We start from the raw sequence: 57,671 nt of genomic DNA, 5'->3' as shown, positions 1-57,671 counted from the left end.
TCACCTCTTGCCAGTGCAGGTTTTAAAATATTTGCAGCATCCATAGCTCCCTCGCCACCTCCGGCACCCACCAACGTGTGAATTTCATCAATGAAAAGGATAATCTCACCTTCTGCGTTGATTACTTCCTTCACAACCGATTTAAGACGTTCTTCAAATTCACCTTTGTATTTGGCTCCGGCAACAAGTGCCCCCATATCCAATGAGTAAACTGTTTTCGATTTCAGGTTTTCCGGAACATCTCCGTCAATAATTCTATGGGCGATACCTTCGGCAATAGCGGTTTTACCAACTCCGGGTTCACCGATGAGAATAGGATTGTTTTTCGTTCTTCTGGTAAGAATCTGAAGAACTCTCCTTATTTCCTCATCTCGTCCTATTACAGGATCAAGTTTTCCTGATTTCGCAAGTTCGTTCAGGTTTTTAGCATATTTGGCTAAAGCCTGATAAGTACCTTCCTGGCTGTTTGATGTCACTTTTTCTCCTTTTCTCAGTTTCGTAATTGCCTCTTTAAGTTTGGCTTTTGTTATCGCATTATCTTTTAGCAAGCTTCCTGTCGAATCGGTAGCGTCCAACATGGAGTAGAGCATAATTTCAACAGAAACATATTCATCTCCGAACTGTTTCATTTCATTTAAAGCATAATTCAGCACGCGTTGTGCGGGATTGCTGAGATAGGCCTGTCCACCGGAAACTTTCGGGTATCCATCGACAATTCGATTCAGTGCGGCAAGAACTATTTTATCATTTACCTGTAATTCTTTGAATAAAAAAGGAATCACATCCTGATCAACCTCTATCATTCCCTTCAATATATGGCCTGTTTCAATAGCTTGCTGACCGTTACCCAATGCAATTTGTTGTGCTTGTTGGATAGCTTCCTGCGCTTTTATTGTAAACTTATTAAAATCCATTTTTACTTCAATTTTAGGTTTAACCGATTGTTTTGTTTTGGTAACTCAATTTTATTGCCAAGCATCAAAAAGAGACAAATTGACTTGTTTTATTGCTTTTTCATTCATTTAAACTGTCAAAATGACTTGTTTTTTTATTGATCTACTTACACTAAATATACAGAAAATTTAAGTTGATTTAACGTTTTATTTCAAGATACAAAAAAGTGGTTTCTATTTAAAAATGTTTCTTTTTAGATAAAATCACGTAGTTTTGTCTTCGTTTTGCGATAAAAAATATTGAAAATGGAATTTTTTATCATTTTGCAGCTCTTAGTTAGCGGAGCATCTAAACAAAAACTATGATTCATTTCCGTAATTTTAAAAGTACTTTCAATAAAGGGGTTACTATTCCTAGTTTGATTTTTATTATTGGTGTCTGTGTGCTTTCAGCCATCTATCCGAATCTTACTCAGAACTTACTGGACACTATAAAGTCATTTATATTCGTTAATCTGAATTGGGTATATGTATGGGCAGTGACTATTTTTGTTCTGTTTCTTATTTATTTGATGTTCAGTAAATTCGGATCTATTCGTTTGGGAGCGAATGATAGTAAACCCCAGTATTCTTTTTTTTCGTGGATTTCCATGCTTTTCGCAGCAGGTATGGGTATAGGTCTCATGTATTTTAGTGTTGCGGAACCTATGCAGCATTTTTCAGCAGATGTTTTTGCTGATAATCCGGTAACAGAACGGGCGAAGGATGCACAATTATATACGTTTTTTCATTGGGGAATACATGCCTGGGCAATTTATGGAATTGTTGGATTGGCACTGTCTTATTTTGCTTACCGGTATCGTTTACCTCTTTCGCTCAGAAGTTGCTTTTATCCGTTGCTAAAAAACAGGATTAATGGAAAATGGGGAAATGTAATAGATGTTTTCGCGCTTTGTAGTACTTTTTTCGGAATTACGACAACGTTGGGGTTTGGTGTGGTACAAATCAATTCAGGTCTGGAAACGTTAAATATTGTGCCGGAGACCAGTTTTTTGTACCAGTTATTAATCGTTGTCGTTTTGATTTCGTTGTCTATTATTTCAGCTATGACGGGAGTAAACAAAGGAGTCAAGTTGTTAAGCAGCATCAATATTATTGGTGTGATAGTACTTCTGCTTTTTGTTTTGTTTTTGGGGCCTACAGTACATTTGATCGGTGGTTTTACAGAAGGACTTGGAAATTACATAACTGAGTTCTTCCATCTTACTTTTAGTACCCATACGTATGATGAGGACACTTTACCCTGGTTTTATAACTGGACGATTTTGTATTGGGCATGGTGGATTTCATGGGCACCGTATGTTGGTTTGTTTATAGCTAAAATCTCGAAAGGAAGAACAATAAAAGAATTTATTGCAGCTGTTCTTATTCTACCAACGTTATTCAATTTTATCTGGATGTCTGTATTTGGTAATAGCGCTATATGGTTTGATAATCAAGTGGCGGAGGGAGCCTTGAGTCAATTGGCTGCTGATCCAGATGCGCTGATGTTCCGGTTCCTGGAATACATGCCTTTGTCTTCTATAACAAGCGGATTGGTTATCGCCATTATCGTCATCTTTTTTGTTACGTCAGCTGATTCCGGAATATTCGTAATGAATAGTATTGCAACCAAAAATGCTGCAAAATCCCCTAAATGGCAAATTGTGTGGTGGGGAGTTTTACTGGCTGTGTTGGCATTACTGCTCCTCAATGCAGGAGGTCTGAAGGCTCTCCAGACAATGACATTGATAACCGCTCTTCCTTTTGCTGCAATTATGTTATTGTTTATTGTGAGTCTGATGAAAGCGCTAACCATTGACCGAAATTATTACGAACGTGAGTTTTCAGTTTCTTCTGTGCCCTGGTCAGGTGAATACTGGAAAGAGCGTTTAAAGCAGATTGTATCTTTCAAAAATCATTCGTCTGTTGACCACTTTATTCTGAATACGGTGAAAAATGGGTTTGAAGAGTTGAAAAAGGAGTTTGCCGACAATGGTATTGATGCAAAAATAAACACAAGTAATAATCCTACAGGTATTGAAATTGAGATTCGACACGATGTTGTCAATAATTTTGTTTACGGTGTAAAAAACCAGGTAAAAAAAGTTTCTGATTATCTTATTGATGAAGAGAATCTTCCTGATCCTGAAGGACAAAAAACATACTACCCTAAAACGTATTTCGGAGATGCAAGAGAGGGGTATGATGTGCAGTATTTTACAAAGAATGAGTTGATATCCGACGTTTTAAAGCACTACGAACGGTTTATGGAAATCATTTCCGAAGAACAAAACGAAATGTTTATCAGCAGTAATGCGAATAAAAATATGAAGTAATAAAAAAGCGGTCTTCTTTTGAAAAACCGCTTTTTAAAAAGACTAACAGAATAATTTATTTTCCCAGTTTTCTACCTTTTCTTTCGAGATTAATCCGAGTTTTATAAGGTAATGAATAGTGTTTTCAATTTCTTCTGTATATGATTTCATATCGTAATTCCAGTCTGTTTCGATCAGCCAGTTGGCAACCTGCCCTGAGCGCAGATCGTATCGGTTTGATATGAGTTCAATAACATTTTCCGAGTTCTTCATGGCAAATGCGCGTTTTCCTACAATTGTACACATCTCGTTAAGAAACTCTCTTTCTGAAAGACAAAGATCTTCTCTCACTGCAATGACGAAACAAGGCCATGGCGTGACTACTTCATCAATATAGCGACACCTTCCTTTTTCCGTATACGGGTGTGTTGTATATTTTTCCCAAAGGAATGCCTGGCTTTCATTTTTTTCAAGAGACTGCATACCACCTTCAACATCTCCTATGACGTTAAATTGTAAGGTGTTTGTATCCCATTCTTCCTGATCTGCTTTTACGTAAGTCATCAAATGAGATCCTGATCCGTAACGGCTGATTGCAAATGTTTGATCTTTTAAATCATCAAATGTCCTGATATTTGATTGAAAGGGTACATGAATCCCCCAATGCAGAGGAGAAGTAACATATACCTGTAGTATCTTTGCTTTCAATCCATCTTCCAGAATTGCCTTTGTTATACCTTCTGTCAAAAGAACAGCTATATCTAACTCTCCTGATTCCAACTTCTTCACCATTTGTCCGGTTCCCATGGGTTGATCTTCCCAGATCAGACTTTTTCCGGACGCTTCAAATAACTGTTCTTCAATAGCCAGTCTCCATGGCAAATTAAAGTGTTCCGGTACTCCACCTACTTTTAATGTATCCATTTTATCTGTTTTCATTACAAAAGTAATGGTTTGTGGACGGTTGAGGAGAAAAAGAGAGGTGATTTATATCATCTCCCGTTATTAACAACCTGCTTTTGATTTCTTTTTGGTTCAGATCTGTGCAAAGTATATGGAATACCTTTTTCGGGGTATTGACTTTGGTCATTTGAATCCCCTAATTTGTAAGTACTAAATAACAACACCATGATCACAGAAAAAATCACCGATCGGGTAGGATGGACGAGAGTTCCTGAAATTGCCCGTCAGCGTTTAATTACAAAAGGAAGAACAGTAGAGGAGGAGGAGCTAATACGACTGACGAAAACAGTCGGAGATTTGCTGTTAACTCCTGAAGCTTTTGAAGCCTCTTGTTTTGATTCTTTTCCGACATTGACTTTACTTTCTTATTTGGAGAAAGGGCATGAAATGTATCGGTATAAGTCACTTCCTGAAATTGAACTTTCCATTATGCAGTTGGTGACTGTATTGGAGGACAAACATTCGCTTTCCAGTGTATTATCTATTTTTATTAGGGATTATTCCCATCACTTGTGTGAGCACTTAAAGGAAGAAGATGAATTTATATTTCCATATATAAAAGAATTACAAAAGTTAGAGGAAAGGGGAGGTGTAATCCGTCCGGCTACTTTCCTGAACGGGTGGTCAAACCTTGCTGCGTTTATGCAAAGTCACAGTGATACGGAGAAAGACTTACGTATTTTGGAAACCGTTTTAACTCCTTTTAAACAGGATGGTAATGCAGGAATGTTGGTGCGTCGTCTGATAAATCAAATAGCGATTCTTGAAGCAGATTTACATATTCATGCTCTTATTGAAGATGAAGTAATTATTCCACGTGCATTACAGGCCGAAAAGAATTTACTGGCTTAGAAAGCGAATTCGGAAAAAGGCACAGAATACATGCCGATGCTTATTTTTGCTTTCACAAATGCTTTATTAAGGTGGTCGATGACCACCTTTGCTTTTTCCCTTGACAGATAAGTTCCCGCAAGAAGGTTCAGTTCTTCCTGAAGTGTTTTTAAAAGAACTGCCGATCGGTAGGTACTTAGAGCTTCATTTCCTGTAATTTTTCCGGTTGTTTTCAAAGTATTTAATTCCGGGTGAGAAGGAGTGAAATCAGTACGAACCGGATCCGTATACGAATTGATCTCCATGGTTATTCCGGACTTTGTATCAATAAACACTTCTGTTCTTCGTAAACTTTTGTAAACAGAGTCTTCTTTGCTTCGCAGTTTATCTTCTTCTGTTTCTCCAGGATAGGATGTTTCCTCCAGTACCGGATGTTGTTTTTGAACCTGTCCGTTTTTCCATTCACCAACCCCTTGTCCTCTTGCGATAATATCAATTTTAGGCTTCGTGTATATTGCGTTTAGTAAATCAATGATGGCGACGCTATCGTCAGGTGTGAAGAGAGAAGAACTCATCAGGTATGAGTTGGAATGAAATAAATCTTCAGCTGTCAGACGAAAAGTTTGGTCAAATCCGGGTTCCATATCCGAAAGACTTAAATGGAGCATTACTTCGTCTGCCTGATCACTCAATGCCGTAAAAGGAATAGCAAGCAAACGAACTTCAAACTTCTCACTTAATGTATGTGCCGGGAAACGAAAATCCTGTGTGTACAAATTGAAGGTACTACCGTCTTCAAACGTATATAATCCGTCACTTTCTGTCCACTTTACCCAGTTGTAGCCAATCAGTTGCTTGTATTTGTCTAAGAGTCTTTCGTAATCAGCGAGCAGAATAAGCGCTTCTTCTTTTTCTTTTTTCAATTTTTTGATTGTACTTTCACATTCGGACAGGTAATTATACTTGCCTAAAAGCGTTTCCTGGTCTTTTTTGCGTTCTTTTTTCCCTTTTTTGCTATTACTTACACCCGACATACGAAGGTCGCTTAGGTCAATTTCCAGTTTCTTTATCTCGTTTAACGTTCTGATACGTTCTTCTTCCCAATAGTTGATCCAGAAATCAAAGCCTTTTTTTCCGTAAATCATTTCTTTGAGGTCTCTGATCCACTTGTTTTCTAATTCAGCAATACAACTATAAAAAGTTTTTCCCTCAGAAAAAGAAGAGTCGGGCGAAAGAAAACGAGTATCTCCCGATCCGAAAAGCACATACGATTTGCTGTTCTTCTCAATAACAACCGTTGTTTGTTTTTTGTCATTGTAGCCCCAAACATCCGGGTGTATATTCGTAATACGTCCATTTCCTGTCGTCTGAAGATGAAGAGAGGCGAAACGTTCCGGTAAAATAGCGGGCTGTTTCTTTTCTCCGGACTCGCCGATGTACATTTGGTAGGGGAATAGTCCTACGGCCCTTGGCAATCCCCGATTCCACCTTCCTTGTTCGTCTTTCTCCCGTTCATTTAATAATCCAGAAGTCATGGAACCGTCTCCGGCGGCAATTAATTCATTTTGAAAGCGAGTCGTCTTAGCTCCCAGTTGCGTAAACAAGTCGTAAGTACGTCGCTTTACCCATTCATTGATACTTTTATTGATTGCTACAAGTGTTCTTTCCTGATCTTCAATAGAAATTCCGTGGAAGGTTCCTATCATGGTTGCTTTTTCAGAAAACGAAAGGGATGGATTGATTACCCGGTGGAGTTTGGTATCAAAGGTATGCTGTCCTGAATTTGTTTTTCGTAAAAGCGATGAGGGAATATGTTCTAAAAGTAATTTTTCGAAGTCTTCAAATTTACCTTTGAAACGTGCCATTTCATCTTCGTCCTGTTGTTTATAAGCTAACAGGGTTTTATTCAACTCCCAAATCGCCATTTTATTAGCCAGTTCAGCTACTATTCCGGGAGATTTTTTAGCAATTTCTGAAGACCGAATAAACAAAAGTTCCGGTTCATTCATAATCAAAATATCGATTGAATCATAATTAAGGAGTGTATCCCGAAAATAAACCCGTGGCCCTGAATATTCAAAATAACGCCCTATGTTATCTCGTAGTATAGGACTTTTCATTACGACATGATACATGTATGCTTTCTCTTCTCCTGTAAAGGTTGAAGCTTTTTGAGCAGAAACGAAAAAAGTAGAAAGTAGCGTAATTACAAGTAAAAAATGTTTCATTCGAATCAATTATGAAAGTCAAAAATACACATTGAACAGGATATCCCCTGCACCTATAGTACAAATGTTATTAAAAGGTTACTGTGAGAATTGATCTGTTGTATAAATTAATTACATTTGAAAGACCCATTCTTGTATAGAGAGTTGATTCTTTGGAGGTTTCTGCTCAAAAATCCCATAAACAGCAGACCCACTACCAGACATAGCAGCATAGAGCGCACCGTCTTTATAGAGTTGGTTTTTGAGTTGTGGAATAGCTTTATTCTCTTGAAAAACAGTTGTCTCAAAATCGTTTTTTAAAGAATTACTCCAATCCGATAAAGGTTCCTGAACTTGTTCCTCTGTTGTTTTATCGATGGCTTGCGGGCGAATTCCTGAATAAGCAGTTGAAGTACTGATGTGTATTTTCGGATCGTATAGTTTGAGCCATTTTTCCGAAAGAGAAGGAATCTCAATGTCTTTCATTATTTCACCTCGTCCCGTACAGTGTTTGGGAGAAGAACTGATGAAAAAGGGACAGTCGCTCCCTAATCGTGCAGCGTAATTCTCCAGCGTTTTACGATTTAATTGTAATTGAAATAATTCGTTGAGTGCAAGCAAGGTATAGGCCGCATCTGAAGAACCGCCTCCCAAACCGGCACCCATAGGAATAATTTTATGCAAGTGTATGTGAACGGGTGGTAAGTCAAAATCACTTTTCAGTAAATAATAAGCCTTTACGCAAAGGTTCATATCGGGTGGGCAGTCTACTGGATTTCCTCCGCTTGTGAATAGAAAAGAAGTCGTTGGAACGATTTCAAGGACATCAAAAAGAGGAATTTGCATCATCACCGTATCGACCTCATGGTAACCATCCGGTCGTTTCCCGGTTATCCGAAGACCTAAATTGATTTTTGCTGGAGGAAAGACAACCATAAAGGATTAGTTACCCAGGCTACCGAATACCTTTTGCAATAAGTCCGTAACACGGGCAACAGGATCTTTACGAATTTGGTTTTCTTCCTTTTCGACCATAGTAAAAAGACCGTCTATTGCTTTTGTCAGTACGTAATCATTCAGATCAGGGTTTACTTTTTCTTTTCCGGTAAGAATAGTGGTCTGGTTATAACGTGTTACAACAGGTTCCCAGTATTTGGTCAACTCTACTTTCTGAATAGCAGCATCTACTTTAGGCGAGAAAGCCTGTTTTAACTGACTGGTTGTTTTATCTTTCAGGAAGCGGGTAGCAGCTCCTTCGCCGCCGTTCAGAATGCTAAATCCATCCGAAATTGTCATTCCTTTGATAGCATTAATAAATATCGGGGCTGCTTCTTTGCTTGCTTCCTCAGCTGCTCGGTTAAGTGTCGTAACGATCTTATCTACCTGTCCGGATAATCCCCATTCTTCTGCTTTTTGCTTTACAATCAGTGCGTCTTCCGGCCATGGAATTGAAATTTCAGCATTCTTAAGGAAGCCATCCGTTTTGGAAGTCAATCCGGTAGCATTCGTAATTCCGACTGTAAGTGCCTCTTTTAGTCCTCCGATAACCTCACTATTGGTTAGTGAAGGCTTGGATTCTGAAGATGAATCAGTTGTTAATACCGAATTTGCTGCTTCCTGAACAACTTCACAGGAAGAAAGTGCAAAAACAGTTGATAAAAGCAGTATATATTGAATATTTTTTTTCATTTTCATTAGGGTTTTGTCAAACTTACAAATATTTTTACTGTCACATACAAAAATAATGCCTGAATAGAATGATACTGGAACTAATCAATATAGGGGATGAGCTGCTGATAGGACAAACTGTAAATACGAATGCTTCATGGATCGGACAGTTTCTTAGTCAGAGAGGAGTAAGAGTTTCAAAAGCGGTAACTATTCAGGATGAAAAGGAGGACATACTGCGGCAGTTGGAAGATTGCCTGAGCAGGGCAGATGTGGTTCTGATTACAGGAGGATTAGGTCCGACAAAGGATGATATTACAAAGGAGACGTTGTGCGAGTTTTTTGGTGGAAAATTGGAGATGCATGATGAATCCTTACAGCGTATAACAGAATATTTTGAAAGTAGGGGACGCCCCATGCTGGAATCTAATGTGAATCAGGCAATGTTGCCCAATGTATGTGAGGTACTTGCGAATTACAACGGTACTGCTCCGGGAATGTGGTTTGAAAAAGATGATAAAGTGGTTGTATCGCTTCCGGGAGTTCCCTACGAGATGAAACCGCTGATTTCAGAAGACGTTTTCCCTCGCCTGAATGAGCGTTATCAGTTTGCTGATATTTATCAGTCAAGTATTATGACTACAGGGATAGGAGAGTCTTTTCTGGCAGAAAAAATAAAGAACTGGGAAGATAAGCTGCGTTCAGATGAATTGTCGCTAGCGTATTTACCCTCTCCCGGTATTGTACGACTTCGGGTTACTTCTTATAAAGGAGAAACAGATAAAGAGAAGGTAGAACAATACATGAATAAGCTGAAAGAGCTTGTTGGTGACTACTATTATGGAGAAGAGAATGAATCACTGACTTTGGTGGTAGGCAAGCTTCTGGCAGAGCAAAAAATGACTATTGGAACCGTGGAAAGTTGTACTTCCGGAGGAATTGCAGCAGAGATTACTAAAATCCCGGGAGCATCCTCTTATTTTGAAGGAAGTTATGTGACATATTCAAATCGTCTGAAGAATGAAAAAGTAGGAATACCATACGAAATATTAGAAACGCACGGTGCTGTGAGTCAGGAATGTGTCGAATTGATGGCTCTCAACGGGCGTGAAAGTCTTGGGACTGATTTTTGTCTGGCGAGTTCAGGAATTGCAGGACCGGATGGAGGAACACCCGAAAAGCCAGTGGGAACGATTTGGATTGCCGTAGCCTTTAAAGATGGTGTTTTTTCAAAGAAATTTATGTTTGGAAACGATCGGGAACGCAATACTAAGATGTCGGTATTATCAGCTCTTAATATGCTTCGGCTTTTGTTGTTGGGAAGGTTGGGTAATTAAATTTCCAGATTCGCTAACCGGAACACATACTTTGTCTCATTTTCGCTGGTAAATAATTGCTTGGTGCCATCCAGTTGTTCGGTTAACGTATCTATCAATGATAGCCCGAATCCTTTATATTCTTCTCGCGTAATCCAGTTTCCATTATCCTTGTAGGTAATCAGAAAATCAGTTCCTTCCTTACTCAGATTGATTGTAATGTTACCGGTTTCCATTTCTTTAAATGCATACTTTAATGAATTAGAAAGTAACTCATTAAACAGTAACCCCAAAGGAACAATGGACCGTAAACCAATTTGTTCCACGGAAGAAGTAATTGTCAGGTCAATCTTCTTATGGGCACCATAAATTCCAATCAAATCGTTTGCCAGATCTTCCAGATAAGTTGAGAATCGCACATTCTTCAGAGATTCCTGACTATAGAGTTTTTTATGAATATGAGACATCGCCATAATGCGGCTGATAGATTCCTGAAAATGAGTATCAACTCTTGGGTCGTTAACTTCGATTGCTTGTGTTCGCAATAAACTTATTATAATCTGGAGGTTATTCTTTACCCGGTGATGAACCTCCCTAACCAGAATTGTTTTTTCCTCATCCTGCTCTTTGATAAGCGCATTTTGTGCCAGTAACTCTTCATTTACTTTCATCATTTCTTTTTGCGAAAACTGATAAAAATTAAGAAAGATGAGAAAGAGGTAAATCGTAATCCCAAAACCGGATGCGACTTCCATAACAAGAGTTACTTCCTGATAAAGAGTTCGTTCCTGTACAACCCGAATGTTGATGTTTAATGAGTAAAGAATAAAATAAGTAATACTAATCAGGGAAATAGCCAGAAGAATAAATCCAACTTTTTTTCCAATTCCAAAAAAGGCGAGAGATACAGCAGCAAGCATCCAGAGCATATCAGCAAAGTGAATTGTCTCGTGGAACATGATTAAAGCGTAAGAGGTTACAAGAACGCCACAAATACTATAAATGTATATAACGAGTTGATAGTTATTACTTATTCGTAAAGTAATCAGGCAGAAAGCTGACAGAAAGAAACCAAATGCCATAGTTATAAAACTCTCAAATGAGTCAAAATAATAGGCATAGGTAAGTACCATAAAGATAATAAGGAAAGAAACTGAGATCCGGTAAGCAAGCTTTAACCGGATAGTTTCCAGATATTCCTTCATAGAATAGTAGAGAGGGGATTGTATATCGGGTTGAGGCATTAAAAAAAGAGTATATCTAGTAGAGTTCTATGGATCGAAGAGAAAGCAATGTCGCTGGATAAGTATCCAGATGTGTAAGTAAATAATATAACTTTTGAGCAGTAATCTCTGGTGCATCTAATTGCTGGGATTCGTACAGATGGTGAAAATTTGCCCGGTCCGGAAATTCATTCTCCTTTGCTTTTCTGATAGTGGATTGCATATTGGTGTCAACAACACCGGGCGCTACTGATTTGATGATAAATGGTTGGTTATAATGTTCGAATTCGTCAGCCAGTGTCTCTGAAAATAAGTTTACAGCAGCTTTAGAAGCACAATAGGCTGACCACCCTTTAACAGGTCGCTGTCCGGCTCCTGAAGATATATTAAGAATAATTCCCGAGGGAACAGATTGGATAAATCGTTGGGTTAACCCGGTTAAAGCAACAAAATTTACCTGAATAACCTGTTGCATATTTGATAGGTCGGCCTCCCAAAAGGGACAAATTTCTCCAATTACTCCGGCATTATTGATCAGGATATGATTTTCTCCACTTCTATCAGGGAACCGGAACCGGTTAATAGCATCCTTGTCCGATAGGTCAAGTGGCAAGAATTCATAGTTCTCATGAGTTATACAATTACTTCGTCCTATTCCGAATACCTTATACCCCTGATCTAAAAAAAATCGGGCACAAGCTAAGCCTATGCCCGATGAAACTCCTGTAATGAAAAGAATATCTCTATTCATTTCTTTAAATTTCGTTGATTTCAATAAATTTCGTTACGTTTTGTCCGGTTCCGAAAATAACCAGTGTATCACTCTCTTCCACGATTGTATCACTTGCCGGTACTCCCAGAACATGCTGTTCTATACAGCTTACTCCTTTATTGTTTACTTCAAAAGCCCGTTTTATCGTTACCAATGTTAACTGGTAGCGGTTTCGGAACTGGATATCCTTAATCGGTCGATTAATGACTCCTTTGGGAGCCACAATTTCGGCAATTTCGTAATCATCCGGTAACTGGAGGAAAGAAAGAATAGAAGGGTTTAACAACTTTTCCCGCACGGCACTTGCTACCTCGTCCTCAGGAGTAAGGATTTCGTTAATCCCTATTTTTTCAAGGATCAGCTTTTGGTGCGCACCACTGGCGCGTACAATAATACGCTTAACACCCAAGTCCATCAGGTGAACAGCGGTAAGAACTGTTGCTTCAAAATTTTCACCAATAGCAATAACTACGGCATCCATCTCAGCAATATTCTGAGAAATAAGTGATTTAATATCCGTAGTATCCATGGTCACAGCAAAAGCAACGTCGTCTTTGATTTGCTCGATCCGTTCTTCCTTGACATCAAATGCAAATACCTGAGCTCCTTTCTGAGAAAGGCTCTTCGCAATGGTAATTCCATAACGACCTATTCCAATTACAGCGAACTTACTGAAAATCATGTTATGACAACGCTTGAGTTAAATCATCAATTAAATCTTCAGCATCCTCAACGCCAACGCTCAAACGAATCAAGGAATCAACAACTCCTGTTTTCTCGCGTTCTTCTTTAGGAATGGATGCATGCGTCATTGTTGCCGGATGCCCGATCAGTGACTCAACACCTCCCAAAGATTCGGCAAGACTGAAAATCTTCACATTCTTAACAATGTTGTGTGCATCTTCCATTTTGTTTCCTTTCAATGTGAAAGAAATCATTCCTCCAAACCCTCTCATTTGCTTTTTCGCTATTTCATGGTTTGGGTGAGAAGCGAATCCCGGCCAGTACACTTTATCTACTTTTGGATGATCTTTCAGGAAATTCGCTACTTTTTCACCGTTTTCACAGTGTCGCTGCATACGCAAGTGAAGTGTTTTAATACCTCGTAACACAAGGAATGAATCCATAGGAGCAGTAACTGCACCGGAACTGTTTTGAATACGGTACATTTCAGCTGCGATTTCATCACTGGAAGTAACCAAAGCTCCCATTACTACATCTGAGTGTCCGCCAAGGTATTTGGTAACCGAGTGCATCACAATATCAGCTCCCAAATCAAGTGGGGATTGTAGGTAAGGAGTGGCAAATGTATTGTCAACCGCTAACCAGGCATTTGCTTCTTTAGCTACTTGTGCCATGGCTTCGATATCAACAATATTCATCATTGGATTTGTCGGAGTTTCAACCCAGATTAACTTGGTGTTTGCATTTACTTTTGCTTTTACCTCGTCAATGTTCTCCATTCCGACAAAGTGGAATTTGATACCGTATTTCGCAAAAATAGTGTTAAAAATACGGTAAGTTCCCCCGTATAAATCATTAGTTGAAATTACCTCGTCTCCGGGGTTCAACATTTTTATAACACAGTCAATAGCTGCTAATCCCGATCCGAAGCAAGCACCGTACTTACCGTTTTCTATCGCAGCAATATTTTGTTCCAACGCCTGGCGTGTAGGGTTTCCTGTTCTGGAGTATTCAAAACCTTTATGAACACCAACTTCTTCCTGTACATAAGTACTTGTCTGATAAATAGGTGTCATAATAGCCCCTGTTGCAGGGTCTGGTTGAACTCCAGCATGAATAGCTTTTGTACCAAAACGCATTTTTTTGTTTTCCATATTTTGATTTTCTAAGTATTCGAATTATAACAAATGTACTGTTTTTTTTAGCAGTACCAATGGGTTTACAAGGATTAACAGATGAGCGGAAAGACCTATCGTCCGAGTGCAAACATAACAGGTCGTTTATCTATTTTAGCCGGAAGCTTATCAAAGTCTTTGACACAAACCGTCATGGCAAACCCGGTAGGTGATGTAAGGTCACAAGCTACACAAACTTTTGTTTCAGGCTCCAGTACTTCGTACATATCTTCCAGAACATGCACATTTCGAAAAGGAGTATCCATAAACAGTTGTGTTTCCCCGGTTTTCTTCACTGTATATTCCAATTCTTTTATAAAACGGTTTCTTTCTTTTCTGTCTTTCGGTAAGTACCCTGAGAAACGAAAAGCCTGACCGTTAAATCCACTTGCCATAACTGTTAACAGAATAGAAGAGGGGCCTACCAATGGTTCTACAGGAATCTCATTTTCATGCGCAAGACTTGCTAATTCAGCTCCCGGATCAGCTACTCCGGCACATCCGGCATCTGATAGCATGATAACATCCTCTCCGTTTCTGAGTGTCTGTAATGCTTTGCTAAGTTCTTCGGGATTCCGTTTCTTATTTATAATGAAAAAGTTAGAATCGTCAATTGGGAATTGTTTATCTAACTTCCTAAGATACCTTCGGGCATTTTTCAAATCTTCAACAGCAAAGTTTCTTGCAGATGTTATGATTGTTACGACGTCTGCCGGAATTACATGTTGCCACTCGTCCGTCCCCAATGTGTTGGGTGCCATATAAAGTTTACCTGTTGCCATTAATATTGTCCGTTTTTTAATTTTTCAATTATTCGATCTGTCGTTTGATCTACCATTGTAAAGACATCAATAAAGCCTTGCTGTCCGCCAAAATAGGGGTCAGGAACACTCCTGTCACTCCCGGGGTAAAGTTCATTCAAAAACAAGTGTACTTTTTGCTTGTCTTCTTCACTTTTTGCCAGTTTAAGTATATTGTGAAGGTTTGAATCATCCATGGCAAAGATTACGTCAAATTCGCTGAAATCAGCCGTAGAAAATTGTCTGGCTTTCAAAGTATCTAAGGGAAAGCCCTTTTCTGAAGCAACGGCTCTCATACGAGCATCCGGAGCCTCTCCTGTATGATGAGCAGAGGTTCCTGCTGAATCCACTATTACATCAAGTCCTTCTCGGGAAACCTTACTACGTAATATACCGTCAGCAAGAGGAGAGCGGCATATATTACCTAAACAGACCATTAATATCTTTGTCATGGTACAAAAGTAAAAAAGCCCTTCGTATTGGGAAGGGCTTACTAAAAATTATTACTGGATAGAAAGTTTCTTTTCGAGATCTTCGAGATAGACTTTAAACTGTTTGTCTGTTTCTGAAAGATTATTGACAGTTCTGCAAGCGTGTAACACTGTTGCGTGGTCTTTTCCTCCACAGTGTGCACCAATATTTGCCAATGATGATTTTGTCATCTTTTTTGCAAAGTACATAGCAATCTGACGTGCCTGAACGACTTCGCGTTTCCGGGTTTTTGATTTTAGTAATTCGATCGGTAAATCGAAATAATCACAAACGACTTTCTGGATGTAATCAATAGATACTTCGCGTGCTGTGTTCTTAACGAACTTATCAATCATTGATTTGGCTAAATCCAGAGTGATCGCTTTCTTATTTAAAGAAGCCTGAGCAAGGAGAGAGGTTAAAGCCCCTTCCATTTCACGAATGTTCGTATTTATACTATAAGCAAGATATTCTACAACCTCAGAAGGAAGTTCTATTCCATTGCCGTACATTTTCTTTTCAAGAATAGCGATTCTTGTTTCCAGATCAGGAGCCTGAAGATCAGCAGAAAGTCCCCATTTAAAACGAGAAAGCAAACGCTGTTCCATTCCCTGCATTTCAACAGGTGGCTTATCCGAAGTAAGGATAATTTGTTTTCCGTTCTGATGAAGGTGATTAAAGATGTGGAAGAATACATCCTGTGTTCTCTCTTTTCCGGAGAAAAATTGAACATCATCTATAATGAGTACATCCATCATTTGGTAGAAATGGATGAAATCGTTGGTTGTATTGTTTTTTAATGCGTCAATGAACTGGTGAGCAAATTTTTCAGAACCAACATAGAGAACTGTTTTACTCGGATTATTGTTTTTGATTTCAATTCCGATCGCATGTGCCAGATGGGTTTTTCCCAGACCAACACCTCCGTATATAAGAAGCGGATTAAAAGCAGTACCTCCCGGTTTGTTTGCTACGGCATAGCCCGCTGAGCGTGCTAAACGATTACAATCACCTTCAATGAAATTTTCAAAGGAGTATGCAGGATTCAAATTCGAATCTACATTAACTTTCTTAAGTCCGGGGATAATGAAAGGATTACGGATTTGTTTTTCCGCAACATCAATAGGCATTGTAACCGGCTTATTTTTTAAAGAGCTCTTATTGGTTGCCGGTAATTTAACTGTATAAGGATTGGATTTACCACTACCGTTGTTTTCCATAACAATACTGTATTCCAATTTCCCTTCTGTGCCAAGCTCTTTTTTTATCACTTTGCGAAGCAGAGAAATATAATGTTCTTCCAGCCACTCGTAAAAGAAGTGCGAGGGTACCTGAATAGTAAGAACAGACTGCTCCAACTTTACGGGAACAATAGGTTCAAACCATGTCTTGTACGCTTGCAAAGGAAGGTTATCCTTAATCACCCGCAGGCAGTTCTCCCATATTATCTCGTGGTTGGCACTCATAATAGTTCTATACGCTTTTTTATTAACTTATTGTGTGAACAACTTTTAACTCAACATTAACTTGTTGCTTAATACAGAGTTAAAAGTGGCTTTAAATCGACGAAGCAAATATTTACATAAAAAAGTTAAAAAAAAAGTAAAATCACTCTTGATTATTTAAAAAGTTTTACTTGTCAAAAATTTAACTGGTCGGCGAAAAAATGTTGTTCGTAAACAAAAAATGAGGAATTATTGCCAATACCTTGATGTATGTAAAATTTTGGAAAATACAGATTTCAAAGATAGTAAAAAAAGAGGAGCTGCCCCTGTTGAATCTTGATATTATTGGTAATTTTATGCTTTGCTCAAGGGAAAAGACAATATGTTATGGAAGTAAATTTCAGTCACACAACCAGTTTACGGGTACGATACGGGGAAACGGATCAGATGGGGTATTGTTATTACGGTAATTATGCCCAGTATTTTGAAGTTGGTCGGGTAGAAGCAATGCGAAGTCTGGGGATGAGTTATCGCAAACTGGAAGAGTCCGGCATTATGCTTCCTGTGTCCCATTTTTCTGTAAAATATATCAAACCTGCTTTGTATGATGATTTATTGTTAATAACAACATGTATCACGGGACTAAAAGGAACGAAGCTTGAATTTGAATACGAGATTAAAAATGAAGCGGGGGATTTACTTTCCATTGCTTCAACGACACTCATATTTGTAGATAAAACTTCTATGCGCCCCACACGCCCCCCGAAAGAGTTTGTCGGGTTGTTGGAACGATTTAAGAAAAACGAAAAAACAGGATAGAATTGAAGAAGGATTTTGCGTTTATCGATGCACAACGACAAAGTGCACACTTGATAAGAAGAAACGGAGAAGTAAAAGTGGGGGAAAAGATCACTTTTGCTTCGGGTTCTATTGAAGAGTCATTACAAAACTTCAAAGGACAGTATGTGTTATTAGGGATCGAAGAGGATATCGGTCCAAGGGCTAACGGAGGTTTTGGAGGGGCAATGAGTGCGTTCAAAGCATTTTTGTCACGCTTCCTGAATATGCAGGCCAACCAGTTTATGAATACAGATAATCTGATGATTCTCGGTCGTGCTAAATTTGAGTGTGTGGAAACGGAATTTGATAGCCTTCGACAAGCGGTTGGGGAAATGGATGAATTTCTTACGGAGATTATTTCTAAGATTTACACCTGTAACAAAGTACCTGTAGTAGTAGGAGGCGGACATAATAATGCGTATCCGTTAATGAAAGCTTTCTTTCAGGCTAGAGGAAAAATGTTGGATGTTATAAATCTTGATCCGCATGCTGATTTCAGGTCTATGGAGGGGAGGCACAGTGGAAATTCCTTTTCATATGCGAAACACGAAGGGTATCTTAAGTCATATACCGTACATGGTTTGCATAAACAGTATAACAGTCAGGAAATGTTACTACGTATGGAAAAAGAAGGAGTCATTTTTTCTTGCTTTGAACATTACCTTGACGGAGAGCGTGTTTTGTGGTCTGACGCAGTTGAGTATGCGGCTATTCACAAAGAAGGGTACGGTGTTGAACTGGACCTGGATTCGATCGAAAATATGCCGTCAAGTGCCATGACTCCAGTGGGATGGAGCTTGTTTGATGCCAGAAGATGGTTGCGACAACTGGCTAAAGGAAATCCTCTGTATTTTAACTTTACGGAAGGAGCGCCGGATCTGGATTCAAATGGAAACTATAAAGTAGGGAAAGCACTGGCTTATTTTGTGTCAGATTTGATTGAAAAATAAGTGGAGATAAAAGCTGGTAAGTGTCCTATTTTATAGTATATTAATTGAATATGAGAAATTCGGGTGGTTTTTGGGATATTGTACTACATTTTTTCCCCTTCCAGTTGTTTTTTTGGCAACTCCGAATGAATCTTTTCTCTATGCTCGGTTGGGCATTGCTATTCTCATTTATATCTGGAACAGGGGCTCATTTTGGGATTCCCTATCTTTTTTATTCGCCTGAATATCTGGGTGAAGTAAGCGAATTTGCATTTTTGGTGGTGGGATTTGGCTTCGGAGGGTATGTTACCGCCTATAATTTGTATTCTTATATCGTACTGGGGCCTTATTTCCCTTTTATTGCCACAGTGTCGCGTCCGTTTGCAAAATTCTCTACCAACAACTTTCTTGTTCCATTCATTTTTCTGAGCTATTATGCCTATAACCTTGTTGTTTTTCAGGTTAATCAGGAGTTTGCTACAGTTTCAGAAGCACTGGGTTATCTGGCGATGTTTTTGCTCGGTATGTCATCTTTTATGGCATTGGCGTTTTTCTATTTTTTCAGAACCAATAAAGATGTGTTTAAACTAAGTGGGAGAACGGAAAAAGAATTTCAGGAAGAATTTAAAGCAAAACCGTTTAACGCGACTTTACACAAAGAAGAGTCCTGGTACAAAATTTTCTCCAGAAGAAAAGACGGAAAACACTATTATCTCGGAACATGGCTTAGATTGAGACGTTCCCGTGACTGGATGCATTACGATAGAACCTTGATCGAAAAAGTTTTTTCACAGAACCACATTAACGCATCGTTATTTGAGCTTTTTATTCTGGCCTCATTCCTTGTTCTGGGGATTTTCAGGGAAAATGAGTTGTTTGTAGTACCCGCTGGAGCTTCGATACTACTTATTTTTTCGATTATATTAATGATTATCAGTGCTATATTTTCCTGGTTAAAGACTTGGACTTATTTTGTACTGATTCTCTTTTTCGTTTTTATTAATTATTTATCAAAAGACAGCGGTTTTAATCAGTTTAATAATTACGTCTATGGACTGGATTACTCTATCGATTCTGATAAAACCGGGGAAACAGAGCTGATTCGACAGCACATGGACCCCGCCCGAATTGAAAGTGATCGAAAGGCATATTTAGAGGTGTTGGAAAACTGGAAAGAAAGAACCGGAGAGAAAAAACCAAAACTGATCCTGATTAATACAAGTGGTGGGGGAGCAAGGAGCGCATTATGGACGTTTATAACACTTCGCCAGTTGGACTCTCTTTCCGGGGGAGGTTTTAGTAAACATACTCAAATGATAACCGGAGCATCCGGGGGGATGATAGGAGCTGCTTACTACCGGGAGCTTGTTTTGCGATCAAGAACAGACAGTTCAATCGATTCACTATTTCCCCGTTTTACACGTAATATGGGGAAAGACCTCTTGAATCAGGTTGCTTTCACCATTACGACAAATGACTTGTTTTATCGCTATCAGAATTTTAATTACAACGAAATTACCTACCTCAAAGACCGGGGATATGCATTTGAGCAGCAATTACATGCGAATACAGAATATGTAATGGAAAAAAAACTGGGAGATTATACACTACCAGAGGAAAAAGGGATCATTCCTGTAATGATTTTCTCTCCAACCATAGTCAATGACGGCAGGAGGCTTTTGATTTCCAGTCAGCCCTTGGGATTTATGCAGTTAAACAGACGTAATTTAAAAGGAGATTACGAAGCAATTGTTGAGAATTTCGAGTACGGACTGGTCACGGAGGAATATCATCCGGAAAATACGCGCTTTAGTTCTGTATTACGTATGAGTGCCACTTTTCCTTATATTCTTCCTATGGCTGTCCTTCCCGGAAATATGAATTTCCATATCATGGATGCAGGAATAAGAGATAATTACGGAACCAAAACCACGCTAAATTTTATGACCATCTTCAGAGATTGGATAAAGAAAAATACATCCGGTGTAATTGTGTTACGCATCCGGGACCTCAAGAAAAACAGAACAGGAGTAGGAAAAGGGAAGCTATCCATGGTTGACAAGTTGTTACTCCCTTTTGGGAATATGTATGGGAATTTCCCGTTTGTTCAGGACTTTGATCAGGATGAAGCATTGATGTTAGCAATGCCCGGATTTAATTTTCCGGTTGATATTCTTTCCATCAACTTGAGAGAGTCTGTAGATGATAAAATTTCCTTATCCTGGCATTTAACAACATTTGAGAAGAAACAGATTACTTCTTCTTTGAACAGAGTTGATAACAAGATGACTATCGACAAAGTCTTACAACTGATTCACGGTAAGGATGAGTAAAAATCAGTGTATACACCTCTTTTTATCCACTATCTTTGTTTTGCTGATATGCAAAGTAGGGGAGGCACAACAAAATTGTAAGTATAGTATTGCTACCGACCATTTTGTTTCCCGGACTGGAATTTATGGCGGAATTCAAGGGAGTCTTACCTATACTGACTGGATATTTGATATCGGAACGGGGTATAACTGGCAAAATCTGGTGCAGTACGCGTATTACTCGCCCTATGTAAGCGCTGGTGTCGGATATAAATTATTCAGGACGGAAAAAATCAGTGTAAGCCTTGGGTTGAATTATCAACTGCATTGGAACAGGTATATATACAATACAAAGCCCAAAATTCATTCATTATACTATCAATACAAATTGAGAATTGGAAAAAATAAATTCTTTTTCCTTCAGGAAACGGGGGTAGGAGCAATGATAAGAACCAGTTTTCCGCAATCAAATCATTTGGTCTGGGATATTAAACTAGCTATAGGTATAGGGTATGCGTTTTAACAGATACATATTGTTCCTTTTTATTTTTCTGTTTTCGTGTGAAAAATCTGAAACGGGAGAAAAATATTCAACTTTAGTTATAGGGCATGCGGGTGCTGGATTACACATTGATCTTCATTCTTTCCCTGATAATTCTTCTAAAGCAATTGCCCATGCAATTTATTCTGGAGTAGTTGCCGTTGAAATAGATGTACAAATGACAACAGATCATCAATTGGTAGCGTTTCACGACAATTATCTGGACTCGCGAACCACTCATACGGGATGTGTTGGATCCATGACCTGGGAGGAATTAAGTTCAGTAGCATACTCCTTATATCCCGGATATAGCCCTGAAAAATTAAATGAAATTGACTTCTTCGGGTGTCAACAAGTATTTCTGGATTTGAAATTTTATAATCATTGTACGGAAGAAAGTGCTTCGTACGAAACGATAAAATCCGCTCTTTCGGATTTTATTTCTTCCTCCACATTGCCTCAGATTGTTCTGATTTCGACCAATAGTAGCTTATTAGCCTATTTGTCTGATTTACCGGTTTATCTTGCTTATGAAGAAGTAGATTATGCCAAACTGAAAAATCAGGTTTTAACGTATGAAATAGAGTATTGCGTAATCCGAAATTCTAAAATAACAAAGGAACAGGTAAATGAATTACAGACTTTGGGAAAAAAAGTCATTATTTTTGACGCGAAATCATTTGAAGGGAATCAAACTGTTCTGGAGAAAGAACCGGATTACCTGATGACAGATGACTTGGTAAGTGCATTATCATTAACAAAATGAAATTATGGCAAAGAAAAAGAAGGAAAAAGTTAATATTGTTTATTCAACAAATCCTGATTTCAGTTTTGAATACGAGGAAGAAGCGGCATTAGAAACACTACCTCCCGAAAAACAATTGTTATATGTTTCAATTGATCGTAAACAGCGTGGTGGAAAAGAAGTTACGCTGGTAGAAGGATTTGTAGGAGCTGAAGAGGATTTAAAAGACCTTGGAAAAATGCTTAAATCCAAGTGTGGGGTGGGTGGATCTGCCAAAGACAATGAAATTATTGTTCAGGGAAGCTTTAAAGATAAAGTAGCGGAATTACTTGAAAAAGAAGGCTATCGGGTGAAGAAAAAAGGAGGAAATTAGATTTGTCTACTTTTTATCGTTTTTCTCTGATAAAAAACCTTGTCGGAAAGAAATAGTTTGTTAATTTTGCGGCGGGGTAAGTCTCACACGACCAGCTCCTGCCTAATCCCCCAGGACGGGAACGTAGCAAGGGTCGGTGGTCGTAGCGGTGCGATGTGAGTAGCTTACCCCACTTTTTTTGCCTTAAACTTTCTGAAAAATAAGCATAAAAAAACCACGCAAATTTTGCGTGGTTTTTTCGTTTATATCTTTATCTACTACAAGTGAATCACTTCATCGTATGCAGCGGCAGCCGCTTCCATAACAGCTTCGGACATTGTCGGGTGCGGGTGAACGGTCTTGATCAACTCATGCCCTGTCACTTCCAGTTTACGGACAGCAACAATTTCTGCGATCATTTCAGTTACGTTTGCACCGATCATGTGTCCTCCAAGAAGTTCACCGTATTTGGCGTCAAATATTAATTTCACAAAACCATCTTTTGCTCCGGCAGCACTTGCTTTACCCGATGCAGAGAAAGGAAATTTCCCAACCTTGATATCAAATCCTGCATCTTTGGCAGCTTTTTCCGTATATCCTACAGAAGCAATTTCAGGAGAACAGTATGTACAACCAGGAATGTTTCCGTAATCTAGCGCTTCCGGAGAGTGTCCTGCTATTTTTTCCACACAAATAATACCTTCAGCAGAAGCCACGTGTGCTAATGCAGGTCCAGGAACGATGTCTCCAATAGCGTAATATCCCGGGATGTTAGTTTGGTAATAATCATTAACCAATACTTTTCCTTTATCTGTTGCAATACCTACATCTTCTAGTCCTATTCCCTGAATATTTGTTTCAATTCCAACAGCAGACAGAACAACATCGCATTCAATTGTCTCTTCTCCTTTTGCTGTTTTTACCTTAACTACACAACCTTTTCCTGAAGTATCAACAGCCTCAACCGAAGAGTTAGTCATGATTTTCATACCCTTTTTCTTGAAAGTTCGCTCCAATTGTTTTGAAACTTCTTCATCCTCTACAGGAACAATGTTTGGCATAAATTCAACAATTGTTACCTCTGTCCCCAGGCTATGATAGAAGTAAGCAAACTCAACTCCGATAGCTCCCGAACCAACTACAACCATTGATTTTGGTTGTTTTGGCAACGACATTGCTTCGCGGTATCCTATTACTTTTTTACCATCCTGCGGAAGGTTTGGGAGTTGACGAGAGCGTGCTCCGGTAGCAATGACAATACCTTTCGAAGCGGCAACCTCAGTTGTTTTTCCGTCAGCATCAGTTACAACGACTTTTTTACCGGGAAGAAGTTTTCCTGTCCCTTTGATAACATCAATTTTATTCTTCTTCATAAGGAACTGAATACCATTACTCATTCCTTCAGCAACTCCACGACTTCTTTTGATCATTCCTTCGAAATCCGCTTCAGCGCCTTTCACATTGATTCCATAATCAGAAGCGTGATTAATATATTCAAAAACATTAGCACTCTTCAAAAGAGCTTTTGTCGGAATACATCCCCAGTTCAAACAGATTCCACCTAAAGATTCTCTTTCAACGATTGCTGTTTTCAGACCTAGTTGCGAAGCGCGAATTGCAGCTACATATCCTCCAGGACCACTACCAAGAACAATAATATCGTAACTCATACTTTTTCTAAATTATTTAACGTGTGGTGCGAATTTACGCAAATTTCCTTTAATCATACTTCTAATGAAATCCGAATCTGAGAATTAGGAGAAACAAGTCGTAATGATTGGATAAAAAACGGTTTTGTAAAGAGAATATATAATCTTGAAAAATTGGAATTTAGAACGATAAAAGCATTATTTTTGTCTACAATAAAAGGAAAAACAATTATGAATTTAACAAAAGCAGTATGGATTTTTACGCTTTCTATTGTTTTAGTGGCATGTGGAAGTAAGGTCGAGAAAGGTAGTCTTGAAGGACGTGTTGTTGCTCTCGCGGAAAATAAAGAACAGGTATTTTTGATTTCATCCATTGATCTGGATGCTATAATCAGTAAATCGGGAGCATTTGAAGGGGCTCTTCCTGAGCAATATGCTTCTACGGCAAAACCTTATAAAGACGCTTTGTATAATTCAGTAAATCTTGAAAAATCAGTTTTCATTCTCTTGGAAGGACCTGTCGAAAGAGATAGTCCGAAACGTATTACTTTTCTGTTTGAAGTAAAAGATCCTGCTGCAATGAAAAAAGAATTTCAAGAGGTTGAACTTAATCTTGAAGGATCAGATAAACTTTCTACCGCATTAAACCGCGAAGTAGGGTTGGCGTTAGTCGATAACAAGATGGGGATGTTGGTAGTAAATACGGATCGTAATGAAATGACAGCTGAACTTTTGAAAGAATATGTTAAGGTTTCTGAAAAGAGATCAGAAAACAATGAATTAGCTGAAGCAATAATTACAAAAGCGGATGTTACCGGTGTTGCTCTATTGGATAGATTATACGGGTCAATGAATATTTCAGATGTTTCTGAAGGGACTGTTCAGAAAGTGAAAGACATGTCGAAAGACTCTTACATTTTGGGAACCATCAACTTTTCGAAGGGACAAGTTGATATGGAGATAAAGAACTATTGGGGAGAAAACATGAAGAAATACCTTCCTGTGTATACATCACCTATTTCTTCAGAAGCTATAAGTTCACTAGGTAAAGGGGCTCCGATTTTTGCACTAGCGATGAATATGGATTTCAAAAAAATGATTGATAATATTTATATCAATCTGGAGGAATCGGATAAGAATGATGTTGACCAGGCGTTCATGATGGCCGGAGGAAAGGAGAAGGTATCCAATATGTTTACAGGGGAAATGGCTTTTGCTGCTTACAAGGGAGTAGTAGATAGTGATCCCGTTTTTAATGGTTTTATTGGCTTGAACGACGCAGAGTACCTTAAAAACCTGGTTAATGGTTTCGGACCTATGGCTGGAATGACTACCGGAGAAGATGGGGTGTACACTTTTGGAAGTGACGCTAAAATGAAATTAGATAATAAATCAATGATTTTCTCTACAAGTGTAGATGAGTTTGATCAACTTTTAAGTACCGGAGGAAATAAAATAGAAGCTCCTCAGGGAGTCGATTTCGGGAAGCATCCGATATCCATGTTTGTAGATTTTACAAAACTGGATCCAAAAGACTTTCCTTCGGATACTAAAATGTTTATTGATGAATTTTCATACTTCACCGTCGCCGGTGATGACAATGGAGTTAAAGCGGTCTTAAAATCGAAGAATACGGAGAAGAATATACTTCAGCGACTTATTGAGTTGGGTGTAGAGTCTATCAATGCAAAGGTAGAGTACAACTATGATGATGAGTATACCATGGAAGAAATCCAGGAACTTGAAGAGGAGATGGACGAAGCCTGGGAGAAGGAATTCTAAGTAATTACTCCTGAAAAGAAATAAAAATCCGTCATTTACTTAAAATGACGGATTTTTATTTTGCTATATATCAGTTTCTTACAGTAAACATCGTAAAAGTACTATATCCCATTACGTAATTTTACGGACACCTCTTTCGAATACAATCCTTACTTTGGTCAAAAATACTACACATGGCTTTTAACGGAACAGAAGGAGATCAAATAGATCTTAACAGTGCTATTACTATGACTAGTAGATTCAGAACTGATTTCCCAAATGAAATTCAAGGGTTCTATATCGGTTCTGCTGCAATAAATGACATCTTGAATCAAAGTAATTGCGTAGGGATACGAGTTTACAACGCAATTAATGATTTTGGTAAGAAGACTCTGGTTTTTGTTGGTGTCGATACTAATGAATCTGATATGACCGGTGGGGTGATTATTGATAAGGTACTTCCTTGTCCTCCTCATTGTTCAAAAAGTGTATTAAATGAAACTGAAGATTAATTTTTACAACTACCTGGTTTAAATGTTTCTGGGGATTGCTGTCTTAACTATAGTTTTTGGGTTTATTCCGTTGGCAATTTTTCTTCTAACACGGAGGGACCTTTCCCCGGAAACTTTCTTTATGTTTCCATACATTTTATTGGTAGGAGTAGGAGGTTTTTTTGAGTTGTTATTGACCTATTTTCTTAAAGTTGATGCAACTTATTTATTCTCAATTTATACATTACTTGAGTTACCTGCTATTTACTATTTCTTTTATAAAGCTCTTTACCCCAAGTTGGGAAAGAGCTTTTCTGTTATATTCATATCTCTGTATGTACTTGTCTGGATTATTGATATCTGCAAATTTTCAGGAATCGCAGTTAGTCAGCCTTTTGCAACGGTGTACATAATTCTCAGTGTTATTCTACTTAGTATCATGTGGTTTCGAAAAGTTTTTGTTGAATTTAAGATTCCAATACTTTGGAAGAGTACTATGTTTTATTTTGTTTCTGCAATACTTTTGTATTATTCGGGGACTTTCTTTTTATTTTTGATGGCAGAAGTAATCATTGAAGCCAAAGATTTATTTATACTTGACTTCTGGTTTATCAATATTACACTTAGTTTACTTTTAAAAACTATTCTGACAATTGCAATTTGGCAGGGGCGAATGAAATAACGATCGTATTCTGGATTGGAACATTTACAATGTTCTTTCTTGCTGTTTCTCTACTTTTTCTGGTTGTTTTTTATCAAAACAGAATGATGGCCAGAAGGAGAGAAGAGGAGCGAGCTATCCTGCAAGCAGTACTTGAAGCGGAAAAACGAGAACGTATACGAGTATCAGCTGATTTGCATGATGGCGTTTCCGGTTACTTGAATTCAATTCGGAACTACCTTAGTATTTTAAAAATTCAGAATAAAAATGAAGATGTCAATGAAATTGTTCAGGGTATAAAAGATGGTGTGGAGATGGCTTTGGAAAGCACCCGAAATATCAGTCATAATCTTATGCCTGCGATAATGGATACTCTGGGAGGAGCTCATGCAATTGAAGATTATCTGGACAAACTAAATCAAAACGGTATAATAGAGTTCACTTTCTCTAATAGTTGTCCTGATTTGATAATCCTCTCTGAAACAGGGTATGAAATATACCGGATTGTTCAGGAGACAACCACTAATATTCTTAAGTACTCTGATGCGACTAAGGTCAACGTAATTTTATGTAAGAAAGAAGTAAAAGAGAATACAGAACTTCATATTATTATTTCTGATAACGGAATGCTTTTTAATATCAAAGAAGCCATGAATGCGGTAACCGGAAAAGGGTTGAAAAATATTCAGGCACGATTAAAAGTATTACAGGGCGATCTGGATTACGAAATTAGAGAAAATAAGAATTATGTAACGTATAAAATTCCTATATACCATGATACAAGTAGCTCTGGCAGATGATCATTTGCTGTTTCGTAAAAGTATGAAGATGCTTATCGATTCTTTTGAAGGAATGTCTTTGGTACTCGAAGCTTCCAATGGTAGAGATTTATTAATGAATCTTTCCCAATATGAGGTAGATGTGGTGTTACTCGATGTTCAGATGCCCGAAATGGATGGTAAAACAACCTGTCAGATTCTAAGACAAAATCATCCGGATATTAAAGTTTTGATTTTATCACAACTCGAAAGTAGGGAGCTAATTATTCAGATGATGGAATTAGGAGCACATGGATTTTTTACCAAAAACTCAGAACCTCACCTGATTCAACATGCTATCAAAAGTCTTGATGACAATGGATTTTACTTCGATCAGCAATTGACAAATGTTTTAAAGGGAGCTGTTGAATGGGAAAAGAAAAACCGAAATAGTATAAGTGATCCTGAGAAAGTCGAATTCTCCGATCGGGAGCAGGAAATTATGTTAGGTGTTTGTCGGGAAAAGAGTATGTTGGAATTATCGGAGGAATTTGAAGTCTCTCCACGAACGATCGAATCACACAAACAACGAATGATGAACAAAGTCGGAGCACGAAACTTTATCGGTGTTATTGTTTATGCTGTCAAAAATGATTTGATCGATTTGAGTGAGGTATAGTCTAAAAGGAGAGCTTACTTCAAACACTTAAAATAATCGAAGGGTTCAAGACAGTCATTACACTGATAATGAGCCTTACATGCTGTTGAACCAAATTGACTGATCATGCGAGTGTTTTTTGATTTACAAAGCGGGCAGGGAACAATCGCCGGATTTGCAAATAAAACACTTTTATCAACTTCGTTCTGAGGTGGGGCAATCCCATACTCTTCCAAATTTTTTCTCCCCTTTTCAGATATCCAGTCCGTTGTCCAGGCAGGGGAGAGTACTGTAACGATTTTAGACAGTGAAATATTATTTTCTTTTAGAATCTTCTTTATTTCTTGTTCAATCGTATGCATAGCGGGACAACCGGAATACGTAGGAGTAATAGTAACCCTTACACCGTCATCGTGATTTTCAACATCCCGGATAATTCCAAGATCAACAACAGAAAGAACAGGAACTTCCGGATCTTTCACTTCTTCCAGAAGTTCCCATATTTTCTCTGTATTTTTTTTTATCTCTACCATTGCATGTTAGGATATGCACGCTGCATATATTGCATTTCTGTTAACAAATACCCCATATATTCGGTATGTATTCCTTGACGTCCACCAAGTTGCATATATCCGTATTCCGGCATAGTTAGGGTAGCACGCTCAAAAACTTGCTGCACATGATCATGCCATATTGTTTTTATTTTTGCTAAATCTACACCTATTCCTTCTGCAATCATGATTTCATCGACCTGATCCATTACAAACATTTCACCGGTATACTCCCAAAGATCGTTTATTGCCTGCTGAATACGTTCGTGAGACTCTTCTGTACCATCACCTAAACGAATGATCCATTCCGAAGAGTGTTTCACATGATAAGTAACTTCTTTCAATGATTTTTCTGCTATAGCTGCAATTTGGCTATCCGAACTTTGTGTTAACTCTTTAAAAAAGTGATAATGGAATACATCAAACAAAAACTGACGGGCCATAGTCACGCCAAAATCAATATTCGGGTGCTCAACCAAAAGTAGATTTTTATATTCTTTTTCGTAGCGTAGAAAAGCCAATTTATCTTCATCTCGGTCTTTCCCTTCTACTTCAGCAGCATAAGCTAAAAAACTGGTTGCCTGTCCGATAAGGTCAAGCGCAATATTCGTCATTGCAATATCTTCTTCCAGTACCGGTCCATGCCCGCACCATTCTGAAAGACGCTGACCTAGAATAAGACTATCATCTCCAGCTCGTAAAGTATATTCAAATAAAGCTTCTTGTTTTGTCATTGTCAGATTAAATTACATGTGAGAAACACCATCCGGTACTTTGTAGAAAGTTGGATGTCTGTATACTTTACTGTTCGATGGTTCAAAAAATGATTCAGCATCTTCCGGACTTGAAGCGTAAACATTCTGAGATTCTACTACCCATATACTTACTCCTTCCGAACGGCGAGTATAAACGTCACGTGCATTTTCTATAGCCATTTCAGCGTCCGCAGCTCTTAAACTTCCTACATGTTTATGATCGAGTCCCTGTTTACTTCGTATAAAAACCTCCCAAAGAGGCCATTCTGAATTACTCATTGCGTTTTGTTTTTCGTTAATAGTTTTTTAGAAAAGAGAACAAAAGTCCGTTGTATCAACCGGCTTTTCTCATTCTTTCTTTTTGCTTATCGGCATAAGCTCTGGCAGCTTCACGTACCCACATACCGTTTTCTTTCGCTTTACGTCTGTCGTCGATACGTTTCTTATTACAAGGACCATTTCCTTTGATCACATTGTAAAACTCTTCCCAGTTAATTTCTCCAAACTCCCAATGTCCTGTTTCTTCATTAAACTTCAGATCCGTATCAGGAATAGTTAATCCGATAAGGTGAGCCTGTGGAACAGTGGCGTCAACAAATTTCTGACGAAGTTCATCATTAGTGTGACGTTTAATTTTCCAGGCCATTGACTGAGCCGTATGTTTTGAATCCGCATCACTTGGACCAAACATCATCAGAGCAGGCCACCAAAAACGATTTAAGGCATCCTGAGCCATTTCTTTTTGGATAGGCGTTCCGTTAGCTAATGTTGTCATTATTTCATACCCCTGGCGCTGATGGAAGGATTCCTCCTTACATACACGAACCATTGCACGCGCATACGGTCCATACGAAGTACGGCAAAGAGGTACCTGATTCATAATTGCTGCTCCGTCTACAAGCCATCCAATAGCTCCCATATCTGCCCAACTAAGAGTAGGGTAGTTAAAAATGCTGGAATACTTTGCCTTTCCGGTATGCATATCATCTATTGATTCCTCTCTGTCTGCACCCAGGGTTTCCGCTGCACTATATAAGTACAATCCATGACCTGCCTCGTCCTGTACTTTAGCCAAAAGAACCGCTTTCCTTCTCAGGTTAGGGGCTCTTGTAATCCAGTTACCTTCTGGTAGCATTCCGACTATTTCAGAATGGGCATGTTGGGTAATTTGCCGTATTAATGTTTTACGATAATCGTCCGGCATCCAGTCTTTAGGTTCAATCTTGATATCTTCTTCAATTTTGACCTGAAATTGTTTTTGTAGTTCTATACTATCTTTTTCAGACATAATATGATTCCTCCTCGTTTTTCTCTATTGCAATTTTACGAAATTATTAGCGTTTTTCTTAACTTTTTGTTGAAACATGATAAAAATCATCTGGCTATAAGTTACTTGTGTTTTCTTCCGGACTACCGGGCTATATAAGATACTATCAGACCACAAACAATCGCTATTCCAAAGCTTAACAGTGTCCCTATCATGACATACTCCGTCAACTTCCTGTTTTTTGCTTCACTCAGATCACCAAACCTAAAGATTGATTTTGCTGCCAGTAGAAAACCGATTGCCTGCCAAAAATCAAGTACCACAAACATAAAGATCAGCAGACGTTCAATAATGCCAATATATTTCCCTGCATTTGGTAGGGATTGGTTATTCGTTTCCGCAAGACTTCCTATATAGGAGAGGAGTTCCCGAATGAGTAGGTTTGCCGCAAATATCAAAAAGAATACCCCCGCGATGTAGGCCCAGAAACTTACCGAGTTAAGGAATTTAAACAGGGAAATATCCTGATTTGTCAGGAAGAACCAGATAACAAACAAGCTGATAAGATGTAATAACTGATCCGCAAAGAACCATACCGTTTTTGTTCGTGGTTGTTGAAAATACAGTTTGGCAAGATCAATCCCGTAATGCGTTAGCATAGTTAGCAGGATCAGCAACCAATTAGCAAGATCAAACGTAAATATGAAAAGAAGAACCCCGTGAACAAGTATGTGAAAGTAAAGGGCAGGAGCCATTACCTTTTTCTTCTTCTTTTCTTCGACCCATCTTTGAGACTGAAGAACAAAATCTCCAATAATATGAGCCGTTATCATTTTAATTAGCAGGATCATCTTATTCGCAAAGTTTTAGTAGTTTTTCCCGGAATAATACCTCTGTTTGCATAACCACATCAGCATGCGCTCGTTTCAACCCGTAATTCACCGTGTTTTGTTGAATACCGAGTTGATTTCCGATTTCTTTTTGTTTAATCTGAGGTGTTTCCAGTAGTATTTTCATCATTTGAGCAGAAGAAACTGTCCAGTTATCAGCAGGGATTGATAATAATTGAAAAATAAGATTCAAATCTTTATTTTGCTCTTCCCATGGGGTTCTTATAGCTAGTGTTCGTTTATCTTTTTTAATCTCATCAATTAATTCTCCTGAGAAAACAAAGGCTTCTCCATTGTTTTCAATAACTTTTTCATTTGAATAGGAGTGTGCACCAATACCAATAGCAATTCTAACATCTACGGGTGAGTGATGACGATTCGAAACAGGCTCTATGCTCTTCATCACGGCTTTTATTAGTAATGCTGCTTTTAGAGTATCTTCCGGTTTATCCAACAGAAGCTGAAAAGAATCTCCTCTGAAAATTTCCCAGGTCTCCGGATTGCCGCCCCATCTTTGAAGCTCTTCTTTCAAAGGGAGTAGCCAGCTTTCCGTATTCGCCGATTTCCTGGAATTAATGATATCTCCTGTAAGTACACCTTTCATATTATTATTGAATATCTACGAATATATAGATAAATCACAATATCTACAAATATATAGATAAATTAAATTATCTATGAATATATAGATAAAAGAAAGCCCCTGTATCTAGTGATTAACCATTTACAGGGGCTTTTTTATAAGCAAAAAGAATCTTACCAGATTTCAGCTACTTTTCCTTTCGGATTTCGCATAGGATCTCCTTCTTTTACATCAAATGCCTCGAAAAACTCAGGACAATTCTTTAATGGTCCGTTTATTCGGTACATTCCCGGAGAATGGGGGTCTGTAGCCAATCGTTTTTTCAGTTCTTCATCTTTGTAGTTAATTTTCCACAACTGTCCGAAACCAATAAAGAATCGTTGAGCAGGAGTATATCCATCAATTACTTTACCTGCCTTAAACTCTTCAGTCTTTTTATAAGCATAAAACGCTACAGTTACTCCTCCAAGATCAGCAATATTCTCTCCCATGGTAAGGCTTGAATTGACACACTGATTGTCGAAGGGACAAAAACTATCAAAAGTAGCTCCTAAAAGGTCTGTTCTTTCATTAAACCGGTTTCGATCTTCTTCTGACCACCAATTAGTAAAAGTTCCATCTGCTGCAAATTTAGATCCCATATCATCAAAACCGTGCGTCAACTCATGACCAATCACCATACCAATACGGCTATAATTTACAGCATCTTCTGCATTTTCATCAAAGAATGGAGGTTGCATAATTCCAGCAGGAAAAGCGATTTCATTCAGTAACGGATGATAATACGCGTTTACCATGTGAGGAGGCATTCCCCACTCAGATCGATCCACTTCTTTACCTAATTTACTAAGGTTCTTGTTAATCGAATAAGCTGTTATACTACGGATATTACCAAGATAATCATCCGATGAAATATGGATAGCAGAAAAATCTTCCCATTCATCCGGAAACCCTAATTTTCGGGAAATCGCATTTAGTTTTTCCAACGCACGTTTTTTAGTATCTTCTGTCATCCATGTTCTTGTCTCTAATCTTTCGCGAAAAGCAAGGGTAAGGTTATCTACCAGTTTGTTTACTTTCTCCTGAGCAGACATAGAATAATGTTTATCCACAAATAAACGACCTAAAGCTTGCCCGATCGGAAGCCCTGTTAATTCATTAATAGCCCGTTCTTCTATGGGTTTCATAACTTTGGTTCCACTTAACGTGGTAGAGTAGAAGTCAAAGTTAGCCTGTACAAATTCTTCACTCAAATGTCCTGCATACGTATTGATCAGATTCCAGCTTAAATACGCTTTCCATGCTTCCAGCGGAGTTGTTTTTACTAATTCATTAATACGCTCAAGAAAAACAGGCTGACCTACGACAATCGTATCAAAGTCGATATTATTCATTTGTTTGTAATACCCGGACCAACTCATGTTTTCCGACTTACCTTCAAAAGCATCACGGGAGAATTTGTTGTATGTATTTTCAGGAACACGTAAACTATCCGGCGACATACTTGCTTTTGCCAGATCTTCTTCCAATCCGAAAATAAGGTCTGCTTTTTTCGAAGCAAGCTTTTCATCATCTCCGACAAGACGGAACATGCGGGCGATATGCTTTTTATAGGCTTCCCGGATAGTTGCTTTATCTTCTTTTAGATAGTATGTTTTGTTAGGTAATCCTAATCCTCCCTGACTAAAGTAAGTAATGTGTCCATTTACATTTTTCAGATCCTGACGAACTCCGAAATAGAAAAGTGGACGAACACCTTCGCTGTGTAGTTTAGCAATTACACCAGGAACATCTTTTACACTTTCAATTGATGCTATGTTTTCAAGGTCTTTATGGATAGGAGAGAACCCTAGCTTATTTCGCTCTTTCATATTAGTGAAAGATGTATAATAATCTCCCACTAATTGCTCAGAGCTTCCCGGTTCTGCCTTTTTCTTAGCTGCATCCTTGAGAATTACTTTTAACTTCTCTTTGTTATCCTGATCCAATTCATTAAAACTACCCCATCGGGATTCTGTTTCCGGAACCGGATTGTTTTTTACCCAGGTACCGTTACAAAACAGAAAAAAATCATCTTGAGGACGAATGGATTTGTCCATGTAAGATTGATCAATTACAGCTTTGGGGCTATTACCGGGGTGTTTTTCCTTCTTCTTTCCGTCTCCGGCATCTCCCGCAACCTGCAAGGCAAGGGCACCACTGATAAGTAATTTTATTGTGCTGAACATCATTATTTGGTTTTCAACGAAAGTACAAAAAACCTAAAAAACAATAATGTCTATTCTACGATCGGTTGTCCGGAGGGATAAAAGGAAAAAAGCTTATTTTACCTCTTCATAATCGTCAAAGTCATCATCGTCAGATTTGTCCGAATCCTTTGTATTCCGAAAGTCGGTAAAGTTTGTAGATTGAATCGTTACCGGTGATTTTAACCCCAAAACCTGTAAAATACCTCCAACAAACCGGAAAAGTACATTTAGTAAAAAGAAAAAACCAATTACTTTAAAGATAAAACCAAATATAGGTGTATCGGCAATATTGATAATGCTTTCAACAAACCAGTTTGTTACAGGGTTATAAGAAGTTTCCGGAACAAATACGAATACAGTAAAAAAAGCAATAGCTACAAAAAGAAGAATTACTTCTACTTTTCGATTAAACACTCGTTTTGCGGGCTGCATAAATCCTCGCAAAGCCATTGACATTTGAAGTCGCTGTTCCTTTTTTTGAATTTTACCGATCAGATACATTAGTAGAATCAATCCTGCCACGATATTTCCTGTCTGATCCTCTGCTCCTTTTAATCCAAATTTAGGATCAACAGCAAAGCGTGCTGTAACCGAAACCAAAAAGAAATAATTGATCAGTTTTAACGAATACGTCTCTATTTCATTCCTACTTCTTCCTCCTCTGAAAATTGCTAAAATGGCCATAAATATCCACCAGAGAAATCCAAACACTGCAAAAACAACTCCCAGATGAAAGATGAATTCTAAAATTTTCATTCCGCATTGATTTTGTCCCAAAAATACGTTTAATAATGAACTTTAGCACGGTATTTGCAGAATACTTGATATATTTAGCCACTAAAATTTTAGGTATGTTAAGAAAGATAATGATCGTTTCTCTCATTCTTGCTTCCTCTTTATTAAGAGCCGAGGAAGGAATGATAATCCCAAGTCTTGTTCAGGCTTTCCAGTCGGATATGCAGGCAAAAGGGATGAAGTTAAGTGCAGAAGATATTTATTCGGTAAATAACTCCAGTATGAAGGATGCGGTTCTTCATTTCAACGGAGGGTGTACAGCCGAAATAGTATCTGATCAAGGGCTTATACTTACAAACCATCATTGCGGATACTACCAGATTCAGCAACATTCTTCTCTTGAAAATGATTATTTGAAATACGGATTCTGGGCAATGGATAAATCAAAAGAGTTGCCTAATGAAGGACTTTTCGTTACTCGTATTGTTCGAATAGAAGATGTAACTAAAGCTGTTTTACAAGGAACAGAAAGTTTGAAATACGTTCCTCAGGTAGAAGCTAAAATTAAGGAAAATGCAGGGAAACTGATAGAAGAGATCAAAAACACTACGCATTATGAAGCTCAGATCAAGGCATTTGATTACGGGAATAGTTACTACATGCTGGTTCAGGAGAAGTTTACAGACGTTCGTCTGGTAGGAGCCCCTCCTTCTTTTATTGGTAAGTTTGGAGGAGATACCGATAACTGGGTCTGGCCTCGTCATACGGGAGACTTTTCTGTTTTCAGAGTATATGCAGGAAAAGATAATAAACCGGCACCATACTCAGCTGAAAATGTTCCTTATAAACCACTTCATCACTTTCCTGTAAATATCACTAACAGAGAAGAAGGTGAGTTTACAATGGTTTACGGTTTCCCGGGAATGACAGAACAACATGTTACCTCAGAGTACCTCAAGTATGTTATGGAAAAAGACCGTCCTGTACGTATTGAAATGCGGGAAAAATCTCTGGAGGTGATCGATGCAGCTATGAAAGCAAGTGATAAAACACGAATTCAGTATGCCTCTAAACAATCCCGTATCGCAAACGCGTATAAAAAATGGATTGGACAAATCGATGGTCTCCGTCGCTTGAATGCGCAGCAAATCAAAAAAGATAGAGAAGCAGAATACACAGACCGTGCAAATGCTAATCCGGAGTGGAAAAATAAGTACGGAACCGTTGTAAAGGCACTTATAGAGCTATTTAAGGTGTATGAAGAATATGAAATGGCGGATGCTGTAATTATCGAATATATTTTCTATGGACCGGAGTTCTTACGACTGGCACGAAGCGTAGAAAGTATTACTGACAATTATGCGAAATGGTCAGAAAATGGTGAATGGGAAGAAAGAAAAGGTGCAATTGTAGCTTCTATCCAAAAGCACTTTAAAGATTACGACGTGCAGGTAGATCAGGCTATTTTTGACAGAATTTCGCCTGTGGCAAAAAAACATTTGAAAGAAGAGTTTCACCCATTGTCTTTTAAAGAAAAAAGCACTGAAGATCTTTCTTCTCAGATCTATGGAAAATCGATGTTGGTAAATGAGGAAAAGCTAGTTGGTTTTATCGAGAGTATGAGTACAAAATCGATGAAAAAATTAGAGAAAGATCCGGGGTATTTGTTATATCGTGATTTATGGGATGTACGTGCCGGACAGTTGGCGCAGAATCTACAAACCTATCAGGGAGAGCTGGATTTGATGATGAAAGTATATGTAGCAGGTAAGTTGGAAATGTTTCCCGAAAAAAATCACTGGGCGGACGCAAACAGTACTTTACGGGTTACTTACGGACAGCTTGAAGGTTCTGCTCCGAGAGACGGTATGTTATACACTCACTACACTACAGTAGACGGGATGATCGAAAAGTACTATTCAGGGAACGAGGATTTTGATCTGGACGACCGTATGATGCAACTGTATACTAAAAAGGAATACGGTCAGTACGCTCAGGATGGTGAACTTTGGGTATGTTTTTCAGGATCAAATCATACAACCGGCGGAAACTCAGGTTCTCCGGCATTAAATGCAGAAGGACACCTGATCGGAATTAACTTTGACCGTACCTGGGAAAGTACAATGTCTGATTTTATGTTTGATACCTCTCGTTGCCGTAACATCATGGTGGATATGCGTTATGTACTGTGGGTTATGGATGTATACGCAGGTGCCGGACATTTAGTAGAAGAAATGACACTGATTAAATAAAAGAAATTAATGTTTCAGATAAACCCTTTCGGCTTTTGTTCGAAAGGGTTTTCTTATTTTTAGCAAGTGATTGTAAAAGAAAAGCAACAAGTAGAAACCGTTCTGGAAAGTATCCGGATGGAAGCTTATTGTTTGGGGAAATTACAAACAATCACTACCCGGAAAGGGATAAAAAAGGCAGTAAAGAGGGGAGAGATTCTTTTAAACGGACAACCAGGGCAGGGATCTGTTTTTGTGAAACCCGGAGATTTGATAGAGGTTGTTGAACCGGAATCCGGGAAAGGATTTAAAGTCTTCCCGATTGACCTGGATGTTGTTTATGAAGATGAGTGGTACGCTGTTATTAATAAACCTCCGGGATATCCGGTTAGCGGTAATTATTTTAAAACAATTGAACACGCATTACCTTATAATTTGAAACCGTCAGCAGAAAAAGATGCTTTACCCTTTCCATTACCGTGTCATCGTTTGGATAGATCCACATCCGGTTGTTTACTGATAGCTAAAACCCGTGAAGCACGTGTGAAGGCCGGTGAGTTATTTGAGAAAGGTGAAGTAGATAAAATGTATCATGCAGTTGTTGTTGGTGAGGGAGTTAGTGATTGTTATTTAAACTTTTTAATCAATGAAAAAGAATCGCTTTCATCCATAAAGAAAATAGCAAGTTCACCTTCGCTCAGTAATGATGCAGTCCACCTTGTTGAATTAATTCCTTTTACCGGAAGAACCCACCAACTTCGTATACATTGTGCAGAAGCAGGACACCCTATTCTTGGCGATCCGTTATACGGAACCCCTAAGGCAAGACTGAAAGGTAAAGGACTGTTTCTGGCATCCACACAACTTTCGTTTATGCATCCTTTTCTACACAAACAGATTGTTGTTTCTGTGCCTGCTCCTGCAAAATTTCTACGCTTTATGGAGAATGAAAAACGACGTTTTGAAAAGTTTGTTTCAGAGAAGAGAAACGTTAATTAATAGGAAGAAAAGAGACGTCACCCCAAAGGAATCATTACCTTTGTAAAAACAAAATTTGTAGCATGAGCAAGGAAGTAAGGAGTTTGGAACCACATGCTTTGTGGAGTCATTTTGCAGATCTTAATGCGGTTCCGCGCCCAAGTAAAAAAGAAGAACGTGTTATACAGTTTATGGTTGATTTCGGGAACAAACTGGGACTTGAAACACTCGTAGATCGTATCGGTAATGTAATTATAAAAAAGCCGGCCACTCCGGGCATGGAAAACAGGCAGACCGTTATTCTTCAATCTCACCTTGACATGGTACATCAGAAAAATGGTGATACACAATTTGATTTTGACAATCAGGGAATTGAAATGATTGTAGATGGTGATTGGGTAAAAGCTAACGGAACTACACTCGGAGCCGATAATGGAATTGGTGTTGCTGCTATTATGGCTGTTCTTTCTGCTAAGGGAGAAGATGTAAAACACCCGGCAATAGAAGCATTGTTTACAATTGATGAGGAAACAGGAATGACCGGAGCTATGGAACTTGATCCGGCTCGTTTGTCCGGCTCAATACTCCTTAACCTGGATACAGAAGATGACGATGAATTATCGATTGGATGTGCAGGCGGGATTGATACCAATACAACACAGACGTATCAGGAGATCCCAACTCCTCCGGATGCTGTGGCATACGTTCTCAAGATCCGAGGACTCAAAGGTGGTCACAGTGGAATGGATATTGACAAAGGAAGAGGGAACGCTAATAAGTTAATGAATCGTTTGTTGTACGATATGGACGACAGAGTTGCATTACATATTGCATCGATAGACGGAGGTAGCCTTCGCAATGCCATTCCCAGAGAATCGACTGCAATAGTTATTGTTCCTGCATCCAATACGGAAGCTTTTGAAGCTTCGTTTAAAGAACGAACGAACGAAATCTTAAAAGAATATCACGTAATAGAGCCAGATTTACGTATTCTTAGTGAAAAGACAGCAGCTCCGGCAATGGTAATGGAACCTAAGGCACAACGCAATTTTGTGAATGCAATTTATAGCTTACACAATGGTGTGTACCGAATGAGTCCGGATATCGCAGGACTTGTAGAAACTTCTTCTTCATTGGCAAGAGTGATTGTGAAAGAGGGTAAAATCGTTACACAATCTCTTCAAAGAAGTAGTGTGGAAAGTTCGAAGATGGACGTTGCAAATACGATACGTACTACCTTTGAGAACGCGGGGGCAACAGTTGTGCAGGAAGGGGATTACCCGGGATGGCAACCCAATCCCGATTCTCCGATATTAGGTGTTATGGGGAATCTATATAAAGATATTTTTAAAGGAAATCCGGATGTGAAAGCTTGTCACGCAGGATTAGAATGCGGGATTTTAGGAAAACACCTTCCGGATACAGATATGATTTCGTTCGGTCCAAATATTCGACATGCACACTCTCCAGATGAATGCGTTCAGATTTCTTCCGTACAAAAGTTCTGGAGCTTCTTATTGTCTACACTCGAAGAGATTCCATCTATATAAGAAGGGGTAATTCGGAGTTTATCGTCTGATTATAAGCTTGTGATATAAGTCACAGTAAATGTGTTTGGTTTTTTCAAACTTTGGAGAAAGTTACTCAATCAAAAAGAAAAAACATGGCAAAACACATTCAAATCTTAGTAATAGGAGGAGGAACCGGGGGTATTATGGTTTCTGCTCAATTGAAACGAAAAGCTCCGGAATTACAGGTTGCCATCGTAGAACCTTCGGACAAACATAAATATCAGCCTGCCTGGACATTAGTAGGTGCCGGTAATTACTCTATGCAAAAAACGATTCGGAAGGAAAAAGATTTTATTCCTGAAGGAGTCGAGTGGATTCAATCCTATGCAACGGAATTACAACCGGATAACAATACAGTAGTGTTAGGAAACGGAAATACAATTACCTATGACTATTTGGTTCTTTCTCCCGGACTCGTGATGGATTTGGATGCACTTCCCGGTCTAAAAGAAAGTTTGGATAAAGGTCTTGTCTGTAGTAATTATACTGACCCGGAGCATACGTGGGAAGTTCTCCGCAATTTCAAAGGAGGGAATGCCGTATTTACGCAACCGGGAACTCCCATAAAATGCGGAGGTGCTCCTCAGAAAATCATGTATCTCGCAGAACACTACTTCAGAAAGAAAGGAATCCGTGATAAAACCAATGTGGTTTTTGCTACTCCCGGGTCTGTAATCTTCGGAGTGAAAGAATTTGCACGACCACTAAACAAAATTATTCACGATCGCGATATACTCTTTAAGCCTTACTATCTTCCTGTTCGGATTGATGCTGAAAAGCAAATGATTTATTTTAAGTACGCTGAACCGGGGGATAATGGGTGTGTTATTACGGAAAACAATAAAATACAGGAATCAATAGTTGGTGATTCGGAAATAGCGATGCCATTCGACATGCTTCATCTGGCACCTCCTCAGGCAGCCCCCGAATTTATAAGAAATTCACCATTAGCTTTTCAGGACGGACCTTCTAAAGGGTGGGTAAGCGTTGATATTCATTCGTTACAACACACAAAATATGATAATGTATTTGCAGTAGGGGATGTGGCTGCTTTACCAACAGCAAAGACAGGAGCTGCCATCCGAAAACAGGCTCCGGTTGTTGTGGCTCACCTCATAGCATTAACTAAAACCGGGAAACTATCCACTAAAAAATACGATGGCTATTCTTCGTGTCCGTTGGTCACAGGATATGGAAAGATGTTGTTGGCAGAATTCAAGTATAACAACGTAAGAGACAGCGATCCTTTACTTAGTAAGTTCTTTAACCTGACTAAACCTTCCTGGTTTATGTGGATTCTAAAACGGTATGTATTGCCGTATCTATACTGGAAAAAAATGCTACGAGGAAAAATGTAAGAGATACGATTGTGTTATTCCACAGAAAGGTTCTGAAGCAGGTCTACTTTAGAATAGCCATATAGAGCAGCTACCTTAAGAATAACATGCTCAATAGTACTGTTAGGACATGACGCTCCGGAACTAATCAGAATAGTTCCGGGGCGATTTTTGTTTATCACTGCATGACTTATTCTATATTCCTGTGATAACAGGTCAAAATGTTCTATTGCTCCATCGGGAAGAATAGAATTTTCGTCCCGGATAAAGTAAGTCGGCAACTTTTCAAGAGCCAGTTCTACCAGATGTGTAGTATTTGAACTTTTATGACCACCGATAATCAAAGCAAAGTCAGCTTCTTCCCGGATAAGACTTTTTACTGCCTGTTGATTATCATTCGTAGCATAACACAACGTATCGCGTGTATCTTCAAAATGTTCGGAAAGAGATTCTTCACCATACTTTTCTATCATCACACTTTTCAGATAATCTGCTATTTCCTGTGTCTCTTCTGCTAAAAGAGTAGTTTGATTGACAACTCCTATTCGGGTCAAATCCTTTTCGGCATTAAATGTGTCTGAATAGCGTCCCGGGAAATGTGTCGTAAACTCTTCGGGAGATACAACTCCTGAAATAAACTCACCGAGCAAGACAGCTTCCTCCATATTCCGGATAACAAGTGCCTTTCCTTTTTCTGCGGCGTGTGAAAATGTAGCACGTGTTTCCTCATGTTCGGGTTTACCGTGAATAATAATGGTTGCTTGTTTGTTTGCTAATTGTCGGGATCGTTTCCACACCAATTCAACAAAAGGGCAAGTTGTATCATAATTTGTAGTTCGTATCCCTTTACACTGCAAAACACGTTCTGTTTCGAGTGTAGTACCAAACGCAGGAATCATTACAATGTCATCTGATGTTATCGTATCCCAGGGAATCAATTGCTCACCGGTAGTTGATTGAATGAAACGAATTCCGTTTTCCTCAAGATCCTTGTTTACAAGAGGATTATGAATCATTTCACTTAAAAAGAAGATCCGTTTATCCGGATATTTATGTAATGTATCGTATGCTTTTTCGATGGCTTGCTCAACACCAAAACAAAAACCAAAATGACGGGAAATTTTAAAGGTGAGGTCACCTGTAGACCAAATCGTGGGAGAAAAATCGCGTATACCATCAACTTTTTTCGGGCGATTCTTTAATCGGCGAATCAATTCTGAATCAAACTGTTGAGGTATATTAAACTTTTTCATTCTGAACGAATGTAAGTAAAAATAAGGAACGAATACGGGATTATTGTATATTCGGCGGAAATAAAATTGAAAAAATGAAACGAATATTTAGTACATCTAAAAATCCTGTAGCAGTTGATTTCTGGTTGTTGTTTTTACGCGTTTTCGGAGGAGCGTTTATGATTACTCACGGACTGCCAAAAATGGAAAAATTAATGGCAGGAGGTGAAATTAGTTTTTACGATCCCTTTGGTTTTGGGGATACTTTTGCTTTGGCCTTAGCTGTGTTCGCAGAGGTAATTTGTACTTCATTACTGATTATCGGTTTACTCACACGTCCCGCGGCTATTTTTCTTGTAATTACTATGGCTGTAGCTGCTTTTATGGCGCATGCAGGAGATCCGTTCGGGAACAAGGAAATGTCACTACTATACTTATTAATTTACGTGACTATTCTGGTTACCGGTGCAGGTCGTTTTAGTATTGATTACCTGATTAGCGGGAAAAAGTAATTAAGCTTTTGAGACAGCTCTTTTCGGTTTTTTTAGAAGTGCGTTACCTAATACGCCGATTAAGATCAAGAAAATTCCGGCAAGGGCTGTCCAGCTTAACACTTCTCCAAACAACAACAAACCGATAAAGAATGCATAAATTGCTCCCAGGTATTTAAAGGGTGTGATTTTTGCCGCACCTCCTTCATGCAGAGCCTTTGTCATGAATACTTGTGCGAATTGGGTGAACAAACCTATAATTAACAAAAACAACCATTCTATTCCCCGCGGCATTACAAAATCAAAAAGACACCAAATTCCCATAATAGGTGTTGCTATTAGAGGAAAGTAAAGTACAATATTGAGAGCAGAGTCAGTTTCTTTGCATTTTAGAATAGCAGTATAAGCAACACCTGAAAAAACAGCAGACATAATTCCCATCAAAATCCAGAAAGGAGGAATTTCAGATGCATTTAGTGATTCTGGATCCGAATTTCGAAGCGATATAACAGCAATTCCGATCAGAGCAATCGCAAAAAACAGCCATTGAAGAGGATTTACTTTTTCTTTGATAATCCAGATAGCAAATAATACAGTGAAAAGAGGGGAGAGATACTGTACGGTAACTGCAACGGCAAGTGGTAATTCTTTAAGCGTATAAAAGAAGGTCGTAAGTGCCATTACACCAAATACACCTCGTATAATTAACCACTTTTTATTCGTCCCCAGCAAGGGAAGACGTTTTTTCTTTAATAGAGCTGCTGTAATACTAAGAGAAATCAGGGAACGAAAGAAAACAAGTTCATGAGTGGGATACTCCTGAATATTCGGTGTAAGTACAGTTGGTTTACCCAATAGCTTAACAAAAACGTTGACCAGTGAAAAACACAACGTCGATAAAAGGATATATTGAATCCCCTTACTGACCGTTACTTTTCTGGATTTTTTTACAAACGTACTATCAGTATTCAACTTGCACTTTCATTACCTCGTCAATAAACTCTCGCACACACCCATTTCCTCCTTTATTTCTGAGGATACAATCGACTTGTTGAAGAACAGCAGGGACAGCATCAGCCGGAGCTGCAGTATAACCAATGGATTGCATCACCTGTAAGTCATTTACATCATCGCCTATCATGGCAACCTGGTGGAGTCCGATATTCAGTTTTTCGCACCATTCTTTCAAAATGTCCAGTTTCTGACCACGTCCAAGGTAAAAATGCTGAATTTTTAACATTTCAGCTCTGTGGCGAACCATTTCTCCCTTAAAACCGGAAGAAATAATACCTACCTGAAAACCACTTCGCGTGAGGTGAATAATCCCCATACCATCTTTCGTGTTGAACTTTTTCAATTGTTCGCCACTATCAGAAAAGTACATTCCTCCATCTGTCATAACACCATCTACATCCAAAATCAATAACTTAATATCTTTCGGAAATGGTTTCCTCTCGGAAGAATGATATAAAAGTTCACTTTCAGAAACTCCTAATAATTCGCAAATCTCCTTCAAACGAACCAGGGGTAAATCAGCAATTACCTGTACACCAAATTGTTCACAAAAATTTGCTTCTTTACGACCAGATTGTGCAATCAGAAACCGAATACGATCAAACAGGTTCATGTTTTTAGATCATTTTTCTACCTACAGCCTGTGCAACAGGTTGAAGTGATTCATACAAGGCTGTAAATTCTTCGTGCGTCAACTGCTGAGAAGCATCTGATTTAGCAACTTTCGGATTCGGATGTGTTTCAATTAACAAACCGTCTATTCCCATTGCCACGCATGCGCGGGCAAGATCAGGAACACCATACGCAAATCCCATCGCATGAGAAGGGTCAAGGATAACAGGTAAATTTGTGTACTCTTTCAGATACGAAACCCCACAAAGATCAAGTGTAAATCGTGTTTTTGTCTCAAAAGTACGAAGCCCTCTCTCGCAAATAACTACATTGCTGTTTCCTCCGGACAAGATAAATTCTGCAGCCTGCACTGTCTCTTGCAACGTAGAACCAAAACCTCTTTTTAATAGAACCGGTTTGTTAGACTTGGAAGAAGCCCTAAGAATTCCCTGATCATACATGGCTTTGGCACCAATTTGAATTACGTCAGAATATTCAATAATCTCATCGATGTGAGTAGCATCACGAGCCTCAGTTACTACGGTAAGTCCGTATTCTTCTCTCATTTTTGCCAGTAACTTCAGTCCTTCAAGCCCTAATCCCTGAAAACTATAAGGCGATGTTCTCGGTTTGTAACATCCGCCTCTTAAAGCTGTCAATCCAAGTGATTTTATCAATTCAGCGGATTGACGAATCTGTTCTTCACTTTCAACGGAACAGGGACCTCCGATAAGAAGCGTATTATTCGTGTCACCACCAATGGTTACAGAACCTATGGTAACCTTTCTCGTTTGCTCTTTGTATTCGCGAGAAGCCAGTTGTATATCGTCTTTAAACGTCCAAAACTTTTCAGTTACACTTTCCAGTGCATCTGGAACTTCCCGAAGTCCTGAAGAGGTAATCAAGATGTTTTTCTCCTGATCCACAATGTGAAAAGCTTTATTAGACTGAGCCAAATCTTTGGCCTGATCAATACTTACAGATGCTTTTAATTCAATAATCATATTATAATTCTCCTTTAATCAGATTAACAAAAGTAACAATTCCACGTGCTTTATGTTCGCTATCGACAATTGGAAGATAGCTCAGTGGAAATGATTGTCTTCGTATAAATGACAGCATATCCTTCACGCTCATTTCATCCTGAGCTGTGACCGGATGCCGGTTAATAATTTCTGTAGGTTCCAATTGATTGAAATCATCAATATGCTTCAACAGTCCTTTACGTACATCGGCGTTTGAAATAATTCCAATCAATTCTTCTTCAGCGTTTTCAACCATGCAGAACCCAAGTTCTCCATGTTCAATCGTCTCCAGAATACGCTGCATCGTCAACTGCTCCAGTTTAACAATAGGGGATTCATCCCGGGTACGCATAAAATCTCGCACTTTATACTGGGAGTGAATATCCCTTTGCGTAAGGTTCATTAGCGCCTCACCAATTGATGTCGCATTAAATAAATAAGATCCTGAAACTGAACTGTATACTCCCAGATTGCGAAGAATAAAAGAGACTTCCGCATTCACACCTCCATCAACATGTACTCGTTTGGTTGGGAACATTCGCATAAAATCCCGGATTTTCCTGAAATTCACTTCATCAAAACGACCTCCGGACTGACCGGGAACGGTAGCCATAATAAGAATAAAGTCAAAATGAGAGTACTCGTTAAATACATCTACAGGAGTAGGGGTGATTATTGCAATTCCCTTATGCCCGCTAATATCCTGAGGGATGACCAGTTTTGATGTCAGATTTTCATATTGAAACGTAACAAATTCAACCGGATTATTTCGTAAAGCGTCAAAATACTTTTCTGGTTCCTCTGTAATAATATGCAGATCTATCGGAGTATTTGTCCGTTGTCTGATTCGTTGAATATCTTCAAAAACAGAGAGGTCATCATTACAGTCCACATGAATAAGATCTACCTGATGGTTTTGTAAATCGTCGATTATTTCATCAAGAGACCGCTTTTTATCAGAATATATGGAGGCAGATATTTTCATTGTTTGTTTTATTCAAAAGGTGAAACCGAACGATTAAACTGGTTATCGCTGATCCTGATTTCAAAATGTGAATCGGGAAATACTACCGAATCAATTCGACTTTGCAGGTCTCTCATTACCAGTTGCACATCAAAAGGAATATCTCTCATCAGATTCGTATCTGAAGGAATCATATTAAGAATAATGGTTCGATTCTTTTTTCTGAGTTGCATATATTGAGGTTTAACACCGTTAAAATGATTTTCCAACCAGAAATTCAGAAGGGAAGAAGCCTGTTTTTTTGTAACAGGTTCTTTGTAATAGATAGTTACATTATCCGCCTGTACGTGTTTTCCATAATCATCTACACAAGAAGTGAAAATAAAGATAGGTACTACGAAGAACAAAAATTTTAACGTTTGGATAAGTCTATTCACGTATTACGTACAATTTTTGTTGTAAATATACAAAATATTAGGGGCAATCTGTTCAAAAAAAGTAGTGAAATAAGCTTCCGGAAAAGGGTTACACCGCTAATTCATGAACCTTCCGCAACGCAAATTCAAGTTGCTGTTCCGGAGTCATATTCGTATTGTCTAAAACGATGGCATCCTTCACCTGAATCAACGGGCTTTCCTTCCTGGATGTGTCGATACGATCTCTTTCCATCAGGTTTGTCAAAACTTCCTCTCGCGTGACGTTCCGTCCTTGTTCTGTCAACTCTTTAAAACGTCTTTCTGCGCGCACTTCAGGAGAAGCCGTCACAAATAGTTTCAATTCTGCATCCGGGAAAACTACAGAACCAATATCCCTTCCATCCATCACAACGCCGCCGTTTTTACCCATTTCCCGCTGTAACTGAACAAGCTTTTCACGAACTTCACGAATGGTGGCAATTTCTGAGACATACCCGGCAACCTCCATCGATCGGATTTGTTTTTCGACATCCTTTCCATTCAGAAAAAGATGTTTTTTTTCATCTCCTTCTACCGAAGCAAAACTAAGTTGAATCTGCTCCAATTTTTGAGTTAATTTCTCTTTATCGACTGTTCCATTTATAATACATCCGTTTTCAATGGAGTAAAGTGTAACACCACGATACATCGCCCCTGAGTCTATGAATACATAATTCAACTTTTTCGCCAGTGCACGGGCTAATGTACTCTTACCACAGGAAGAATAACCGTCAATTGCTATCGTAATGGGTTGCATAATCTAGTTGTTAGGAGATAACTGTTCAAGAAATTCTTCCATCGTCAATTGCTCATATTCCTCAGGAATTGAAAACATTTCTGCAGCTATTTCCCGTTCGTCCAGCCGGACTAATTCATAATTCACCTGATCGCCCTGAACAATTAAATCGTACTGTAAAGGAAGCCCCGGAATTTGTTTATCGTACACGTCAATCATGTATCCCGGATAGGATTTACTGTAATAAACCTGAACCGGCTCTTTCAGATGTTCTCCGGAAATGGAAAGGCATTTAGCTTTAAATTGGCCTACTTTGGTAGATTTACAATTTTTCTTTACCGAATAATTTTTCTGAAGAGTGTCTTTTTTTAAATCCTGAAGAAGTGCCAGCTTTTTTCCATTGAAATCGAGTAGGAGGACAGCTGTGTTTTTTTTAAAATCTTTAATATAGACTTGTTTTCCCATTTGCGTTTTTGTTTCAACGCGTACCTTTTCTTGTTTTACATAGTAATTTATATACTCAGCGCTGTCTGAAGTAATTTGTTGCTGAACAGGATCATTAGTTATATACGTAAGTTTCCCTTCGAAACTATACTCCTGAGAACAGGATGAAAAACTAAACAGGACAAAAAACAAAAGTCCCAGATATTTGGATTGTACTGTAATCATGATTGCAAAATAAAGAGATTTTCGGAGAAATAAAGGCATATAATGAAAACAAAAAAGTCCGGAAGTGATTTTCTTCCGGACTCCTGTAAGTATATAGTCTAAGCTATCTTAGTTTTTTTCTGCTGCAGCTTTTGATGCACAACAACTTTTTCCTTCAGTTTTCTTAGCTGAACAAGATGCTTTTGCTTCCGTTTTTTCCTTATCCGCACAGCAAGATCCACCTTTTTTCTTTTTCTTCTTTTTATCGTCGTCTCCTTGTTTTACAACTTCGATGTTATTTGAGTTCATGGCGTAAACTGTAGCTCCCATAGAACCTACAAACATTGCCAAAGAAAGTACTACAAATGCTTTTTTCATGGTATTCTTTTTTTGTAAATATACGATTTTTTTTAATATAAATGTTCCTAAATGGTTGCCAGTAGAGTTTTGATTCCCTTTACTTTATCACCAATTTTCACTTTCACTTCTGCATCCATCGGAAGAAACACATCAATTCTTGAGCCAAATTTAATAAAACCGAATTCAGAACCCGAAGTTACCTGATCTCCTTCTTCCGGGTAATAGACAATCCGACGTGCAACAGCTCCGGCAATTTGACGAAATAACACTTCTTTTCCTGAGATATGTTCAGTAACAATTGTACTTCTCTCATTTTCAGTTGAACTTTTCGGATGCCAGGCTACAAGGTATTTCCCGGGATGATACTTAACGTACTTAATAATTCCTGAAACAGGGTGAAAGTTAGCATGCACATTCAAAGGGGACATGAATATCGAAATCTGAATACGTTTATCATGAAAGTACTCTGTTTCTTCTACTTCTTCTATAACGACTACTTTTCCATCAGCAGGGCATAATACATCATGGTCCTCAAAGATCGGTTTTCGAATCGGAACTCTGAAAAACTGGATAACTAATATCGCTACAACGATAAAACCTACTGATAATAGCCAGAACAACCATCCCTGACGAATACTGTCAAACAGGTAAAAGTTACCCAATTGCAGAATGGTCAGAATGACACAGGTCCAGATTATAATAGTAAAGCCTTCTTTATGAAGTTTCATAGATTACTGTTTTTTTGCGTATTGGTGTCAAATTTAGAAATAAATAAAATGCAAAATCAAAAAAAGCGGTGCAGCAAAGAATGTAGCATCAAATCGATCCAGAATTCCTCCATGACCGGGGAGTATATTACCGGAATCCTTAATGTTGAGACTGCGTTTCATCATCGATTCAAATAAATCACCGATAATTGCTGCCGGTGCAACAATCAATGCTGCTATCAGCCAAAATGTAAGATCTAAGCCTGAAAAGTGTGAAATAAGGTAACCTGCCAACAAGCTAAAAAGAAGACCTCCAATAGTTCCTTCCCATGTTTTTTTTGGTGAAAGCCTTGGAAACAAGGGGGTTTTTCCGAAAAACTTCCCGGACAGAAATGCAAAAGTATCGTTGGTCCAAACGATAAGAAGCATTCCAATAGGAAAAATGGCTTCAAAAGGAAAATTAGCTTTCCCACGTAATAAAATCAGAACAAACAAGGGAAACACTATGTAGAACCAACTGAAAAGGCTCAGAGAAACATTCTGTATCGGATTATTTTTACTTCGGAATAGTTCTGTTATCATTACGACAAAGGGCAGCACTCCAAGTACAGCAGGAATCCAGATAATCCGTTGATCAGGCCAACTCAACCAGGTCAGACAAAGTCCTGAAAAAAGTATAACACCGCCGGTAATTCCTGTAAAGCGTTCCGGTCCCTCATTTTCTTTTTGAAAGATTCTGTAAAACTCTGCTAATCCCAAACCGGCAAACAATCCCATTACAGCAATAGCACTCCACACGCTCCAGGTTAATCCTACAATGATAAGAGCTATAAATACAGCTCCAGTAAGACTTCTGACCAAAATATCTTTCATGTATTATAAACTTTCAGCAAAGATACTTTTTATCAGTAAACAAAAAAGCCCATCAATGTTGATGGGCTTTCTGTTTTTATATCTTGTTATTTTTATTCTTTGGGTTGCTTTTCCGGTTCTTCCATCTCCGATCCATTTTTACTCTCAGAAGGAGCAGGGGAGTTGTTTTCGGTTTCTTCAGAATCTTTCTTTTCGTCTGCCTGTTCAATAATTTCTTTGGCAGCTTCTTTTAATTGTTCTTCCGGTTCGAGACTATCCCATGGACGCTCACCGAAAATTTCTACAAGATCTTCTTTAAAGATCACCTCTTTCTGAAGTAACTTTTCAGCAAGAGCAGTCAACTTATCCTGATTCTCGGTTAACAATTGTTTTGCACGCTTATATTGACCTTCAATAATCTTGCTTGCCTCCTCATCAATTGTCTTTGCAGTATCCTCAGAATAGGGTTTAGAGAAAGAATATTCGCTTCTTCCCTGTGAGTCATAATATGAAATGTTTCCTACCTTATCGTTTAATCCATAAATAGAAACCATTGCGTATGCCTGCTTAGTTACTTTTTCAAGATCGCTCAAAGCACCTGTTGAGATCTCACCGAAGATAACTTCTTCCGCAGCACGACCTCCAAGGGCAGCACACATTTCATCAAGAATCTGATTAGTTCTGGTAATACTTCTTTCTTCCGGAAGGTACCAGGCAGCTCCCAGTGATTGCCCACGAGGGACAATTGTTACTTTTACCAAAGGGTGTGCGTAACGCAATAACCAGGAAACAGTAGCATGTCCTGCTTCGTGGAACGCAATGGCTCTTTTCTCTTCTTTAGAGATAATTCTGTTTTTCTTCTCAAGTCCTCCGATAATCCGGTCAACAGCATCTAAAAAGTCCTGAAGTTCTACTGCAGTCTTTTTCTTCCGGGCTGCAATTAAAGCTGCTTCATTACATAAATTAGCGATGTCAGCCCCTGAGAAACCGGGAGTTTGTTTTGCAAGAAAATCAATATCTACCTTATCCTGAAGCTTAATCGGTTTAAGGTGTACCTGGAAAATTTCTTTACGTTCATTCAGATCCGGCATATCTACATAAATCTGACGGTCAAAACGCCCGGCACGCATTAAAGCACGATCCAGAATGTCAGCACGGTTAGTCGCAGCAAGAATAATCACTCCGGAATTTGTTCCGAAACCATCCATTTCAGTAAGAAGCTGGTTCAATGTGTTTTCCCGTTCATCGTTTGATCCCATGTTGGCATTTTTACCACGGGCACGACCAATTGCATCAATCTCATCAATAAAGATAATTGCTGGAGCTTTTTCTTTAGCCTGTTTGAAAAGGTCACGAACACGAGAAGCTCCGACACCTACAAACATTTCTACGAAATCAGACCCTGAAAGGGAGAAGAAAGGAACTTGTGCCTCTCCTGCAACAGCTTTCGCTAATAATGTTTTACCTGTTCCCGGAGGGCCCACCAAAAGTGCACCCTTAGGTATTTTAGCTCCTAATTCTGTATACTTTTTTGGATTTTTCAAGAAATCTACAATTTCCTGCACTTCTTCTTTTGCCCCTTCTAGACCTGCTACGTCTTTAAACGTAACATTGGTACCTTTTCCTTTTTCGAAGAGCTGTGCTTTTGACTTCCCGATATTAAAAATCTGTCCGCCACCTCCGGCACCTCCGCTCATACGACGCATCATAAAGAACCAAAGACCAAAAATCAACAGGATCGGCAAGGAGTAAGTCAACAGCACCTGCAACCAGTTTACCCGATTGTCAATTTTGTAGTCAATTTGTCCCTGACCGGCTTCAGATAACTCTGAATTCACCTCTTTCAACTGATCCATAAAGAATTTAGGCTCAGGAGGAGTAAAAGTCAGTTGAGGAGATTCTCCGAAACTCCCTTTAGACTTGGATAAATTTTTGTACTTTTTATCGCGGTCTTTGAGGTCTTCCAACCGATCATCAGCGATAAAGACTTCAACTTCCTGATTGTTAATAATGATGATTTTTTCGACATAGCCATCTTTTGCCAGTTCGAAGAAATCATTTGTAGAGATTTCACGGGTGTTTCCCCCTGAAGTAAAAACCTGAAGCGCAATAATACCGACTGCGATTATTGCATAAATCCAATAAAAATTGAATGACGGCTTGTTTGTTTTATTTGACTTTTCTTTCGACATAATGTGTCTTGCTAATAAGTTACTGGAATTTATCTAAGTTCTCAATGTCTGTCCGTTTGGCATCTGCCCACAAATCCTCAAGGTCATAGAACGACCGGACATCTTTATAGAATACGTGTGCAACAACGTTTACATAATCAAGAAGCACCCACTCAGCATTTGCTTTCCCTTCGATATGCCAGGGTTTCTCTTTCAGATTTTTACGTGTGAAGCGAACAACAGAATCGGCAATACCTTCTACTTGTGTGGAAGAATCTCCTGAACAAATAATAAAGAAATCGGTAACCGAACCCTGTGTTTTTCGCAAATCAAGAACCGTGATGTCCTTGGCGTTATTCTCCTGCATTCCCTCTACGATCGCGTCGCAGAGAATTTTCGAATCTATTTCCTGATGTAATTTTACCATTCTATTCTTTCAATGACTTGCAAAGCTAATTAAATTTTAATTTTACCGCTGAATTTACTTCAATTCTCAAAGTATGAATTATTCGCAAATTCCGGTCAAACTTATCGAACTCGAATCTGTTGATTCTACTAACAATTACATTGCCAAAAAGGTTCTTACAGGTGATTTAATTCCCGGTACGGTCGTTTTGGCGGAAAAGCAGACGGAAGCCCGGGGACAAAGGGGGACAAAATGGCAGAGTTTGGCAGGTTTAAACAGTACTTCATCTATTTTTCTTACATGGACAGATATCAAAGTACGTGAACAGTTTAAAATCTCTATGTTGGTTGCTATTGGTGCTTGTCGATTTTTAAGAAATTTTAACATTGAGGCGGAGATCAAGTGGCCGAACGATATTTATGTTCAAACGAAGAAAATTGCCGGAATTCTGATCGAAAACCAACTAAAGGGAGAATGTATTAGTAGTTCTGTGATAGGAATCGGTTTGAATGTTAATCAGGAAGTATTTGAAGGAGGGGTGTCAGCAACTTCCATCATTCTGGAAACAGGAAAAAAAGAAAATGTCCAATTATTTACGATGCAACTTTATCAGGAAATTGGACGGACAATTGAACAATATCATCAGTACCCGTTTGAATGGATTGAAAGAACATATTCAGGTTTTCTGAAAGGATTCGATGAAGCTGTTACCGTTATTTGGATACAGAAACAGGAAGAAATAAAGATTCAAATCACAGCTATTTTACCGGACGGAAGGATTAAAGCTTTAGTTAATGAAAAAGATTGTAAAATATTTGATTTGAAAGAGTTGAAATTTATTTTTTGATTACAAAAATTCTTTCTTAGCATCTTCCATATACCTATCAAACGCTTCCGAAAACAGTGCTTCTTGTGCCTCAAATATTTCACGTGTCCGATGAATTTTCGACGGAAAACTCAACCTACTTTGAATGTATTCAGGAATTCTATCCAGAATGATCGGATCATCGTATTTGTGAATCATTTTATGGTCAGATAATCGTTGGATTAATAGGGAACAATTAGCCGGAAGCTCATTTTTTCGTGATAACGCGTAGGAAAAAAAAGCATTTAGAAAGTCTTTCCTTTTTTCAGCGTGATGGTTATCCCAACGCATTGCCAATAAATGATCAAATACAATATCAGTAGCAATAGGACTTACTTTAGGTAAATCTTTGTAGAGCTTTCTATTCAACTCTACTACAGCCGGATGATTATCCATAAAGCTGTCAATTTTACGATGAAGCCGGATTCCATTGTGAAGAAAACCGGGAATATGGTCGAATTTATTCCCCTTGAAGAAGTCTCCAAGTAAGTTCCCAGTCATCAACTGATGACTATCTCCTGAAAAATACAAATGCCCCAGGTAATTCATAAAACACTAAGATACAAAACAAAGTTCTGGTATGGTTGTGTTTGATTTCTTATCTTTACATTTATTAGGATTTAAACCTATTGAGATCATGTATGGAAGAAACCGAAGAGTTTGAGAAATATTACCCCCCGAAACCTGTTTTGGAGGAGAGAGAGGCTACCAATTCGTTGGGAGCAACCGTATTCTCTCTTTTACTCTTTGTTTGGGCATTCTTTACTTTTATATCGGATGATCTGAGGTTCATTGCTGTCATACTAATTGTACTGACATTGCATGAATCCGGACATTTTCTGGCGATGAAACTTTTTCGTTACAGAAATCTGAAGATGATCTTTCTTCCTCTTTTGGGAGCTTATGTTCATGGAAAAAAAGATTTATATTCTCAAAAAGAACGGGCTATTGTACTGCTTTCAGGTCCATTACCCGGAATTCTGGCAGGTGCAGCTTTATTTTACTGGGGAATGCAGCACGAGTCCTTTTGGGTATTGTATTCCGGAATTTTGTTCCTGTTGATTAACACCCTCAATCTTATGCCAATCGACCCGCTTGATGGTGGACAATTGATGCAGGTTCTTTTTATCTCGCGTCAGGATTTGGTAAAACTGTTATTTTCTCTCGTTTCATCATTAGGAATGATCTTTATAGGACTGTATTTTGACAACTGGATTCTTATCGGTTTTGGCTTTTTATTGGGATTCCGTGTAAGAGGAAATCAGCGATTGTACCAAATGAGAAGTAAACTAAAGGAACAGGAGATTAATTACCGGATCAATTATCAGGATTTATCAGATAAAGACTATTTCTATATAAAAGGTGTTTTTGTTGAACATTCGCCAACAGTAAAAAAGATAATGAATACGGGAGCAGTTAATGACGACGAACTCGATCAGTTAATCGCTTCTGATATTTGCGATGTTTTGGAAGTCCCTTCCAAAAATGACCTTTCTTCGGTTGGTAAATTTGTGTTTGCATCCCTTTGGTTGCTCGGTATACTGCTAACTCTAGCTGTATTCTGGGTTGGTGCAAATGAATTAAACTGGTTTTTTGATGCGTTTCAAACCGGGAGATAAAGTAGTTTTTCTGACAGAGCAGGGTGGTGGTGTAGTAAAGGAAGTTCTTTCCGCTACTCACGTTTCTCTTATTGATGACATGGGGTTTGAACGACCTTATCCTGCCGATGCACTGGCTCCGCTTCGCGTAACTCAAATTGCGGTTGATGAGCGAAAACTGATGGAAAAAAAAGAACCTGCTAAAGCCAAAATATCCCAGAAGCAACAAAAAAATCAGGTTTACAGAATTGATTTGCATATTGAGGAGCTACTTCCCGGGCATAGTCTAATGACAAACTATGAAATGTTACAACTTCAGATGGAACATTTTAAACGTGCATTTAATCACTGTAAAAACAAGCGTATTAAACGATTACAGGTAATTCATGGTGTTGGAGAAGGAATCCTAAGGGGAGAAATACATAGTTTTCTACGCCAGTTTTCCGGAACTGAATTTCACGATATGTCTTATACACGAAATGGTTTTGGAGGAACCGAAGTTATTTTGTGTTTCAAAGAACTTGATTAACTCTTTTTATTACAATACAATTACTCTCCGGATTTCATTTCTAAAATACATAAAGTAAACACCTTCAGGTAATTCTAGTTTTCCAGCTCTCCCTTTGTACACTTCCTTTCCGCCGACTGAGTAAACAGAATAATTTTCATCGACAGGAAGTTCTACACTTATACTTCCATCCTTAGAGGGATTTGGATAAACCGTAAAAATACTCTGGTAGTATTCAGTTGTACCCAATGTCGTAATTACTACTTGTTCTTTAACTGTGTCCGAATAACAAACCGTAGAAGTCGTCATACTAACCTCGTAGGTTCCCGTTGTGGAGTATACATGTGTTGCGTTTTGTTGCATTGATTGTTGTCCGTCACCAAAATCCCAACTTTCAAAAACTCCATTTATTATGGACGGAGAGCAAGTAATTTCGGCCCCTGTTGTATTGACCGTAAACGTGTTTTCTGATAAAGGCCTGAAGTCAACCCTTGCCGAGTCGTTCGTATAGACAACATGATCAGCGACTTGTTGAAGATAACTTACTTCGTTCGAGGTTAAACCTGTCGGAGAAAACCCGTTTCCGGAAGAAAATGTATTGAAAATTAAATTATTAAAAATACAAGCTGCCAGATATGACCCTTTCATACTGGGGTGGCTTCCATCAGACACGTACAAGTCATTAAAACTTACCACAGCATTTTCATCTTGTTTTACATGAGCAAATCCAATTCCGACCGGAGATAACATGCCATTCGCCTGATCTGTCATATAGGTGTAGGCATTGAAAAGGCGGGTATTCATTTTTTCAAACGTATTGATCCCTTCCCACTGCTGATCTCCATTCTGTCGTCCCCATGTAGCATAGAATAGTGGAACCGAACAACTATTGTTGGAATAGATACTATCCACAAGAATTTCCGCATAGGGATATACATCAACCTGTACCTGACCATCAGGAAAAGAAGGTCGTTGACTTTGTTCCTGAAGTACGACAAAATCCCAATCAGCAGCTTCAATCTTATTCAGTGTTGTTGTACTGCCAGCATGTTGTGACAAAGTTGATCCACCGGGTGTATTCGAATCAAAGCTCAACGAATTTCCATCAGCTACTGCCATACTGGAAATGATCCCCGGTAAATTATTTGTGCTGATGTAACTATTTCCTACAAATAGTACTTTTTGGGTTGTTTGTCCGATTACTGATGCAGCTACAATAATCAGTATAAGTCCTGTAAAAATATGCTTCATTCCTCTGTTTTCGGAAACAAACGAGAGGTCTGCTACTACGTTGCCGGTTCTTGTAAATTATTTTTATTCCGGAAACCTGAATTATTGAAATCCTAATGAGAAAAAAGTGCTAACTGTCGGTTTATTT

Annotated in this window: 58 protein-coding genes and 1 other RNA gene (1 of these 59 only partly in view); 23 read left to right on the top strand and 36 right to left on the bottom strand. The window is 38.6% G+C overall.

Going from position 1 to position 57,671, the window contains the following annotated elements; translation table 11 throughout:
- A protein-coding gene (clpB, locus tag AC4PL9_RS02380) for an ATP-dependent chaperone ClpB (RefSeq protein ID WP_491603187.1) crosses the window boundary here: on the bottom strand, window positions 1–914 show its start. The gene continues 1,702 nt to the left of window position 1, outside the view; 914 of the gene's 2,616 nt are visible here — the first part of the coding sequence; its start codon is at window positions 912–914; its stop codon lies beyond the left edge, outside the window.
- A gap of 341 nt (window positions 915–1,255) precedes the next feature.
- On the opposite strand from clpB, the gene AC4PL9_RS02375 reads away from it, so the two are divergent.
- Window positions 1,256–3,271 (top strand): BCCT family transporter, encoded by a 2,016-nt coding sequence (locus tag AC4PL9_RS02375; RefSeq protein ID WP_491603186.1) that lies wholly within the window; start codon window positions 1,256–1,258, stop codon window positions 3,269–3,271.
- Window positions 3,272–3,313: 42 nt separating this feature from the next.
- Here the strand turns inward: AC4PL9_RS02375 and AC4PL9_RS02370 are convergent, their stop codons facing one another.
- Window positions 3,314–4,174: a type 2 periplasmic-binding domain-containing protein gene (locus tag AC4PL9_RS02370; RefSeq protein WP_491603185.1), complete on the bottom strand. Its 861-nt coding sequence runs from the start codon at window positions 4,172–4,174 to the stop codon at window positions 3,314–3,316.
- A 204-nt stretch (window positions 4,175–4,378) separates the two neighbouring features.
- Here AC4PL9_RS02370 and AC4PL9_RS02365 point away from each other — a divergent pair, with 204 nt between their 5' ends.
- Window positions 4,379–5,065, top strand: coding sequence for a hypothetical protein (locus AC4PL9_RS02365; RefSeq protein WP_491603184.1), 687 nt, complete (start codon window positions 4,379–4,381; stop codon window positions 5,063–5,065).
- On the opposite strand, the gene AC4PL9_RS02360 is transcribed toward AC4PL9_RS02365, so the two are convergent.
- From AC4PL9_RS02360 to AC4PL9_RS02350, 3 genes are all read right to left on the bottom strand, one after another.
- Window positions 5,062–7,272, bottom strand: a complete 2,211-nt coding sequence (locus tag AC4PL9_RS02360; RefSeq protein ID WP_491603183.1) for a hypothetical protein — start codon at window positions 7,270–7,272, stop codon at window positions 5,062–5,064. The two genes, AC4PL9_RS02365 and AC4PL9_RS02360, sit on opposite strands and share 4 nt — an antisense overlap.
- 111 nt (window positions 7,273–7,383) lie before the next feature.
- A complete protein-coding gene (gene ispE, locus AC4PL9_RS02355) occupies window positions 7,384–8,187 on the bottom strand; it encodes a 4-(cytidine 5'-diphospho)-2-C-methyl-D-erythritol kinase (RefSeq protein ID WP_491603182.1) in 804 nt (267 codons plus the stop codon).
- 6 nt (window positions 8,188–8,193) lie between these two features.
- A complete protein-coding gene (locus AC4PL9_RS02350) occupies window positions 8,194–8,940 on the bottom strand; it encodes a DUF4197 domain-containing protein (protein ID WP_491603181.1) in 747 nt (248 codons plus the stop codon).
- Window positions 8,941–9,008: 68 nt separating this feature from the next.
- Here AC4PL9_RS02350 and AC4PL9_RS02345 point away from each other — a divergent pair, with 68 nt between their 5' ends.
- On the top strand, window positions 9,009–10,256 hold the full coding sequence (locus AC4PL9_RS02345; RefSeq protein ID WP_491603180.1) for a competence/damage-inducible protein A: 1,248 nt from the start codon (window positions 9,009–9,011) through the stop codon (window positions 10,254–10,256).
- Here the strand turns inward: AC4PL9_RS02345 and AC4PL9_RS02340 are convergent.
- The 7 genes from AC4PL9_RS02340 to dnaA form a co-directional block, all read right to left on the bottom strand.
- Window positions 10,253–11,440, bottom strand: a complete 1,188-nt coding sequence (locus AC4PL9_RS02340; protein ID WP_491603179.1) for a sensor histidine kinase — start codon at window positions 11,438–11,440, stop codon at window positions 10,253–10,255. The two genes, AC4PL9_RS02345 and AC4PL9_RS02340, sit on opposite strands and share 4 nt — an antisense overlap.
- 55 nt (window positions 11,441–11,495) lie before the next feature.
- Window positions 11,496–12,209 (bottom strand): SDR family NAD(P)-dependent oxidoreductase, encoded by a 714-nt coding sequence (locus tag AC4PL9_RS02335; RefSeq protein ID WP_491603178.1) that lies wholly within the window; start codon window positions 12,207–12,209, stop codon window positions 11,496–11,498.
- A gap of 4 nt (window positions 12,210–12,213) precedes the next feature.
- Window positions 12,214–12,912: a potassium channel family protein gene (locus AC4PL9_RS02330; RefSeq protein ID WP_491603177.1), complete on the bottom strand. Its 699-nt coding sequence runs from the start codon at window positions 12,910–12,912 to the stop codon at window positions 12,214–12,216.
- A 1-nt stretch (window position 12,913) separates the two neighbouring features.
- A complete protein-coding gene (locus AC4PL9_RS02325) occupies window positions 12,914–14,068 on the bottom strand; it encodes a cystathionine gamma-synthase (protein ID WP_491603176.1) in 1,155 nt (384 codons plus the stop codon).
- 95 nt (window positions 14,069–14,163) lie between these two features.
- Window positions 14,164–14,871 carry an SAM-dependent methyltransferase gene (locus AC4PL9_RS02320; protein ID WP_491603175.1) on the bottom strand — a complete coding sequence of 236 codons (708 nt, stop codon included), beginning with the start codon at window positions 14,869–14,871 and terminating at the stop codon, window positions 14,164–14,166.
- Window positions 14,871–15,341, bottom strand: coding sequence for a low molecular weight protein-tyrosine-phosphatase (locus tag AC4PL9_RS02315; protein ID WP_491603174.1), 471 nt, complete (start codon window positions 15,339–15,341; stop codon window positions 14,871–14,873). Before AC4PL9_RS02315 ends, AC4PL9_RS02320 begins: the two co-directional genes overlap by 1 nt.
- Window positions 15,342–15,392: 51 nt before the next feature.
- Window positions 15,393–16,826 (bottom strand): chromosomal replication initiator protein DnaA, encoded by a 1,434-nt coding sequence (gene dnaA, locus AC4PL9_RS02310; protein WP_491603173.1) that lies wholly within the window; start codon window positions 16,824–16,826, stop codon window positions 15,393–15,395.
- A gap of 366 nt (window positions 16,827–17,192) precedes the next feature.
- Here dnaA and AC4PL9_RS02305 point away from each other — a divergent pair, with 366 nt between their 5' ends.
- The 7 genes from AC4PL9_RS02305 (at window position 17,193) to ffs (ending at window position 22,712) form a co-directional block, all read left to right on the top strand.
- Window positions 17,193–17,624: an acyl-CoA thioesterase gene (locus AC4PL9_RS02305; protein WP_491603172.1), complete on the top strand. Its 432-nt coding sequence runs from the start codon at window positions 17,193–17,195 to the stop codon at window positions 17,622–17,624.
- Window positions 17,625–17,626: 2 nt separating this feature from the next.
- Window positions 17,627–18,595, top strand: coding sequence for a formimidoylglutamase (locus tag AC4PL9_RS02300; RefSeq protein WP_491603171.1), 969 nt, complete (start codon window positions 17,627–17,629; stop codon window positions 18,593–18,595).
- A 50-nt stretch (window positions 18,596–18,645) separates the two neighbouring features.
- Window positions 18,646–20,907 (top strand): patatin-like phospholipase family protein, encoded by a 2,262-nt coding sequence (locus tag AC4PL9_RS02295; protein ID WP_491603170.1) that lies wholly within the window; start codon window positions 18,646–18,648, stop codon window positions 20,905–20,907.
- On the top strand, window positions 20,900–21,409 hold the full coding sequence (locus AC4PL9_RS02290; RefSeq protein WP_491603169.1) for a hypothetical protein: 510 nt from the start codon (window positions 20,900–20,902) through the stop codon (window positions 21,407–21,409). Before AC4PL9_RS02295 ends, AC4PL9_RS02290 begins: the two co-directional genes overlap by 8 nt.
- Window positions 21,399–22,193 carry a glycerophosphodiester phosphodiesterase gene (locus tag AC4PL9_RS02285; protein WP_491603168.1) on the top strand — a complete coding sequence of 265 codons (795 nt, stop codon included), beginning with the start codon at window positions 21,399–21,401 and terminating at the stop codon, window positions 22,191–22,193. Before AC4PL9_RS02290 ends, AC4PL9_RS02285 begins: the two co-directional genes overlap by 11 nt.
- 4 nt (window positions 22,194–22,197) lie before the next feature.
- Entirely contained in the window at window positions 22,198–22,545 is a 348-nt protein-coding gene (locus AC4PL9_RS02280) for a translation initiation factor (protein ID WP_491603167.1), read from the top strand.
- Window positions 22,546–22,619: 74 nt separating this feature from the next.
- Window positions 22,620–22,712, top strand: an RNA gene (gene ffs, locus AC4PL9_RS02275) — signal recognition particle sRNA small type.
- 90 nt (window positions 22,713–22,802) lie between these two features.
- On the opposite strand, the gene lpdA is transcribed toward ffs, so the two are convergent.
- Entirely contained in the window at window positions 22,803–24,194 is a 1,392-nt protein-coding gene (gene lpdA, locus AC4PL9_RS02270; RefSeq protein WP_491603166.1) for a dihydrolipoyl dehydrogenase, read from the bottom strand.
- 210 nt (window positions 24,195–24,404) lie between these two features.
- Here lpdA and AC4PL9_RS02265 point away from each other — a divergent pair, with 210 nt between their 5' ends.
- The 5 genes from AC4PL9_RS02265 to AC4PL9_RS02245 all read left to right on the top strand — a co-directional run bounded on the left by AC4PL9_RS02265 (window position 24,405) and on the right by AC4PL9_RS02245 (window position 28,523).
- A complete protein-coding gene (locus AC4PL9_RS02265; protein WP_491603165.1) occupies window positions 24,405–25,955 on the top strand; it encodes a hypothetical protein in 1,551 nt (516 codons plus the stop codon).
- A 173-nt stretch (window positions 25,956–26,128) separates the two neighbouring features.
- The gene (locus tag AC4PL9_RS02260) at window positions 26,129–26,446 is read left to right on the top strand and encodes a hypothetical protein (protein WP_491603164.1); all 318 of its coding nucleotides are present in this window, start codon (window positions 26,129–26,131) and stop codon (window positions 26,444–26,446) included.
- Between the two features lie 121 nt (window positions 26,447–26,567).
- Window positions 26,568–27,107, top strand: coding sequence for a hypothetical protein (locus tag AC4PL9_RS02255; RefSeq protein WP_491603163.1), 540 nt, complete (start codon window positions 26,568–26,570; stop codon window positions 27,105–27,107).
- Window positions 27,086–27,886, top strand: a complete 801-nt coding sequence (locus tag AC4PL9_RS02250; protein ID WP_491603162.1) for a sensor histidine kinase — start codon at window positions 27,086–27,088, stop codon at window positions 27,884–27,886. The genes AC4PL9_RS02255 and AC4PL9_RS02250 overlap by 22 nt, the downstream gene beginning before the upstream one ends.
- Complete coding sequence (locus AC4PL9_RS02245; RefSeq protein WP_491603161.1) at window positions 27,861–28,523, top strand: response regulator transcription factor; 663 nt, start codon at window positions 27,861–27,863, stop codon at window positions 28,521–28,523. The genes AC4PL9_RS02250 and AC4PL9_RS02245 overlap by 26 nt, the downstream gene beginning before the upstream one ends.
- A 14-nt stretch (window positions 28,524–28,537) precedes the next feature.
- On the opposite strand, the gene paaD is transcribed toward AC4PL9_RS02245, so the two are convergent.
- The 8 genes from paaD to AC4PL9_RS02205 all read right to left on the bottom strand — a co-directional run bounded on the left by paaD (window position 28,538) and on the right by AC4PL9_RS02205 (window position 35,553).
- On the bottom strand, window positions 28,538–29,035 hold the full coding sequence (paaD, locus tag AC4PL9_RS02240) for a 1,2-phenylacetyl-CoA epoxidase subunit PaaD (RefSeq protein ID WP_491603160.1): 498 nt from the start codon (window positions 29,033–29,035) through the stop codon (window positions 28,538–28,540).
- Entirely contained in the window at window positions 29,029–29,787 is a 759-nt protein-coding gene (gene paaC / locus AC4PL9_RS02235; RefSeq protein WP_491603159.1) for a 1,2-phenylacetyl-CoA epoxidase subunit PaaC, read from the bottom strand. Before paaC ends, paaD begins: the two co-directional genes overlap by 7 nt.
- Before the next feature lie 12 nt (window positions 29,788–29,799).
- On the bottom strand, window positions 29,800–30,087 hold the full coding sequence (paaB, locus tag AC4PL9_RS02230) for a 1,2-phenylacetyl-CoA epoxidase subunit PaaB (RefSeq protein WP_491603158.1): 288 nt from the start codon (window positions 30,085–30,087) through the stop codon (window positions 29,800–29,802).
- Window positions 30,088–30,142: 55 nt separating this feature from the next.
- Window positions 30,143–31,096: a 1,2-phenylacetyl-CoA epoxidase subunit PaaA gene (gene paaA, locus AC4PL9_RS02225; RefSeq protein WP_491603157.1), complete on the bottom strand. Its 954-nt coding sequence runs from the start codon at window positions 31,094–31,096 to the stop codon at window positions 30,143–30,145.
- A gap of 122 nt (window positions 31,097–31,218) precedes the next feature.
- Entirely contained in the window at window positions 31,219–31,926 is a 708-nt protein-coding gene (locus AC4PL9_RS02220) for a DUF3307 domain-containing protein (protein WP_491603156.1), read from the bottom strand.
- A gap of 1 nt (window position 31,927) precedes the next feature.
- A complete protein-coding gene (locus AC4PL9_RS02215) occupies window positions 31,928–32,569 on the bottom strand; it encodes a SatD family protein (RefSeq protein WP_491603155.1) in 642 nt (213 codons plus the stop codon).
- Between the two features lie 152 nt (window positions 32,570–32,721).
- Complete coding sequence (locus AC4PL9_RS02210; RefSeq protein ID WP_491603154.1) at window positions 32,722–34,776, bottom strand: M13 family metallopeptidase; 2,055 nt, start codon at window positions 34,774–34,776, stop codon at window positions 32,722–32,724.
- A 93-nt stretch (window positions 34,777–34,869) separates the two neighbouring features.
- Window positions 34,870–35,553, bottom strand: coding sequence for a hypothetical protein (locus AC4PL9_RS02205; RefSeq protein WP_491603153.1), 684 nt, complete (start codon window positions 35,551–35,553; stop codon window positions 34,870–34,872).
- Between the two features lie 95 nt (window positions 35,554–35,648).
- Here AC4PL9_RS02205 and AC4PL9_RS02200 point away from each other — a divergent pair, with 95 nt between their 5' ends.
- From AC4PL9_RS02200 to AC4PL9_RS02185, 4 genes are all read left to right on the top strand, one after another.
- On the top strand, window positions 35,649–37,784 hold the full coding sequence (locus AC4PL9_RS02200; RefSeq protein ID WP_491603152.1) for a S46 family peptidase: 2,136 nt from the start codon (window positions 35,649–35,651) through the stop codon (window positions 37,782–37,784).
- A 66-nt stretch (window positions 37,785–37,850) separates the two neighbouring features.
- Window positions 37,851–38,762 carry an RluA family pseudouridine synthase gene (locus AC4PL9_RS02195; protein WP_491603151.1) on the top strand — a complete coding sequence of 304 codons (912 nt, stop codon included), beginning with the start codon at window positions 37,851–37,853 and terminating at the stop codon, window positions 38,760–38,762.
- 62 nt (window positions 38,763–38,824) lie between these two features.
- Window positions 38,825–40,291, top strand: a complete 1,467-nt coding sequence (locus AC4PL9_RS02190; protein ID WP_491603150.1) for an aminoacyl-histidine dipeptidase — start codon at window positions 38,825–38,827, stop codon at window positions 40,289–40,291.
- Window positions 40,292–40,404: 113 nt separating this feature from the next.
- Window positions 40,405–41,670 carry an NAD(P)/FAD-dependent oxidoreductase gene (locus AC4PL9_RS02185; RefSeq protein WP_491603149.1) on the top strand — a complete coding sequence of 422 codons (1,266 nt, stop codon included), beginning with the start codon at window positions 40,405–40,407 and terminating at the stop codon, window positions 41,668–41,670.
- Window positions 41,671–41,684: 14 nt separating this feature from the next.
- On the opposite strand, the gene AC4PL9_RS02180 is transcribed toward AC4PL9_RS02185, so the two are convergent.
- On the bottom strand, window positions 41,685–42,902 hold the full coding sequence (locus AC4PL9_RS02180) for a 4-hydroxy-3-methylbut-2-enyl diphosphate reductase (protein ID WP_491603148.1): 1,218 nt from the start codon (window positions 42,900–42,902) through the stop codon (window positions 41,685–41,687).
- Between the two features lie 74 nt (window positions 42,903–42,976).
- On the opposite strand from AC4PL9_RS02180, the gene AC4PL9_RS02175 reads away from it, so the two are divergent.
- Window positions 42,977–43,393 carry a DoxX family protein gene (locus AC4PL9_RS02175; RefSeq protein ID WP_491603147.1) on the top strand — a complete coding sequence of 139 codons (417 nt, stop codon included), beginning with the start codon at window positions 42,977–42,979 and terminating at the stop codon, window positions 43,391–43,393.
- Here the strand turns inward: AC4PL9_RS02175 and AC4PL9_RS02170 are convergent, their stop codons facing one another.
- The 12 genes from AC4PL9_RS02170 to rsfS all read right to left on the bottom strand — a co-directional run bounded on the left by AC4PL9_RS02170 (window position 43,394) and on the right by rsfS (window position 53,343).
- Entirely contained in the window at window positions 43,394–44,344 is a 951-nt protein-coding gene (locus AC4PL9_RS02170) for a DMT family transporter (RefSeq protein ID WP_491603146.1), read from the bottom strand.
- Complete coding sequence (locus tag AC4PL9_RS02165) at window positions 44,334–44,999, bottom strand: KdsC family phosphatase (RefSeq protein WP_491603145.1); 666 nt, start codon at window positions 44,997–44,999, stop codon at window positions 44,334–44,336. Before AC4PL9_RS02165 ends, AC4PL9_RS02170 begins: the two co-directional genes overlap by 11 nt.
- A gap of 4 nt (window positions 45,000–45,003) precedes the next feature.
- Window positions 45,004–46,002 carry a 3-deoxy-7-phosphoheptulonate synthase gene (gene aroF, locus AC4PL9_RS02160; protein ID WP_491603144.1) on the bottom strand — a complete coding sequence of 333 codons (999 nt, stop codon included), beginning with the start codon at window positions 46,000–46,002 and terminating at the stop codon, window positions 45,004–45,006.
- A gap of 1 nt (window position 46,003) precedes the next feature.
- The gene (locus AC4PL9_RS02155) at window positions 46,004–47,008 is read right to left on the bottom strand and encodes a CBS domain-containing protein (protein WP_491603143.1); all 1,005 of its coding nucleotides are present in this window, start codon (window positions 47,006–47,008) and stop codon (window positions 46,004–46,006) included.
- An 8-nt stretch (window positions 47,009–47,016) separates the two neighbouring features.
- A complete protein-coding gene (locus tag AC4PL9_RS02150; protein ID WP_491603142.1) occupies window positions 47,017–47,394 on the bottom strand; it encodes a hypothetical protein in 378 nt (125 codons plus the stop codon).
- 118 nt (window positions 47,395–47,512) lie between these two features.
- Window positions 47,513–48,199 (bottom strand): (d)CMP kinase, encoded by a 687-nt coding sequence (gene cmk / locus AC4PL9_RS02145; RefSeq protein WP_491603141.1) that lies wholly within the window; start codon window positions 48,197–48,199, stop codon window positions 47,513–47,515.
- A gap of 3 nt (window positions 48,200–48,202) precedes the next feature.
- On the bottom strand, window positions 48,203–48,847 hold the full coding sequence (locus tag AC4PL9_RS02140; RefSeq protein WP_491603140.1) for a hypothetical protein: 645 nt from the start codon (window positions 48,845–48,847) through the stop codon (window positions 48,203–48,205).
- 108 nt (window positions 48,848–48,955) lie between these two features.
- Window positions 48,956–49,204 carry a hypothetical protein gene (locus AC4PL9_RS02135; RefSeq protein WP_491603139.1) on the bottom strand — a complete coding sequence of 83 codons (249 nt, stop codon included), beginning with the start codon at window positions 49,202–49,204 and terminating at the stop codon, window positions 48,956–48,958.
- Between the two features lie 47 nt (window positions 49,205–49,251).
- The gene (locus tag AC4PL9_RS02130; protein WP_491603138.1) at window positions 49,252–49,914 is read right to left on the bottom strand and encodes a phosphatidylserine decarboxylase family protein; all 663 of its coding nucleotides are present in this window, start codon (window positions 49,912–49,914) and stop codon (window positions 49,252–49,254) included.
- Between the two features lie 33 nt (window positions 49,915–49,947).
- The gene (locus tag AC4PL9_RS02125; protein WP_491603137.1) at window positions 49,948–50,766 is read right to left on the bottom strand and encodes a phosphatidate cytidylyltransferase; all 819 of its coding nucleotides are present in this window, start codon (window positions 50,764–50,766) and stop codon (window positions 49,948–49,950) included.
- Between the two features lie 92 nt (window positions 50,767–50,858).
- Window positions 50,859–52,937 carry an ATP-dependent zinc metalloprotease FtsH gene (ftsH, locus tag AC4PL9_RS02120; RefSeq protein WP_491603136.1) on the bottom strand — a complete coding sequence of 693 codons (2,079 nt, stop codon included), beginning with the start codon at window positions 52,935–52,937 and terminating at the stop codon, window positions 50,859–50,861.
- Window positions 52,938–52,956: 19 nt separating this feature from the next.
- Entirely contained in the window at window positions 52,957–53,343 is a 387-nt protein-coding gene (rsfS, locus tag AC4PL9_RS02115; RefSeq protein WP_343787053.1) for a ribosome silencing factor, read from the bottom strand.
- Window positions 53,344–53,416: 73 nt separating this feature from the next.
- On the opposite strand from rsfS, the gene AC4PL9_RS02110 reads away from it, so the two are divergent.
- On the top strand, window positions 53,417–54,169 hold the full coding sequence (locus tag AC4PL9_RS02110; protein WP_491603135.1) for a biotin--[acetyl-CoA-carboxylase] ligase: 753 nt from the start codon (window positions 53,417–53,419) through the stop codon (window positions 54,167–54,169).
- Here the strand turns inward: AC4PL9_RS02110 and AC4PL9_RS02105 are convergent, their stop codons facing one another.
- On the bottom strand, window positions 54,170–54,736 hold the full coding sequence (locus AC4PL9_RS02105; RefSeq protein WP_491603134.1) for an ACP phosphodiesterase: 567 nt from the start codon (window positions 54,734–54,736) through the stop codon (window positions 54,170–54,172). It lies immediately after the preceding gene.
- A 92-nt stretch (window positions 54,737–54,828) separates the two neighbouring features.
- On the opposite strand from AC4PL9_RS02105, the gene AC4PL9_RS02100 reads away from it, so the two are divergent.
- Window positions 54,829–55,806 carry a site-2 protease family protein gene (locus tag AC4PL9_RS02100; RefSeq protein ID WP_491603133.1) on the top strand — a complete coding sequence of 326 codons (978 nt, stop codon included), beginning with the start codon at window positions 54,829–54,831 and terminating at the stop codon, window positions 55,804–55,806.
- On the top strand, window positions 55,784–56,314 hold the full coding sequence (locus tag AC4PL9_RS02095; protein WP_343787045.1) for a Smr/MutS family protein: 531 nt from the start codon (window positions 55,784–55,786) through the stop codon (window positions 56,312–56,314). The genes AC4PL9_RS02100 and AC4PL9_RS02095 overlap by 23 nt, the downstream gene beginning before the upstream one ends.
- Before the next feature lie 9 nt (window positions 56,315–56,323).
- On the opposite strand, the gene AC4PL9_RS02090 is transcribed toward AC4PL9_RS02095, so the two are convergent.
- Window positions 56,324–57,544 (bottom strand): PKD domain-containing protein, encoded by a 1,221-nt coding sequence (locus AC4PL9_RS02090; protein WP_491603132.1) that lies wholly within the window; start codon window positions 57,542–57,544, stop codon window positions 56,324–56,326.
- Between the last annotated feature and the right edge of the window lie 127 nt (window positions 57,545–57,671).

Source organism: Wandonia sp., from assembly GCF_984588085.1.
Note: the sequence above shows the minus strand (reverse complement) of the source record. Positions and strands in the feature narration are given on the sequence as shown.

Coding starts and splice junctions, on each gene's coding strand:
- AC4PL9_RS02375 (WP_491603186.1), top strand. CDS start 1,256: ATGATTCATTTCCGTAATTTTAAAAGTACTTTCAATAAAGGGGTTACT.
- AC4PL9_RS02370 (WP_491603185.1), bottom strand. CDS start 4,174: ATGGATACATTAAAAGTAGGTGGAGTACCGGAACACTTTAATTTGCCA.
- AC4PL9_RS02365 (WP_491603184.1), top strand. CDS start 4,379: ATGATCACAGAAAAAATCACCGATCGGGTAGGATGGACGAGAGTTCCT.
- AC4PL9_RS02360 (WP_491603183.1), bottom strand. CDS start 7,272: ATGAAACATTTTTTACTTGTAATTACGCTACTTTCTACTTTTTTCGTT.
- ispE (WP_491603182.1), bottom strand. CDS start 8,187: ATGGTTGTCTTTCCTCCAGCAAAAATCAATTTAGGTCTTCGGATAACC.
- AC4PL9_RS02350 (WP_491603181.1), bottom strand. CDS start 8,940: ATGAAAAAAAATATTCAATATATACTGCTTTTATCAACTGTTTTTGCA.
- AC4PL9_RS02345 (WP_491603180.1), top strand. CDS start 9,009: ATGATACTGGAACTAATCAATATAGGGGATGAGCTGCTGATAGGACAA.
- AC4PL9_RS02340 (WP_491603179.1), bottom strand. CDS start 11,440: ATGAAGGAATATCTGGAAACTATCCGGTTAAAGCTTGCTTACCGGATC.
- AC4PL9_RS02335 (WP_491603178.1), bottom strand. CDS start 12,209: ATGAATAGAGATATTCTTTTCATTACAGGAGTTTCATCGGGCATAGGC.
- AC4PL9_RS02330 (WP_491603177.1), bottom strand. CDS start 12,912: ATGATTTTCAGTAAGTTCGCTGTAATTGGAATAGGTCGTTATGGAATT.
- AC4PL9_RS02325 (WP_491603176.1), bottom strand. CDS start 14,068: ATGGAAAACAAAAAAATGCGTTTTGGTACAAAAGCTATTCATGCTGGA.
- AC4PL9_RS02320 (WP_491603175.1), bottom strand. CDS start 14,871: ATGGCAACAGGTAAACTTTATATGGCACCCAACACATTGGGGACGGAC.
- AC4PL9_RS02315 (WP_491603174.1), bottom strand. CDS start 15,341: ATGACAAAGATATTAATGGTCTGTTTAGGTAATATATGCCGCTCTCCT.
- dnaA (WP_491603173.1), bottom strand. CDS start 16,826: ATGAGTGCCAACCACGAGATAATATGGGAGAACTGCCTGCGGGTGATT.
- AC4PL9_RS02305 (WP_491603172.1), top strand. CDS start 17,193: ATGGAAGTAAATTTCAGTCACACAACCAGTTTACGGGTACGATACGGG.
- AC4PL9_RS02295 (WP_491603170.1), top strand. CDS start 18,646: ATGAGAAATTCGGGTGGTTTTTGGGATATTGTACTACATTTTTTCCCC.
- AC4PL9_RS02290 (WP_491603169.1), top strand. CDS start 20,900: ATGAGTAAAAATCAGTGTATACACCTCTTTTTATCCACTATCTTTGTT.
- AC4PL9_RS02285 (WP_491603168.1), top strand. CDS start 21,399: ATGCGTTTTAACAGATACATATTGTTCCTTTTTATTTTTCTGTTTTCG.
- AC4PL9_RS02280 (WP_491603167.1), top strand. CDS start 22,198: ATGGCAAAGAAAAAGAAGGAAAAAGTTAATATTGTTTATTCAACAAAT.
- lpdA (WP_491603166.1), bottom strand. CDS start 24,194: ATGAGTTACGATATTATTGTTCTTGGTAGTGGTCCTGGAGGATATGTA.
- AC4PL9_RS02265 (WP_491603165.1), top strand. CDS start 24,405: ATGAATTTAACAAAAGCAGTATGGATTTTTACGCTTTCTATTGTTTTA.
- AC4PL9_RS02260 (WP_491603164.1), top strand. CDS start 26,129: ATGGCTTTTAACGGAACAGAAGGAGATCAAATAGATCTTAACAGTGCT.
- AC4PL9_RS02255 (WP_491603163.1), top strand. CDS start 26,568: ATGTTTCCATACATTTTATTGGTAGGAGTAGGAGGTTTTTTTGAGTTG.
- AC4PL9_RS02245 (WP_491603161.1), top strand. CDS start 27,861: ATGATACAAGTAGCTCTGGCAGATGATCATTTGCTGTTTCGTAAAAGT.
- paaD (WP_491603160.1), bottom strand. CDS start 29,035: ATGGTAGAGATAAAAAAAAATACAGAGAAAATATGGGAACTTCTGGAA.
- paaC (WP_491603159.1), bottom strand. CDS start 29,787: ATGACAAAACAAGAAGCTTTATTTGAATATACTTTACGAGCTGGAGAT.
- paaB (WP_491603158.1), bottom strand. CDS start 30,087: ATGAGTAATTCAGAATGGCCTCTTTGGGAGGTTTTTATACGAAGTAAA.
- paaA (WP_491603157.1), bottom strand. CDS start 31,096: ATGTCTGAAAAAGATAGTATAGAACTACAAAAACAATTTCAGGTCAAA.
- AC4PL9_RS02220 (WP_491603156.1), bottom strand. CDS start 31,926: ATGATCCTGCTAATTAAAATGATAACGGCTCATATTATTGGAGATTTT.
- AC4PL9_RS02215 (WP_491603155.1), bottom strand. CDS start 32,569: ATGAAAGGTGTACTTACAGGAGATATCATTAATTCCAGGAAATCGGCG.
- AC4PL9_RS02210 (WP_491603154.1), bottom strand. CDS start 34,776: ATGTTCAGCACAATAAAATTACTTATCAGTGGTGCCCTTGCCTTGCAG.
- AC4PL9_RS02205 (WP_491603153.1), bottom strand. CDS start 35,553: ATGAAAATTTTAGAATTCATCTTTCATCTGGGAGTTGTTTTTGCAGTG.
- AC4PL9_RS02200 (WP_491603152.1), top strand. CDS start 35,649: ATGTTAAGAAAGATAATGATCGTTTCTCTCATTCTTGCTTCCTCTTTA.
- AC4PL9_RS02190 (WP_491603150.1), top strand. CDS start 38,825: ATGAGCAAGGAAGTAAGGAGTTTGGAACCACATGCTTTGTGGAGTCAT.
- AC4PL9_RS02185 (WP_491603149.1), top strand. CDS start 40,405: ATGGCAAAACACATTCAAATCTTAGTAATAGGAGGAGGAACCGGGGGT.
- AC4PL9_RS02180 (WP_491603148.1), bottom strand. CDS start 42,902: ATGAAAAAGTTTAATATACCTCAACAGTTTGATTCAGAATTGATTCGC.
- AC4PL9_RS02175 (WP_491603147.1), top strand. CDS start 42,977: ATGAAACGAATATTTAGTACATCTAAAAATCCTGTAGCAGTTGATTTC.
- AC4PL9_RS02165 (WP_491603145.1), bottom strand. CDS start 44,999: ATGAACCTGTTTGATCGTATTCGGTTTCTGATTGCACAATCTGGTCGT.
- aroF (WP_491603144.1), bottom strand. CDS start 46,002: ATGATTATTGAATTAAAAGCATCTGTAAGTATTGATCAGGCCAAAGAT.
- AC4PL9_RS02155 (WP_491603143.1), bottom strand. CDS start 47,008: ATGAAAATATCTGCCTCCATATATTCTGATAAAAAGCGGTCTCTTGAT.
- cmk (WP_491603141.1), bottom strand. CDS start 48,199: ATGCAACCCATTACGATAGCAATTGACGGTTATTCTTCCTGTGGTAAG.
- AC4PL9_RS02140 (WP_491603140.1), bottom strand. CDS start 48,847: ATGATTACAGTACAATCCAAATATCTGGGACTTTTGTTTTTTGTCCTG.
- AC4PL9_RS02135 (WP_491603139.1), bottom strand. CDS start 49,204: ATGAAAAAAGCATTTGTAGTACTTTCTTTGGCAATGTTTGTAGGTTCT.
- AC4PL9_RS02130 (WP_491603138.1), bottom strand. CDS start 49,914: ATGAAACTTCATAAAGAAGGCTTTACTATTATAATCTGGACCTGTGTC.
- AC4PL9_RS02125 (WP_491603137.1), bottom strand. CDS start 50,766: ATGAAAGATATTTTGGTCAGAAGTCTTACTGGAGCTGTATTTATAGCT.
- ftsH (WP_491603136.1), bottom strand. CDS start 52,937: ATGTCGAAAGAAAAGTCAAATAAAACAAACAAGCCGTCATTCAATTTT.
- rsfS (WP_343787053.1), bottom strand. CDS start 53,343: ATGGTAAAATTACATCAGGAAATAGATTCGAAAATTCTCTGCGACGCG.
- AC4PL9_RS02110 (WP_491603135.1), top strand. CDS start 53,417: ATGAATTATTCGCAAATTCCGGTCAAACTTATCGAACTCGAATCTGTT.
- AC4PL9_RS02105 (WP_491603134.1), bottom strand. CDS start 54,736: ATGAATTACCTGGGGCATTTGTATTTTTCAGGAGATAGTCATCAGTTG.
- AC4PL9_RS02100 (WP_491603133.1), top strand. CDS start 54,829: ATGGAAGAAACCGAAGAGTTTGAGAAATATTACCCCCCGAAACCTGTT.
- AC4PL9_RS02095 (WP_343787045.1), top strand. CDS start 55,784: ATGCGTTTCAAACCGGGAGATAAAGTAGTTTTTCTGACAGAGCAGGGT.
- AC4PL9_RS02090 (WP_491603132.1), bottom strand. CDS start 57,544: ATGAAGCATATTTTTACAGGACTTATACTGATTATTGTAGCTGCATCA.